The organism is Acidobacteriota bacterium, from assembly GCA_009838525.1.
GTDB lineage: Bacteria > Acidobacteriota > Vicinamibacteria > Vicinamibacterales > UBA8438 > VXRJ01.
In genome coordinates, this window is record VXRJ01000016.1 from 173014 (window position 1) to 225113 (window position 52100).

A 52100-nucleotide genomic window follows, 5' to 3' on the forward strand; every position below is an offset into this window, starting at 1 on the left:
GGAACGCCTGCGCGCCCTGCTCGACCAGTTCGATTCGGTCGAGCGGAGCCGGCGGATGATGGAAGGCTACAAGGAAGAGGCGATCCGCTCGCTGCCCGGCCTCACCAACCCGAGCCTCAAGGGGTTGCTGCGCCGGGTGATCGGCAAGATCTTCAGCGTCGAGATTCAAGGCTGGTGCAGTGAGTTTGAGGCTCGAAATGCTGCAGGTGGCCAGAGTGTCGCCGAAGCTTCTCGGTGATGCGGCCGACCTGACCGCGAACTTCTTCTCCTCCCGGCTGAATCCCGACGGCGGCTTTCAGGATCGCGACGGCGCGAGCGACCTCTACTACACCGTCTTCGGCCTCGAGGGACTGATCGCCCTGCAGCGCGAGCCGCCGTCGGACCAAGTGCGGCCGTTCCTGGCGAGACACGACGACCCCGCGGCGCTGGACTTCGTGCATGCCGCCTGCCTCGCCCGTTGCTGGGCCGACATCGGCGCGGCGGACGAGGCGCCGGCCGACGCGCTGCGCGCGCGGATCGAGGCGCACCGGACGCCGGACGGCGGCTATAGCCAGACGCCGGACGCGGAACACGGCTCGGCCTACGGCTGCTTCCTCGCCGTCGGCGCCTACGAGGACCTGGGCGATGCGGTTCCGGATCCCGGGGGCGTTGTCGCCTGCCTGGAGGGTCTGCGCGTGGAGGACGGCGGCTACGCGAACGACCCTTCCATCCCGGTGGGCCTGACGCCCCCGACCGCCGCGGCGCTCACCCTGTTGCGGCGCCTGTCGCACCCGGCGGCGCCCGAAGCGGCGGAGTGGCTGCTCGCGCAGCATGCCGCCGAGGGCGGCTTCCGCGTAGGACCGGTGGTCCCGGCCCCCGACCTGCTGTCGACCGCGACCGCCATCCACGCCCTGGCCGGCGCCCACGTGAACCTGGAGCCCATCCGGGAACCGTGCCTCGACTTCATCGACAGCCTCTGGAGCAACTCCGGCGGCTTCTACGGCACCTGGGACGACGACGTGCAGGACTGCGAATACACGTACTACGCGCTCCTCGCCCTCGGGCACCTGAGTTTCTGAATGGCGTTCGACGACCAGCTCGCCGGCGCGCTCGAAGAGACGCTCGACCGGATGACCGACACCCTGCTGGCCAGCCGCAACGGCGCCGGGCACTGGGAAGGCGAGCTGTCATCATCCGCCCTCTCCACCGCGACGGCCGTCATCGCACTCACGCTCCATGCCCGCGCCGACCGGCTGGCGGCGCCAGATTCCCAAGCTGCCGGGCTCACGGCGCCAGGTCCCCGCACCGGAGAGGGGGCGGCACCCGGTTCCAACGCTGGCAGGCACTCGGCTTCAGATCCCGGCACCGGCGGGCAGGCACCGCCGGGTCCCCTCGCCACCGCCGGCGTCGACTGGCTGATCCGGACGCAGCTTGACGACGGAGGCTGGGGCGATACGACCGACAGTCCCGCCAATGTCAGCACTACCGCGCTCTGCTGGGCGGCGGTGACGATCGCCGGCGCCGGACGTCCGGGCGTCGACGCGGCGCTGGAGCGGGTCCGGGCCTGGATGACGCGGGCCGCCGGCAGCCTGGAACCGCCCGCGCTGGCCCGAACCATCCGCCTCCGCTACGGCAAGGACCGCACCTTCTCGGTCCCGATTCTCACGGTGCTGGCCCTGGCGGGCCTTCTGGACGACGACGCAGGTCGAGACGGCTGGCAGCACGTGCCGCAACTGCCGTTCGAGCTCGCCGCCGTTCCGCCCGCGTGGTATCGCTGGCTGCGCCTGCCGGTCGTCAGCTACGCGCTGCCGGCCCTCATCGCGATCGGCCTGGCGCGGCACAGGCAACGGCCGACGCGCAACCCAGTCACCCGCCTCCTGCGCGGCGCCGTCACCCCCCGGACCCTGCGCCAACTCACGACGCTGCAGCCGAGCACCGGCGGCTTTCTCGAAGCGACACCGCTCACCAGCTTCGTCGTCATGAGCCTGGTGGCGGCGGGAGAAACCTCGCATCCGGTCGTCGCCCACGGCATCGACTTCCTCGAACGCTCCGCCCGAGCCGACGGGAGCTGGCCCATCGACACGAACCTCGCCACCTGGGTCACCACGCTCGGCATCAACGCGATGTCGCGCCGCCCCGGCTGGCAGGAGCGGCTTCCCGACGAAGAGCGCCAGCTCCTTATCCGTTGGCTACTCGATCAACAGCACCGCGAGGTCCACGTCTACACCGACGCCGCCCCCGGAGGCTGGGCATGGACCGATCTCCCCGGCGGGGTTCCGGACGCCGACGACACGCCGGGCGCCCTGCTCGCCCTGCACACACTGTCGGGCGCAAACCCTGTCCCGTCGCTTGAAGCCCCAACCCTCGATGCCGCCTGCGCAGGGATCGGGTGGCTGCTCGACCTGCAGAACCGCGACGGCGGCATCCCCACCTTCTGCCGGGGCTGGGGCGCGCTGCCGTTCGACCGGAGCAGCCCCGACCTCACCGCCCACACCATCCGCGCCTGGAACACCTGGCGGCCGGCGCTTCCCGGCGCACTCGCCGAACGCGTGGAACGTGCCACCCTCCGTGCCGTTCACTACCTGGAGCAGTCCCAGCAACCGGACGGCTCGTGGATCCCCCTCTGGTTCGGCAACCAGCAGGCGCCAGACGACGCCAATCCCGTCTACGGCACCGCCCGTGTTCTGGAAGGGCTCGCCTCCCTGGATGACGACACAGCTCCTCATGCCACCGAGTTACGCGCCGCCTCGTGGCTGGCCGCGGCCCGGAGTCCCGACGGCGGGTGGGGCGGAGCCCCGGGCGTTTCACCCTCCATCGAGGAAACCGCCGTCGCCCTCGGCGCGCTCGCCACGTGGCGCCAACGCGCCCGCTCCAGTTCATCCGGCCGCACCGGCTCCCTCGACAGCACCAGCCTCTCCGCCGTCGACACATCGATCGAGATGGGCGTCCGCTGGCTGATCGACGCCACCGACCACGGGCAGCGGGTCCCCGCGACCCCCATCGGCCTCTACTTTGCCCGCCTCTGGTACAGCGAGGCGCTCTACCCTCGCGTGTTCACGCTCGCCGCGCTCGCCTCCGCCGCCCACCATGTGCGGACGGAATCCGGAGGCTGCAGTGAGGTCTCGCCAAGCCCCGAGGCCTGACCGCCCCCAGCAACAATCACGGTCGCGTACCCGGCCTTCGAGTCGTCACGGCGGTGTGGTTGCCGACTCGCCTTCACCATCCCCTCCCGGCCGCCAGGCGACCCCAATGACGTACGGCAGATCAAGCCGCTCGCCGTCCCAGTTGGGGATCGACGTATTGGAGTCGATCTCGATGCCGTTCTCCGCGAGCTTCGCGTCCGTCGGCGCCAGCGGAACGCCAGTCCAAGGAGGAGCGGTGGGCACCGCGGGCAGAGGCGCGCCTCCCGGCTGCGTGAACTGCGGCTGACCCTCCGCATCGAGCGTGAGGCCGAAGCCCTCCTCGTGCACGGCGCGATGATGCCGCCTACAGAGCAGCACGAGGTTGTCCAGCTTCGTCGCGCCCCCGTCCGCCCAGTGCTCTACGTGATGAGCATCGCACCGTCGCGCCTCGCAGCCGGGGAATCGGCAGCGCTGGTCGCGTGACGCCAAGGCACGGCGCAGTGCGGGGGGAATCGTCCGGGTCTTGCGGCCGACGTCCAGGACGTTGCCCTCGGCGTCGTGCCGCATGACCACCTTGCCGGCATCGCAGGCAATCCGCCGCGACGTTTCCGCGGAAACGCGGATGCCGCCCGCTTCCTCCAGGGCAGCCTGTCCGGCGCCGGGCGAAGCACCCGAGCAGGCGCTTCCGTCACGTCCACCCACCTCCGTCTGCGTTTCCGCGGAAACGTCGTCCTTCAGGGTTTCCGGGTCGACGTGCACGACCACCTGGTAGCGGTCGCCCGCCGTCCCCGCGTCGAGCTTTGCGGCCAGCGCGCTCTCGGCAACCAACCCCAGAGCGTCTGCCCGCCGGCAGGCCGGCGATTCCGCCTCGACGTTCTTCGGCTCCGCGTCCTTCGCTTCCTGGTAGAGCTGTTCCGATGCCGCCTCAATGGCCCGGCGCACCACCGCGCCGACCTCCGGCGTCAGCAGACCCCGGACGACGAACATGCCGTCGACATCGGGATAGATGCTGAGACCCTGGTTCCGCCGCCGCTTCGCGTCCTCCCGCCCCTCGTGCTGGCGGTCGCACAGCCGCCACGCCCGGACGATACGCTCGAGGTCGGCCGCCGTCGCCTGGCGGGCGAGATGCAGCAGGCGGTCCTCGGTCGCCGCCGTCGCGACCCGGGTGATGGCGCGCACCTTCGAGTAAGAGATCTGGCCCCGCCGCAGCGCGTCGGAGGTCTTCGGCAGGTCGGCCAGGGCATGCGCCACCCGCACGTACTCCCGCGCGGTGCCGGGGGCCAGGTTGGCCCGCCAGCTCAGCCACTGGGGGTAGGACGTGGCGCCCGACCAGCCGCCCAGCTCGTCGAAGCGGCGGATGCGGACCAGCAGTTCGTAGACAGCGGCGTCGATGCGGGCGGAGAGCTCTGCGATCTCGTTTTCGAGGCGGTCGCGCTCCTCGCGGTTCCGACGAAGTTCGTCGGGGGACGGAAACTGATGGATCTCGGAAGTCGTGGAAGTGTTCATACTTCCAGTCTAAGCCACTGTATTTAGACCGTTTAGGTTGGACTGTGGCGGCCACGCCGAGGTTTACATGAACCTGTCGTCGCGATTCGCGGCGGTGTCGCTCTACGGCGCTGTCAGGCTGCTGGAACGACGGGTTTTCCGGCGGGTTGGGAAGTTCCGGAGGGGGACTGGAAGAAAGTTGTCAAGCAGTTTCTTTGTCCTGTCGACAAATGGCAGCGCACCAGTCAGTAGAGCGGATCGTGCCGAAATTGAATGCTGTCCGTACACGATCCGTACGCTACACTAGTCGTCGAGGAGCCGTTCGTGCCGACATCTCCGACGACCCGAGACGACCGCATCGAGCTTCGCGCAACCCGCGAAGAGAAGCGAATTCTCGCGGCGGCCGCCACCTACGAGCGCCTCGACCTGACCACATTCGTCATGCGGACGGCGCTGCCGGTCGCTGAGGACGTCGTCGCGCGCCATGAGCGTCTGCGTCTGAGCGCCCGTGACAGCGCCCGCGTTCTGGAGCTGCTGGAGCATCCGGCGGAGCCCACGGCGGCGTTGCGCGCCGCGGCCAGGCGGGTGCGGCGGAATCGGGAGTGACACCGCGCGGCGTGGGTTGGCGCGAGGAAGCGCTGTCCCGCCGCCACGATCGGGCCCAGTTCGACTGTGGCGTCCCCGAGTTGAACGAGTACCTCCGGCGGTATGCCCGGCAAAATCACGAGCGCGGCGGCGCCAAGACGTTCGTAGCCGTCCCGCCCGAGTCGCCCCATACGGTCATCGGCTACTACACAATTGCCCCGGGAGCCATCGACTTCGGCAAGGTGCCAGACCACGCCAAGAAGGGGCTTGGCCGCTATGAGGTGCCGGTGTTCCGGCTCGGCAGGCTGGCCGTGTCGCTGGACAGGCACGGGCAGGGACTTGGCGGCGAGCTGCTCGTTGCCGCCGGCGAACGCGCGATCGCGGTGGCCGAGGCCGTCGGGGGCGTCGCGCTGGCGATTGACGCGAAGGATGACCGGGCGGCGCAGTGGTACGAGCGGTTTGGCGCGTTGCGTCTGCTGGACCACCCGCTGAAGCTCATCCTGCCACTGGCGACGATCGCGGCGGCGCTCAAGGCAACGCGATAGGAGCACAAGCTGGTGCAGTCGGCCAGTTGTGGGTGTTCGGCATTGACGAGTTGCTCAGGACTTGGCGCCAGCGAGGCCGAGACGCCGCCTCACGCTATGATCACGTGTTGGCCGCTTGACGGCGGCCGGCGTTGACGATGACACCCTTCGAGTTCCGGTTGCCGACCCGCCTGTTCTTCGGCGCGGGGTCGATCGCCCGCCTGGGCGAAGTGGCGCGCGAGCTGGGGTTTGCGCGGCCGCTGCTGGTGTCGGACCACGGACTGGAGGAAGCGGGCCACGTCGACCGGGCGATGGCGCTGCTGCGCGCGGCGGACATCGACGTGACGGTGTTTGATGACTTCGATGTAAATCCCGACACCGACATGGTGGCGCGCGGCGTGCGCTTCGCCCGGGAGCTGGGCCCGGACTCGGTCATCGGCCTCGGCGGCGGCAGCTCGCTCGACTGCGCGAAGGGGATCAACCTGCTGCTGACGAACGGCGGCGCGATGGTCGACTACAAGGGCTACGGCAAGGCGAGCCGCCCCCTGCTGCCGATGATTGCCGTGCCGACCACCGCGGGCACCGGGTCGGAGGCGCAGAGCTACGCGGTAATCGCCGACGCGGACACCCACATGAAGATGGCGTGCGGCGATCCGAAGCTGTTCTTCACGGCGGCGATCCTGGATCCGGAGCTGACCCTGTCGCAGCCGGCCCCGGTGACGGCGGCGGCGGGATTCGACGCGATCGCGCACGCCACCGAGACCGCCGTGACCACGCGCCGGACCGCGGTCTCCGAGCTCTTCTCGCGCGAGGCGTTCCGGCTGCTGGAGGGGAACTACGAGCGGGTGCTGACCTCTCCCGACGATCTCGGGGCGCGGAGCGCGATGCAGCTCGGCGCGTTCTACGCCGGCGTGGCCATCGAGCAGTCGATGCTCGGGGCGGCGCATGCCTGCGCGAACCCCCTGACGGCGCGCTACGGCCTCACGCATGGCGTCGCGCTCGCCATCCTGCTGCCTCACGTCGTGCGGTGGAACGCGCAGGCGAACGGCGACCTGTACGGCGGGCTCTGCGACGCGTCCGCCGGCGGCAACGGGGCCGGCAACTACCTGGCCACCCGACTCGTCGAAATAGGAAGGACGGGAGGTTTCCCGCCCGACCTGCGGACGGCCGGCGTGACGGAAGCGGACCTGGCGGCTCTGGCGGAGGCGGCGGGCCAGCAGTGGACGGGAACGTTCAACCCGAGGCCGTTCGGCGCGCGCGAAGCGCTGGAGGTGTACCGATGCGCGTACTGACTCGCTCGCTGATCGTCGTGCTTTGCGCCACCATCGCCATCGCCGTCGGCGTCGGCGGCGGGCCGATGGTCGCGCAGACGGTGTCCCCCGCCGATACCTGGGGGCAGTTCCGCGGCGGCCCGAGCCTCACCGGCGTGTCGGCCGCGACGGTGCCCGACGACCTGGAGCTGCTCTGGACCTTCGAAGCAGGGGAATCGATCGATTCGTCCGCCGCCATCGCCGACGGCACGGTCTACGTCGGCGCATACACCGGCGAGCTGATCGCGCTGGACCTGGACACCGGCGACGTTCGCTGGCGCTACAAGGCGAGCGAGCGGATGGGGATCGGCGAGTCCTCGCCCGCGGTGGGAAACGGGCGCGTCTTCATCGGCGACCTGGCCGGCTTGCTGCACGCAGTCGACGCGGCCACCGGCGAGGCGCTGTGGACCTACGCGACGCAGGGCGAGATCAAGTCGTCGCCGGTCCTCGTCGGCGACCGCGTGCTGATCGGTTCGTACGACGGCTACCTCTACGGCCTCGACGCGGCAACCGGCGAACTCGCCTGGCAGGTGGAAACGCAGAACTACGTCCATGCGACGCCCGCCGTGATCGACGGCGTCGCCTACTTCGGCGGCTGCGACGAGGTGTTCCATGGGGTCCGGGTGTCGGACGGCGAGAAGGTGGTCAGCCTTCCCGCCGGCGCCTACACCGCCGCATCGTCCGCGGTCCGGGACGGGCGCGCCTACTTCGGAACGTTCGACAACGAGGTGATCAGCCTCGATCTGTCGACGCACGAGATCCTCTGGCGCTACGAACATCCGGAACGCCATTTTCCGTTCTACTCGTCGGCCCTCAACGTCGACGGAACCGTCGTTATCGGCGGCCGCGACCGCATGGTGCATGCGATCGACGACGCGACGGGCGAAGCGCGCTGGACGTTCATGACCCGCGCGCGGGTCGACTCGTCTCCCGCCGCCGCCGGCGACCGCGTCTATATCGGCTCGGGCGACGGCCGTTTCTACGTCCTCGATCTCGCCACCGGCGAGAAACTCTGGGAGTTCGACACCGGCGCCCCGCTCTCCGCCTCACCCGCCATCGCCGAGGGCAAGGTGGTGATCGGATCCCAGGACGGCGTCCTCTACTGCTTCGGGTGATGCGGTTACTGCTTCGGATGATGCGGCCGACCGCTGACATATAGTGAAGAGTTGATGAGCACGGCAACCGAGACGGAGGTTGGCAGCTACTTCGTCGCCAACTACCCGCCATTCTCCGTCTGGACGGACGGCGCGGTGGCGGACGCGGCGCTGCCGGCGCTTGCCTCACCGTCCGCGGACGTGCCGCTGGGGCTGTACCTCCACATCCCGTTCTGCCGGAAACGCTGCCACTTCTGCTACTTCCGGGTCTATACGAACAAGAACGCCGGCGAAGTGCAGGCGTACCTCGACGTCCTGGGACGCGAGTGGGAACTCTATGCGGAGCAGCCCGCGATCGCCGGGCGCCCGCTCGACTTCGTCTACTTCGGGGGCGGGACCCCGTCGTTTCTTTCCGTCCGGCAGTTGACCGGCCTCGTCGAGCGCCTGTCCGCCGTCACCCCCTGGTCGGACGCGAACGAGATCACGTTCGAGTGCGAACCGGGAACCCTGACCGAACCGAAGCTCTCCGCGATCCGCGATCTCGGCGTGACCCGCCTCAGCCTGGGAGTCGAGCACTTCGACGACGCGATCCTCGAGCTGAATGGCCGCGCGCACCGTTCACCGGAGATCTTCCGCGCCTACGACTTCGCCCGGTCTATCGGGTTCCCGCAGATCAACATCGACCTGATCGCCGGCATGCTCGGCGATACCGACGCCAAGTGGCGGGACGCGGTGGAGCGGACGGTGGCGCTCGATCCCGACAGCGTCACCATCTACCAGATGGAGCTGCCCTTCAACACCACGATCAGCAGCGACCGGCTGCACGGCGGCGGCCAGTTCTCGGAGACCGTGGCCGACTGGGCGACGAAGCGGCGCTGGGTCGACGAGGCGTTCGCCGCGCTGGAACGGGCCGGCTACACGGTGGGCAGCGCCTATACCGCGGTCAAGGACCCGGGCCGCACTACGTTCGTCTACCGCGACCGGCTGTGGCAGGGCGCCGACCTGGCGGGCCTGGGCGTCGCGTCGTTCGGGCACGTGAACGGCGTTCACATGCAGAATCTCGACAGTTGGGGGCCGTACGTCGCCGCCATCAACGAGGGACGGCTCCCCCTCAACCGGGCCTACCGGCCGACCGACGAGGAGCGGCTGATCCGCGAGCTGGTGCTGCAACTGAAGCTGGGGTCGATCCGCCCCGGCTACTTCCACGAGAAGTACGGGGTGGACATCCACGACCGTTTCACCGCGCCGCTCGCGTCGCTCGAGTCGGACGGCTATCTCACGGAATCGTCGGCCGAACGGGTCCGGCTGTCGCGCGACGGCCTGCTGCGCGTCGACAGCCTGCTCCCCCGCTTCTTCCTGCCGGCGCACACCGACATCCGGTACACCTGATCGTCCCGACCCCTCCGATGGCGCCGCTCCGACTCCTCTATCCGCTTGATGCCGTCTACAAGCGCGCCGGCATCGATCCGCCGGGCGCGTGCGCGGCTGCGCCGGACGAGATCCCGCTGCCGTACCGGTCGCTGCTGGTCCACGAAAACGACATGACGGAGACCCTGGAGCGCCACTTCGGCGGGCGGATCGTCCTGCGTCCGCTCGGCGTCTTCACGCGGGGCGGTTCGTATTTCCGCCGCGTCCTGCTGGTTCACGAGGAGGCGGGGCGACCGGTGGAGATGGGAGCCATCCGGATAGACCTCGACGCCTTCAGCGCGCCCATGCGCGAGAAGATCCTCCAGAACGAGATTCCTCTCGGCCGGATCCTCCGGGACGGGCACGTCGACTACCGGAGCGTGCCGAAGGCGTTCCTGGCGATTACGCCGAACCCCGAGATGATGGGCGTCTTCTGGATGCGGCAGCCGAGCCGGTTGTACGGCCGGCGGACCGAGATCGTCCGCGAGGGCCGCAAGGTAGGCGACATCGTCGAAGTCCTGCCACAGGTGATCCGCTGATGGCCGGCACGCACGATACCGACGTCGTCGTCATCGGCGGCGGCCCGGCCGGCGCGACTGCCGCCACCGTGCTCGCGCAGCACGGCCGGCGCGTGACGCTCGTCGAGCGCGAGACCTTCCCGCGCTACCACATCGGCGAGTCCCTCATGCCGTACACGTGGTTCACCTTCGAACGGCTCGGCGTTCTCGACTGGTTCGAGCAGGCCGCGTGCCCGAAGAAGTACAGCGTGCAGTTCGTCTCGACGAGCGGTCAGGTATCCCAGCCGTTCTACTTCTTCGAGACCATCAAGCACCCCTGCGCGACGACGTGGCAGGTGCTCCGGAGCGATTTCGACCGCATGCTGCTCGACAACGCACGCGCGACGGGAGTCGACGTCCGCCAGGGCGCGACGGTGCGCGAGCTGTTGATGGACGGCTCGCGCGCCAGCGGCGTCCGGACGGTGTCCGCGGACGGCGCGCACGAGAAGATCCACGCCGGCGCCGTGATCGACGCCTCGGGGCGCGACACGTTCGTCGCCTCCAAGCTCGGCTGGAAGCGGCGCGATCCGGATCTCGCGAAGATCGCGATCTTCAGCTACTACCGCGGCGCCAGGCGCGACCCGGGCCTCGACGAAGGCGCCACCACGGTTGCCTACATCCCGGAGAAGGGGTGGTTCTGGTACATCCCGCTGCCGGACGACGTCGTCAGCGTCGGCGTCGTCGCGGAAGCCGACTACCTGTACCGCGAGACGCGCGACCCGGAGACGATCTTCGAGCGCGAGGCGGCGGCCTGCCGCTGGATCGACGACCACCTGCAGCCGGGCACGCGGGTGGAGCCGGTCCGGGTCACCGGCGAATTCAGCTATCGCGCCGACCGCATCGGCGGCGACGGCTTCTGCCTGGCGGGCGATGCGTTCTCCTTTCTCGACCCGGTCTTCTCCACCGGCGTCTTCCTCGCCCTGAAGAGCGGCGAGATGGCGGCCGATGCGATCCACGCTGGCCTCGACTCGCCGGCCGGCGTGACCGCCGAGACGTTCGCCGGCTACGAGCGCGACATGCGGTGGGCGCTGGATCAATTCCGGCAACTGGTGCTGTCCTTCTACAACCAGGCGTTCAGCTTCCGGGACTTCATCCGCGTCCATCCGGAACTGCATCCCCGCCTCGTCGACGCCCTCGTCGGCAACGTCTTCGCCGACCTCGAGCCGCTGTTCAACGCGCTGCAGGAGTTTTCCGCCCGAACGTCGCGGGGGCTACAATCGGCACCTTGACAGGGCCGAGAACCAACACGACGAGCGAGCATCGTCTCCGGCGGCGCGTGCAATGGCACGAGACCGACGCCGCCGGCATCGTCCATTTCTCCTGCTTCTTCCACTACATGGAAGAGGCGGAGCACGCCCTCTGGCGCGCCGCGGGCCTGAGCATCGCGGCGCCGGACGCCGCGGTGGGCTTCCCGCGGGTAGCCGCCACGTTCGATTTCCGGCGTCCGCTCCGCTTCGAGGACGAGTTCGACGTTCACATCCGGATCGTGGAGCTGGGCGCGCGCTCCATACGCTACGCCGCCGAGATCACGAAGGGCGGAGAGAGCCTGGCGACCGGGTCGCTCACGATCGCGTGCGTCGCCAGGGAACCGGGCCGGCCGCTCCGATCGACCCCCATTCCGGCCGAAATCGCCGAGCGGTTCGCGGTGGCGGACTCCGGGGTGGAAGGGTGACGGAAGCAAGGAACGCCGCACCTTCCGACGTCGAGCCTGGCGCCAGCGCAACACGGGACGAGTGCCGTTCGCGCGAGGCCATCGCCGCCGCGCAGGAAGCACGGCTGCAGGCCCTGCTTCGGGCGATTCGTGGACGAAACGCGTTCTACGACAGGAAGTTCACCGGAGCCGGCATCAACGTCGATACGGTGCTGGGCGACGGCGGCCTCACCGCGCTCCCGTTCACCACGAAGGAAGAACTGGTCGCCGATCAGGCGTCGAACCCGCCGTGGGGCACGGCGTTGACCGAGCCCCTGGAGCGCTACGCGCGCTACAACCAGACGTCGTCGACCACGGGCGAGCCGTTGCGCTGGCTCGACACCCCGGAAAGCTGGCAGTGGATGCTCGACTGCTGGAAGGCGGTCTACCGCGCGGCGGGCGTGACCAGCCGGGATCGCATTCTCTTCCCCTTTTCGTTCGGCCCGTTCCTCGGCTTCTGGACCGGCTTCGACGCCGCCGTCCAGATCGGCGCCCACGCGATTCCGGCCGGCGGCATGACGAGCAAACAGCGGATCGGCTTGATCCGGGCGCTGGCGCCGACCGTCGTCTGCTGCACGCCGACCTACGCGTTGCGGTTGCTCGACGTCAGCCTGGAGACGGACGACGGGCCGTCGCTCGCGGAGAACCCGATCCGCCTGATCATCGTCGCCGGCGAGCCGGGCGGCAGCATCCCGGCGACGCGGCAACGGATTGAACGCGGCTGGGAAGCGCGCGTGATCGATCACCACGGCATGACGGAGGTGGGGCCGGTCAGCTTCGAGTGCCGCGAGTCGCCGGGCTCGCTGCACATCAACGAACGGGAGTTCATCGCCGAAGTGATCCACCCGGAGAGCGGCCGCCCGGTCCCGGACGGGAAACAGGGCGAACTGGTGCTGACTAACCTCGGGCGCACGGCGAGCCCGGTCATCCGGTACCGGACGCGCGACCTGGCGATCCGTACCTCGACGCCCTGCGTTTGCGGCCGGACCTTCGCGCGGCTCGAGGGCGGCATCGCCGCGCGGACCGACGACATGGTGAGTGTCCGCGGCGTCAATGTCTATCCCTCCGCCATCGAGACGGTGGTGCGGGCGATTGACGACGTTGTGGAGTACCGCTGCACGGTCCGGCCGTGGCGGGCACGCCACAAGATCGCGCTGGAGGTGGAGGTGGCGCCCGGCGCCGACAAGGGCAGCGCGATCGCGGCGGCCGCCTCGCGACTGCGCGAAGCGACGGGTCTGGCGATTCCGGTTACCGCCGTGCACGCCGGATCGCTTCCGCGTTTCGACATGAAGGCGCGGCGTTTTGTTGTCGAACGGAGTGAGGTCAAGCAATGAGCATCAACGGACTCGCCCACGTCATGCTGGGCGTCACCGACCTGGAAGCGTCCCGCGCGTTCTATTGCGGCGCGCTGGGCCTGGCCGTGCAGCGCGAGGCGCCCGGCTTCCTCTTTCTCGACACCGGCGCGGTAACGCTGTGCCTGAGCGAGCCGCACGCGACGCTCTCCGAACATCCAGGTCCCACCGAGGTCGTTCTCGCCGTCGATCACGTCCGGCAGGCCTACGACGCGCTCCGGGCGAACGGGGTGGAGTTCATGCGGGAGCCCGTCAACGTGACCGGCACGGAGTGGGCGGCGAATTTCCGCGATCCGGATGGCCATCTGCTCTCGGTCTTCGGCCCGGAGTAGGGGGCAGACGTAGTAGCATGAGCCGATCCACGATAGTTTTCAGGAGGCTGGTGTCCGTGCGCCGATCATTCCCTTTTGCCCGAATTCACCTTTCCGCCCGGATCCTGGGCGCGTTGCTTGCCCTGCTGGTTCCGCTCGCCGCGTGCGGCGGCGGCGGTGGCGACGGTGACGCCGGCGATTCGTCCGCGCCGTCCCGCCAGTTCCTCAGCCTGGGGTCCGCCCCGGCTGGCGGCGCCTTCTTCGTGGTCGGCAGCGCCCTGGCGGAGGTGGTGAACGAGACGGGCGCGTCGCTCGGCTACAACGTGACCGCCGAGGCGACCAGCGGATCGCAGGAGAACATCCGGCGGCTGGCCAGCGGCGAGCTCGACTTCGCGTTGTCGAACGCGGCGATCACCTACTTCGCCGTGCGCGGCAGCGAGGGCTGGGACCGCGCGTATTCGGCCCGGTCGGTAATGACCCTCGCACCGAACGTCGCGCTGTTCGTGACGCAGGCGGATTCCGGCATTTCCACCATCGACGATCTGCGCGACCGGCGCGTCACCGTGGGCCCGGCCGGGGCCGGGTTCGAGTACTTCGTGGGACCGCTGCTCGAGGCCCACGGCGTCACCTACGACGACTTCTCGCCGCTCAACGCGACGCAGCAGGCCGCCGTCGACATGCTGACCGACGGCTCCGCCGACGCGACCTTCCTGGGGGGAGCGGTGCCGACCGCGTCGATCACGCAGGCCGCCGCGTCGATGGAGATCACCTTCATCCCGTTCGGGGACGACGAGAAGCAGCGCCTGGTCGACGACTACCTCTTCTTCCGCCCGGCCACCATCCCGCCGGAGACCTACCGCGGCCAGACCGAGGCGTTCGACGGTCTCGACGTCGGCTCCATGCACCTCATCACGTCGGCCGAGGCTTCGGACGACCTCGTGTACAACGTCACGAGGCTGCTCTACGAGAACCGGGAGCTGGTCGTCGAGAAGCACGCGGCGGGCCGCGCCATCAACCCCGCCAACGTGGTGCGTGACACCGGGACGGAGTTCCATCCCGGCGCCATTCGCTTCTACCAGGAAGCCGGAATCTGGCCGCAGTAGGCCGCGCCGTGGCTCAGCCGCACACTCCCCGCGACTATCGCCTGCTGGCGAGCGGCGCACTGGGAGTGTTCCTGTGCGTCTTCACGCTGGTCGAGGTCAACTACCCGCTGCTGGCCCCGCAGAGCCGGCTGGCGCTCTTCGCGCTGGCGGGACTGGCCCTCTGCTTTCTGCAGGTCCCGATTCACTCGACCCTGAAGCAGCATCCGGCGGCCCGGGCCAGTGACATCGTCCTTGCGGCGCTCGCCGTCGGCTGCTGCGGCTACATCGTCGTCCAGACCGATCTTCTGTTCGAGGCCTGGTGGATCGACGGACAGGCGCTGGGCAACCGGGCCGGCTTCGAGACCACCCTGGACACCGCGATAGGCCTGGTCGGCCTGCTGCTGGTGATCGAAGCGGCCCGCCGGGCTCTCGGCCTGGCCCTGCCGCTTCTGGCCGGGGCGTTCATTCTCTACGCCCTGTTCGGCTCGGCGTTCCCCGACTGGCTGTTCCCCCACCGCGGCTACTCCGTGGAGCGCATCGTCGCGCAGACGTTCCTGCACAGCCAGGGCGTCTTCGGGGTGGCGCTGGGCGTGATGTTCACGTACGTGTTTCTCTTCGTCATCTTCGGCGCATTCCTCGAGGCGACCGGCGCCACACGGTTCATTGTCGACTTCGCGGAGCGGGTCTTCGGCCGAAGCTCGGGCGGCCCGGCGAAGGTGGCGGTCCTGAGCAGCGGCCTGATGGGCTCGCTCTCGGGCAGCGCCGTCGCGAACACCGCAACCACCGGGACGTTCACCATCCCGATGATGCGAAGCGCCGGCTTCCGGCCCGTAACGGCGGCCGGCGTGCAGGCCGCGGCCAGCTCCGGCGGGGCGCTGATGCCGCCCGTGATGGGAGCCGGCGCCTACATGATGCTGGAGATCGTCGAACCGCCGGTGACCTACCTGGAGGTCATTCGGGCGGCGCTCATACCGGCCCTCCTGTACTACCTGTCGCTGCTGCTCATCGTGCACTTCCACGCGAAACGGATGGCCGGTGCGACCGCCGGGGCGCGGGCCGACGCGGCGGGCGTCGGCGCTGGCGGCGGTGGCGGCGGCGACACCGCTGGCGGCGGTGGCAGCGGCGAAGAGAGCGAAGCGGACATCTCGCGGGCGGCCGGCATCGTGTTCGGCTCCGCCCTCGCCAGCCTCATCGTGTTCCTGTTACTCGGCTACACGGCGTTCCGGGCCGTGACGCTCTCCCTGGCCGCGATCGTCGTCGTCAGCAGCCTGAGCCGCGAAACCCGACTCGACTGGCGCGGCACCCTGACGAGCCTCGCGAACGCGGCGCGGGGCGTCGTGCCCCTCGTGGCGGCGGCCGCCTGCGTCGGCATCATCATCGGCATCGTCACCCTGACCGGCGTCGGCACCCGCCTCCCCGCGACCATCATTCCGCTGGCGGAACAGAGCCTGTTCCTGGCCCTGGTGCTGATCATGGTCTCGTCGATCATTCTCGGCATGGGGCTGCCGTCGGCGGTCTGCTACCTGCTGATGGCGACGCTGATCGGTCCGGTGCTGGGCGACCTCGGCGTCATCCCGCTCGCCGCCCACCTGTTCATCTTCTACTTCGGGATGATGTCGATGGTGACCCCGCCCGTGGCGCTGGCGGCGTACGCCGCGTCGTCGATCGCCAATACGCGCATCATGCCAACCGCGTTCGCGGCATTCCGGTTCGCGCTGGTCGGCTTCACGCTTCCCTACATGTTCATCTACCGGCCGGAGCTGCTCATGCTGACCACCTCCGGCGAGGCGGCGGGCTGGCTGGAAATGCTGCTTCCGGTCGCCATCGCCACCCTCGGCGTCGGCTGCTTCGCGGCCGGCATCGCCGGACAACTGCGCGCGCCGCTCGGCCTCGCGCTCCGCCTGGCGGTGTTCGTCGCGGCGGCCCTGCTGCTGGCGCCCGGGCCGGCGGCGACCCTGGCGGGCGTTGCGGTGCCGGTGTTCGATCTGGCCGGCGTCGCCCTGTTCGGCGTGGTGCTCGCGCTGAACCGTCCGGCCGCGTGATATCGTCGGCTGGGGTCTTGATGGACTTCGACGCGTACGACCTCGACGACGACATCTACGACGAGATGTTCGAGCCGGGCGGTGCGCCGCGTCCGCACCACCACTCCCTGCACGACGCGATTGCCCGCCTGTCGACCCAGGAGTTGACCGACGTGCAGGAGCGCGTGACGCGCTCGTTCCTCCAGGAAGGGATTACGTTCACCGTCTACGGCGACACGGAGGCGGAAGAGCGGATCATCCCCGTCGACTGCCTGCCGCGCATCCTGTCGGCGGCCGAATGGCAGGAGATCGAAATCGGCCTCACGCAGCGCATCCTGGCCCTGAACCGGTTTCTGGCCGACGTGTATGGAGACCGGCGCATCATCGCGGACGGCGCGGTACCGGCCGACATCGTCGACGACTGCCCGCAGTACCGGCCGGAAATGCGCGGCGCGACACCGCCCTGCGACACGTGGGTCGCGGTCTGCGGCACCGACATCGTCCGGACCAATGACGGATTCGTGGTGCTGGAAGACAACCTGCGTGTGCCGTCCGGCGTGTCCTACATGATCGCGAACCGGAAGGCGGTCAAGTCGAACCTGCGCCGCCTGTACCGCCGCTGCAACGTCCGGGAGGTCGAGAACTACGGCCAACTGCTGCGGGACACGCTGGTTGAGCTGGCCCCGGAGGGCCGTTCCGATCCGTCCATCGCGCTGCTGACGCCCGGCATCTACAACGCGGCGTACTACGAGCATCTGTTCCTGGCGCGCGAGATCGGGGCCGAACTGGTCGAAGGCCGGGACCTGCTCGTCCGCGACGGTCATGTCTACAGGCGGACGACGGAAGGGTTGAGCCGCGTCGACGTGATCTACCGCCGGGTGGACGACGACTTCATCGATCCGGATGTCTTCCGGCCCGATTCGCTGCTGGGCGTGCCCGGCCTGTTGCAGGCCTACCGGCTGGGGAACGTCGCTCTGGCGAACGCGCCGGGAACCGGCGTCGCCGACGACAAGAGCGTGTATGCCTACGTGCCCGACATGATCCGCTACTACCTGTCGGAGGAACCGATCCTCGCCAACGTTCCGACGAGGCTCTGTCGCCGACCGGAGGATCTCGAGTACGCGCTGGACAACCTCGATCGGCTCATCGTCAAGCGGGTGGGCGAGTCGGGCGGCTACGGGATGCTGGTGGGCCCGCACGCGTCGCCGGCGGAGCGGAACGAGTATGCGAAGGGCATGCGCGCGAATCCCGCGGACTTCATCGCGCAGCCGGTCCTTTCGCTCTCCCGCGCCCCCTGTCTGATAGACGAGCAGATCGAGCCCCGCCACGTCGACCTGCGGCCATTCGTACTGCGGGGGCGAACGACCCGGATCGTCCCCGGCGCTTTCTGCCGGGTGGCGCTCCGGCGCGGCGGGATCGTCGTCAACTCCAGTCAGGGCGGCGGCGGCAAGGATGTCTGGGTGATCGACGGCGACGTCAGCGCCGCGCAGTGAGACCCGCCTGATGCTGTCACGCAGCGCCGAAGGGCTCTACTGGACCGGCCGCTACCTGGAGCGAACCGACCATCTCTGCCGCCTGCTGCGGGTGCAGGTGGAAACTCTGGTCGACCGTCCGGTGCGTGAAATCCACTTCGGGTGGCGGCGGATCTACGCGTCCCTCGGCCGCCTGCCGCCCGGCGCGAACGTGGCTCTCGGCGGCGCCGATGACGACCTCACCCTGGCCGACGCCTACACGCTTGCGGACCACCTGACGTTCGAACGGACGAATCCCGATTCCGTCCGGAACGGCTTCTCGATGGCGCGCGAAAACGCGCGGCAGATGCGCCACTGCATCAGCGCCGAGTTCTGGACCACGTTCAATCTGGCGTGGCTCCGCTTCAAGTCGCGGCGCATCGAGGAGATCTGGAAGACCGCGCCCGAGACGTTCTACACGGAAGTGTCGCGCGACATCGACACGCTCGGCGGCGTCGCCGCCACGACGATGTACCGCGACGAAGGTTGGCGCTTCCTCGAGCTGGGCCGCTACACGGAACGGGCGATGCTGATGCTCGCCCTGGTGCTTGCCCACCTGGCGATCTGGCGCCGGCAGGCCGGCGAGAGCGTGCGGGCCGACGACTCGTGGTCGAGCCTGCTGCGCGTCTGTCAGGCCGTCGACGCCTATCGGCGGCGCCACGGCGTGGAGGTTCGGCCGGCGCGGGTCATCGACCTGCTGGTGAACGACCCGCGGCTGCCCCGGTCGCTCTGCCACTCGTTCGCGATGACGGTCGCCGAGCTGCAGGCCCTGCCGATCGGTCCGGGGCCCATGGCCGACGCACGGCGCCTCGCCTCGCAGATGGGCACGGCCCTCCGGAACGACTGGCCGGCCGGATCCAGCCTGGACGCGCGGGAAGCCTGCCTGCGCACGCTCCAGGCGCGGTTCCTGACGTTGCACGGCCTCGTGATGGCCGCCTACGTTGGGTACGACGCCGACGGGGCTCCGGTTCGATGAACCGGCCGGTTCGTTGAACTGGCCGGTTCGCTGAACCGGACGATCAGACGGTGTCGCTCGCTTCCGAGCGCGATCCCTTGATCGGGATGATCTGGTCGAAACCGCTGATCCGGAACACCTCTTCGATGTGATCCTTCATCTCGCACAGGACCAGCTTGCCGCTGCTCGCCTGCAGCTTCTTGGCGGCGATCAGCAGTACGCGCATTCCGGAGCTGCTGATGAACGTCAGACGGCTGAAGTCGACGATAAGCGCCTGTTCACCCCCGCTGATGCGTTCCATCACGATCGACTCGAACGAGCGGGCGTTTGCACTGTCCAAACGTCCGACCGGCAGGAGTACCAGCGCCGAACCATCCCGTTCCTCTGCCACTTCAATGTTCATCAATCCATCCTCGGAACCCGTTCGGCAACGGCGCGGTCGGTTTCCTGGCTATTCCGACGCCCGCTGCAAGTCATGTTCGAGTGTCAGGCAGTTCTGGCCATCCACGTATTCGTAGTGGATCCGGTTGGCGAAGCTCTTCACCAGGTGCAGCCCCAGTCCACCGATCCGGCGATCCTCGAGCGAGGAATCCAAATCCGGGTCGGTGTCGGCCGTCGGATCGAACGGTGCTCCGTTGTCCTTGACCGTCAGCTTCAGGCTGTTGCCTTCCACCAACAGACCGATGTCGATGTGGGGATCCCCAACGCCAGTGAACCCGTGCATCACGGAATTGGTTATCAACTCGTCCAGAGCCAGATTGATGACGAACACGGTCGGCTCCGGCAGCCCGCGGGCGTCGCCGTACTCCTCCACCCGGCGTGACAGTGCCTGTAACTCGGTCACGCGAGGCATTATCGAAACCTGAAGCGCGTCGTCAGGCATCCGCAAATCCTAGCACGACTTACCGGCGCTTGATTACGAGGCAGGTCATGTCGTCGACGACGGGCGCGCCAGCCGAGAAATCCGCTATGCGCCGCCAGACGTGGTCGATCAGCGCTTCGGGGGCAAGGGCGGCCGCTTCGATGAACGTCTGGTCGAGACGCTCCTTGCCGTAGAGTTCGCCCTCGAGATTCACCGCGTCGGTCAGGCCGTCGGTGAAGAGGAAGAGCGTCTCGCCCGGCTGCAGGGCGATGCGGCGGCTGTCGTAGTCCATGCCGTCCATCACGCCCATCGCGAGACCGCCGGTCGCCTCGACCATCCGGCATTCGCCGTCCGCGCCGACGACCACCGGCGAGTCGTGGCCGGCGCAGACGTAGTCGACCGTGTGGGCCTGCAGATCGACGAGGGCGACAACGCCGGTCACGAAGAAGCCCATCGGATTCTGGGCGCACAGCCGATCGTTCGCTTCAACGACGACCGCCCCGATGTCCGTGTGCATGGAGGACGCCGTCCTGAGGGCGGAATGGGCCGCCGCCATGAAGAGGGACGCCGCCACCCCCTTGCCCGAAACGTCGCCGAGGATCAGACAGAAGCGGTTGTCGGACAGCTCGACCATGTCGACGAGATCGCCTCCTACCGCCTGGGCCGGCGTCATGCGCGCGCAGGCGAAGAAGTCGCTCAACTCGACGTTGCCTTCCCGCACGAGCGCGTGCTGCACGACCTTCGCCATCTCGAGGTCCTGCTCCATCGCGTCCTGGGCGAGCTGCAACTGCTGGTTGCTCGTCTGCAGTTCCTGCGTCCGCTCGGAGACGAGCGTCTCGAGCTGCTCCTCACGCATGAAGACCTGCACCGTCATGTCGTTGAAAACACGCGCAAGACTCCCCAGCTCGTCCTGCCGTTGGACCACCTGGCTCATCGCGGCCGGGTCGGGCTCCCGTCCCGATTCCACGTCGCGCGCCGCGTCCGCAATCACTTCGATCGGACGGGTAAGCCAGCGCGTTCCCCAGAGCGCTCCCGCGCCGGCGCCACCCAGCAGTACGAGGGCTATCAACGTCGTGCTCACCACCTCGGCGAACACGGTTTCCACGATCTCGTCCAGATTGACGGCGACCGCGAGGGCGCCGATCGGGATCCCTCCCGCGTTGATGATCGGCGAGGCGACCCACAGGCCGCGCTCGGCCGGCGCCAGCAGCGACAGGCTCGCCTCGCTCACCACGCGGCCTTCGTCCATCGCCCGCGCCACGACCGCTTCCGCGTTCCGGCTGTAGACGGCGCGCGCGTCGGTGATTTCCCCGTCGGTCGGCATTCCCGGACGCGGCGCGGCGGCCGCGATATCGCGGTCGAGGTTGACTACCCAGAGCGCCTCCAGGTTGCGCGAGCGAACCAGCACGTCCGCCTCGCTCTGGTAGACCGAATAGAGAAGGTTGCCGGCGCTTCCTTCGATGGGGATGCCGACCTGCACGAACTGCGGCGTGTCGCGCCCGGCGAGGGTGACGTACTTGAATATGGCGTCGTCGGCGGCTCGCGGCGCCGCCGGATGCTCGACGACCCGTTCCGTGCCGTCACGCAAGGACGCCAGCTCCGAGTCGTGCGGCAGCGGACCCTCGGCCAGCGCGGCGGGCAGGCTCGAGTACCGGATGGCGCCCCCGGCGTCGGTCACGCGGATCTCGCCGATGACGGTCGTGTCGACGATACGCCGCAACCGCTCCTCCACGTCGCCGCGGTCCCACCCCGCCAGCCCGGCGGCATACGTGAAACGGTCGAGGATGGTGGCCTGGGCGACCATCTGCTGGCCCAGGATTCCCTCAATGACCGCGGAAACGTCGGCGCGCTGCGAGGCGTAGACGTTGGTGAGAATCTCCTGCTCGCCGAAGTTGAGCGCGTTGCCGACCTGCACGATCCGCGGCTTGTCGACGCCACCTACCCCGACGTACTTGAAGACCTGCTGATCGATCTCGCGCACCTGAGCGGGCTGGGTGATGACGTCGGTGCCGTCGAGCGGCGAAGCGAGCAGGACGTAGAACTTCGACGCCTGCGGCTGCACGGTCGGGTCGGGGTCGAAGGCGAACGGGACGAGCCCGCCTTCCTCGTCGCGCACGTTGGTCAGGTAGGAGTAAGCCGATTCGTCGGTGATCCAGAACTCGTCGAGCACCGTCGTGCCGACGATGCTGTCGAGCAATCCAATGACTTCCGGCGGCGACATCCCGGCCGCCTCGGCGGCCGCCACCATGTTCGCGGCAAGGCGCGCCTGGGCCGTCATCTGGCCGTCCAGCGTCGCATCGAGCGTGCGGGCCACGTTGGCGAGGGAGATCTCGCCGATCTCGGCAAAGCTCGCCGCCAGCAGCTCCGACAGATTGACCGCGTTCGCTTCCGCCTCCGCCCGGAGGGCGACAGCCGTGTTGTAGAGCTGGGTCGTCGACGTGGCGGTAATCGTGATCGCGAGCAGGAGCGCCGCCGCGAGGAAGCCGCGCACGGCAAGCCTCAGGCGCGGAGAACTCGTTTCCGCCGTAATCGGCGCCGTCGCCGTACCTACCGCCACGTCACTCATCAAGTCGCCCCTGCGACAGGCATTCAACTAACTATATTGGATCGCGCCTGGCTGCGACGCCGTCCTGCTCGCGGCCGAACCCGCCGGGGCTGGCGCTACATCCGCCATACCGCGAGGAACTGCACGGTGTTTTCGTCCGCCGCCGCACCCAGCTTGTTCCGCCAGTACTGATACTCGACGCCGATGAAGATCTGGTTTGCGGCGGGCTCGCCGCCGATGGCGTTCCCCAGGTCCCAGACGAACTGCGGCTGGGCCAGGAGCCAGCCGTTCTGGTTGCGGTTGAAGGGCACGTCCTCCGTGATGGTGGTCGCGCCGATGTACTCCGCGTGCCCCATGAAGTTAAACGACTGATTGCCGATGGTGAAGATGGAGAGCCAGTTGACGTCGAACATGTAGCTGTTGTTCGTTCTGGGCGCGCCACCGCTCGCAATGCCCGAGTTGCCATCGATGAACGCCGTGATGTCGGTGTTCAGGAAGATGAAGCCGGGGACATTCCAGGAAAGCCGGACCCCCGGCAGCCACTTGAGGAAGTTCGCATCGGCGTCGATGTTGATGCCGCCGATCAAGGCAACGTCCCGGAGCGGGCCGGCGCCCACGGTGGAACCCGAAACCTTGGAGAAGCTCAGCGTGGGGTACCACTCCGTGTAGATCTCCGTCTCGTTGAAACCGTCGATGCCGGCGTCCTCGATGATGTCGGCGAAGAAGAAACTGTCGCCTCCCTTCCAGGTGGACGCCTGCTGCAGGGTGAGGATCTGCGTCCTCGCGATGGTCCCCTCCGGCGATGCGAACGGGTTGACCAGCCGTCCGAACTGGTAGTGGAACTCCGTCTGCGCCGACGCCGCGCTCGCGGTCGCCAGCACCAGCGCCATCACTACCGTGGCCCATCGGAGAATAGTCATGTCGTCGTTGCCCTCCGGGATCGCCAGATTCTATGTGTTAAAATCTGACGGTTTTGCCCTTAATATGCAGAGCGATTTTCGATAGCCATACCATAGGCTTGGCTTAAGTATTTTAATAAGGAGTCCGTTCCTATGCAACGTGATGCGACCGGCGGCTACGCCGTCGTGCAGGTCGAAGGGGAGGAAGTCCGGGCGTTCGTTCCCGATCCGCTGCCTCCCGCGCCCCCGCTGGCGATCGACGGCGGGGTTCCGCGGGCGCTGGAAGCCGCGGCGGCGGCGCTTGGCCGGCTCGACGCCTTCGGCGCTGCCGCCCACCCGGACGCGGCTGCCCTCGGCTACGCCTGCGTCCGGCAGGAAGCGATCGGCTCGTCGCGCATAGAGGGCATCGACGTCCCCCTGGAGGCCCTGCTGAGGGTCGAGGTGGACGGCCCGTCGTCGACGACCGGCGATGACGTGCTCGAGGTGGCGAACCATGTCCGCGCCATCGAGCAGGGCCTCGGCCAGTTGCGGCAGGACCGGGCGGTCTCGAACCGGCTGCTTCGCGAGCTGCACGCGGTGCTGCTCGACAGCCCGCGCGGCCAGAGGAAGATGCCGGGCGCGTTTCGGCGGGCGCAGAACTGGATCGGCGGGCCGCATCCCCTGAGCGCGCGCTACGTGCCGCCGCCGCCGGCGGAAGTAGAGAACTGCATGGCGGCGCTCGAACGCTTCGTCCATGCCGCCGACGACCGCCTGCCGCTGCTCGCGCGGACGGCCCTCGCGCACGCGCAGTTCGAGTCGATCCACCCGTTCCTGGACGGCAACGGCCGGGTGGGACGCCTGCTCGTCACGTTGATGCTGCGCGACCTTGGCCTGCTGCGCGAGGCGGTCCTGCCGATCAGCGCGTTTCTCTACCGCCATCGGATGGCGTACTACGACCTGCTGAACACGGTGACCGCAACGGGCAACTGGGAAGACTGGCTCGAGTACTTCCTCGAGGGCGTGCGCGCCGCGGCCGATGGCACGGTCGCGCTCGCCGGACGGATGGCGGAGCTCTTCGCGGCGGATCGGCGACGAATCGACGACGTGGGCCGCCGCATGCGGTCGGCCGCACGCGTGCACCAGGCCCTGATGGCGCAGCCGGTCGTCTCGATCCCGGTCCTCCGGCAGAAGGCGGGGATCTCCTTCCCCGCCGCCGCGAATGCGATCGAGCGGTTGACCGAGATGGGAATCACACGCCAGATCAGCGCCGGTGCGCGCAACCGCATATTTGCCTACGAGGCCTACCTGAAGCTCCTCGGCGAAACCGACTGACCCCGCCAGCGCGCGCGCTGGCTTCACTACGGTGCGCCGACCGTACGGTGCGCCGGCCTCCAGGCCGGCATCTTCGTGCGGTGCGCCGGCCTCCAGGCCGGCATTTCGGCGGGCTCGGCCACGGCGCATATGATAGGAGCCATGCGGGGCGGCAGGTCGTCGCGCCTGGTCAGCCGGGCGCCTCGACCCTCTCGATGCTACGCGGCGTTTCACCACGGGCTGCTCGCCGTTGCGATCGCGTTCGGCTTCCTCTGGCCGTCCCCCTTTGCGCCGCCCGCCATCGCGCCGCTCGCCGCGTCGTCGGGATCCCAGGCAGGGCCCGCGGTGGCCGATCTGCCCCCGGCGATCCCCATCTTCCCGCTCGACGACATCATGCTCTTCCCGCACGCGTCGCGGCCGCTTCACATCTTCGAGCCGCGCTACCGCCAGATGGTGGCCGACGCCCTCGAAGGCAACCGCATCATCGGAATGGTCATGCTTCGGCCCGGCTACGAAGGCGAGTACGAGGGCAACCCGCCGATCTACGAGATCGGCACCGCGGGCGTCATCGCCAACGTCGAAGAGCTGGCCGACGGCCGCTACAACATCGTGTTGCGCGGCATCACGAAGTTCCGCGTTGCGTCCGAGGACCAGAGCCGGCCGTACCGGATGGCCGACGTCGTGGCGATCCCGGAACCCGTCGGCGACGACGAGCGCGACCCGCTGCGACGGCACCGGCCGCTCCTGCTGGAGCTGCTGGCCCTCGATGACCCGGACGCCACCCCGACACCCGATGAGCTGCCGGACGCGGCGCTCGTCGACGGACTCGCCCAGTTCCTCGGCATGAGCCGTTTCGACCGGATGGACCTGTTGCGCCAGAGCGGTTCGCTGGCGCGCGCCGACGCCCTCGTCGCGATGCTCGGCCGGGGCGAGCTGTCGCGGTGAGAACGGGTCGTTCATCCCCACTGAGAGGTACCGACATGACCGGATCCGACCATTCCGTTACCCTCCCGGCCGCGCCTGCCGCAGGCTCGGCCACGACCGCCACCGGCCTGACGCGGCGCGACGTACTGCGCGGCGCGGGCGCGCTGCTGGGCGGCGCGGCGCTGCACTCGACGGTCCCGGCCCGCGCACGGGCATCGGCGGAAGCGGCGGCGCAGACCGACCCGGTCGGCCCGTACGACCCGAGCGTCCTGCCCGACGGCGTCCGCTCGCGCTTCGTCGCCGGTGTCCACGGGCTCGACATGCACCTGCTCGAAGCGGGATACGACGCCGCGAACCGCCGGCCGCTCCTGCTTCTCCTGCACGGCTTTCCCGAGCTCGCCTACAGTTGGCGCCATGTCCTCGTTCCCCTCGCGGAGGCGGGATACCACGTGGTCGCACCGGATCAGCGAGGCTACGGCCGAACCACCGGCTGGGATCCCGACTACGACGGCGACCTCCGGTCCTACCGCCGGCTGAATGCGGTCCGCGACGCGCTCGCGCTCGTCTCGGCCCTCGGCTACCGGTCGGTCGATGCCGTGTTCGGCCATGACTTCGGATCGCCGGTCGCCGCGTGGTGCGCCGTCACACGTCCCGATATCTTCCGCGCCGTCGCACTGATGAGCGCGCCGTTCGGCGGCACCCCGAGCTTTCCGTTCGACACCGCCGACAACCCGCAGCAGCCGGCTCCGGCCGAACCGGACATCCACGCCGAGATGACGCGCCTTTCGCGCCCGCGCAAGCACTACCAGCGCTACTACACGACGCGCGAGGCGAACAACGACATGTGGCGCGCGCCGCAGGGAATCCACGACTTCCTCCGTGCCTACTACCACCACAAGAGCGCGGACTGGGAGGAAAACCGTCCGTACCGTCTGGCCGGATGGACCGCCGCCGAAGTGGCGAAGATGCCCACCTACTACATCATGGACCTCGACGAGACGATGGCCGAGACCGTCGCCAAGGAGATGCCGACGCCGGCCGAGATCGCCGCCAACACCTGGCTGCCGGACCGCGAGCTGCGCGTCTACAGCGAGGAGTTCGGCCGGACCGGCTTCCAGGGCGGCCTGCAGTGGTATCGCTCGGGCGTCTTCTCGGAAGAGCTGCGCACCTTCGCCGGACGCACCATCGACATCCCGTCGATGTTCATCGCCGGCAGCAGCGACTGGGGCGCGTACCAGCGGCCCGGCTCGCTCGAGCGGATGCAGGAGTCGGCCTGCACCGACATGCGGGGGGTGCATTTCATCGACGGCGCCGGCCACTGGGTGCAACAGGAGCAGCCGGAGGAAACCGCGCGGCTGCTGATTGACTTCCTGCGTGACGCGTAGTTGCGGTAACGCGGCGGGCCTGCCGACGCCGGGGCTCTTCGAGAAGCTGGGGATATGACGGAACCCACTCTCAGGAGTCGCATGAACGAACAACCGCCATACTCGATCACGCCGGGCATGCTGTCCCGCGTCGCGCAGATCGGCGAAGCGATCGGCCGCGCCGAGGCGTCCGGCGTCTCCCAAGACTTGCGGCTGCGGCGCATCAACCGCATCCGCACCATCCAGGGTTCGCTGGCCATTGAGGGCAACGTCCTCAGCGAGGAGCAGGTCGCCACCATTCTCGACGGCAAGCCGGTCATCGCCCCGCCACGGGACGTGCAGGAGGCCCGCAACGCCATCGAGGCGTACGAGCAGTTCGACGGGTGGAACCCGGCCAGCGAAACCGACCTGCTCCGCGCCCACGGGGTTCTTATGGCCGGCCTGCTGGACGCGCCGGGTCACTATCGCCGCGGCGGCGTGGCCGTGATGGGGCAGGATCGAATCCACCACGTCGGCCCGCCCGCCGGGCGCGTGCCGCAACTCATGGCCGGTCTGTTGGCGTGGCTCGGCAGCACCGGCGAGCATCCCCTGGTGGCAAGCTCCGTCTTCCACTACGAGTTCGAGTTCATTCATCCGTTTGAGGACGGCAACGGACGCCTGGGACGCCTTTGGCAGACGCTCATCCTGACCCGCTGGAAGCCGCTGTTCGCCCATGTGCCGGTCGAGAGCCTTGTCCGTGACCGGCAAGGTGATTACTACCAGGCCATCAGGCGGAGTTCGGAGGCGGGCGCGAGCACAGCGTTCATCACGTTCATGCTGGACGTGATCTTCGCGGCCGTCCAGACCCCCCAAGACACCCCACATGAAACCCCCCAAGTAAAGCGCCTCCTGTCCGTGCTGGCCGGGGAGATGTCCCTGCGGGAGATTCTGCACGCGCTTGAGCTCCGCGACCGCAAGTGGATGCGGGAGCGCTACCTGTTACCGGCACTACAGTGCGGGTACGTCGAGATGACCCGCTCGGACGCGCCGAGAGCCAGGAATCAGAGGTATCGCCTGACCGCGCTGGGGCGGCAGGTTCGGTCCGAGGGCCCGTGGAATCAGACTTGACAAGAACTGGACAGTAGAGGCCCATATGACGGAATGGTCGTTGCAGGATGCAAAAAACCGGTTCAGCGCCGTCGTCAAGGCTGCGCGCTCGGGGGAACCCCAGCGGGTGACCCGCCGGGGCAAGCCGGCGGTGGTGGTGCTGGCAGTGGAGGAGTACGAGCGCCTGCGTCATCTGGAGCGGGCCAAGGCTCCTACGCTTGCGGAGCTGCTGCTTGCGATCCCGCGTGATGGCGGGGAATTCGAGCGCATTCGATTGCCTGCCCGACCGGTTGACATCTGATGTTCCTAATCGACACGGACGTGCCGTCGGCACCTTGATCGCGGCGACGGTGATCCGAATACCATGTGAACATCATCAAGTACTTTGTTCTCGCACTGCTCTGCGTGCTTCACCCGGGGTCCGTCAGTTTGCCCGCGGCCGCCGCCGCGGCGCCGAACGGGCAGGCGGAGCACCGCGTGGTCATCCTCGCCTACGACACGAACGACGTCCGGCTGCCGATGGCGCTCGACGCCATCAGGTTCTGGAACGAGGTGGCGGAGGAGCTGGAGCTGCCGCTTCGCCTGACCGAGGAGCTCCGGATCGGCACGCCCATCATGCGTCCCCTCGAGAACTACGCCCGGTCGATCTCCCAGCGCGCGGGCCGCCTGCGGGGCGGACCGAACGAGCCGGACGCGCCCGAGGAGGTGACCGATCTGGACGCCGAAGCGGTGCTGCTGCTGTCGCGCCAGGACCTGATGTCGTTCGCCTGGCCGGTGCCGCGCCACCCGGGACGCTACTTCGTGGCGATCGAGGAGGACGCCACCGCGATGGCCTTCAATCCGAACATCGCGCGCAACATCCTCGCCCACGAACTCGGACACACCCTCGGTTTGCGGCACAACCGGAACCCGACGACCCTGATGTGCGGGCCGTGCCAGACCGGCGGGCTGGCGAAGGACCGGCCCCAGTACATGCGCCTGACCGAAGCCGACCGCGAACGCCTCATAGAGCGCTACGCTTCCGGGGAGGAACCGGCCGGGCTAGAATGAACGGCTTCCACCGGAAGGTTTCACCAGAAGGAGTTGCCACGATGATGACCCGCAACACGCTCGTCGCCCTCGGCCTCATGGTGTTTGGCCTCGGTTTCGCGGCCGGGCAGTTCGCCGACTTCGAACCTGTCGCCTCGGCGCAGGGAGAGAAGATCTTCGAGATGCGCACCTACACGTCGCATCCGGGGCGGCTCGACGCCCTGAACGCGCGGTTCCGCAACCACACGACGCGGATCTTCGAGAAGCACGGCATGACCAACGTCGGCTACTGGACGCCGCAGGAAGCGCCGCTCTCGGAGAACACGCTCGTGTACATCCTGGCCCACGACAGCCGCGACGCGGCGCAGGCGAGCTGGGATGCGTTCCGGGCGGACCCGGAGTGGTCGCAGGTCGCCGAGGAATCGCAGCGCGACGGCCGCATCGTGCAGGGCGTCGACGTGCTCTGGCTCGAGGCGACCGACTACTCGTTGATCAAGTAGCTTGAAGAGCACTCTCGGCCCAGCGCTGCTCTGCGTGGCATTGCTCGGGACGATTGCGGCGGCCCAGCAAGTGGCCGACGCGCCACCGCCGGTGGCGGCGCGCAACGACGTGGCGCGACCGCTGGGGCCGGAAGACGAAGTGCTGATGCTGCGCCACCAGTACCTCGCTCGCGGGACCCACGAGATGTACTACCGGGCAAGCGCCTACGGCGTGTGGCCCTGGTTCGAGCAGATCGGCGCCCGTATCGTGGGGCAGTGGCAGGTGGTTCATCCCGACGGCGGCGCCGGCCATCCGGAGTTCGACGAAGGCTACCGCCTGGCCCGCTACGCCAGTTTCGAGCACTGGCAACAGACCCGCGGTCCGGCCTCGAACGCACTGGGCGGCAACGGTCCGAACCGCCTGCGGAACAACGAGGCGTTGCGAATCCGGCAGACGTTCGCGCGCGGATCGGAGGGCGGCTACTTCCTGCAGGGGCTGACCGCCACGACGCGGCCGCGCTACCTGCCGGGCGTCTCCGGCGAAGCGTACGAACAGATCGACGCCGGGGCCGCGGCCGATCCGGCGGACGAGCTGATCGCCGTGCGCCGCGACGCCGATCGCGGGGCGGGCCGGGAATTGATAACCCTGACCTACCGGCGCATCCGCGCAGGGTCATTCCGCGGCCTGCTCGACGGCACGGTGTCCGCGGTCTGGCCCTTCGAGGAGAAGCTGGGCGCCCGCCCGATGGGACAGTGGCAGGTCCTGCATCCCGAGGGCGCCGCGAGCCGCACCGAGCCCAGCGGCAGCCACGACGAGATGATCACGATGACCCGCTATGCCGGCTATGACCACTATCTCGCCCTGCAGCCCGGGCGGGCGGTGCTGATGGGGGGCAACGGCCCCGACTGGCAGGCGTGGCGGGATGCCGCCAGGGCCATCGAGTCGGCAACCCTCGAGAGCCGCGTGGAGTTTCTCGAGGGCTACTTCCACGACACGCCACCGACCTACATGCCGCCGTTGCCGGAGCGCTACCGGCGGTCGGACGCGCCCGCCGCCCGCTAGCGCGCCCGTTCCGGCGACGGTCAGAGCACCGACTGATTGAAGCCGCCGATCCCGGCGTAGGTGCATTCTCCCGCCAGGTCGTGCTCGATCCGGAGCAGGCGGTTGAACTTCGCGGTCCGTTCGCCGCGGCAGCCGGAGCCCGTCTTGATGTGCCCGCAGCGGGTCGCCACGGCGAGGTCGGCGATGAACGTGTCCTCGGTTTCGCCCGAGCGGTGCGACATGTAAGCGCCGTAGCCGTGCTCCTGGGCGAGGCGGACGGTCTGGAGCGTCTCGGTGACGGTGCCGATCTGGTTCAGCTTCACCAGGATCGAGTTGGCGACGTTCTTGTCGATCGCCTCCCGCAGGATGGCCGGGTTCGTGCAGAGGAGGTCGTCGCCCACGAGCTCGATGCGCGGCCCGAGCGACTCCGTCAACTGCGCCCAGCCTTCCCAGTCGTTCTCCGCGAGCGCATCCTCGATCAGGACGATCGGATAGCGGTCGATCCAGGAACGCCACAGATCGATCATCTCGGTCGTGCTCCGCACCGACTGATCCGACTTGAACGCGACGTAACCGCCGTCACGCCACATTTCGCTCGTCGCGGGGTCGAGGCAGATCGCGATATCGGCGCCGGGACGGTAGCCGGCGGCCTCGATGGCTCGGAGAATCAGCTCGACCGCCTCTTCGTTGCTTGCCAGGTCGGGCGCGAATCCGCCCTCGTCGCCGATGCCGGTCGACTTGCCGTCCGTCTTCAGGAGCGCGCGGAGGGCATGGAACGTCTCGATCCCCATCTGCAGCGCCTCGGCAAAGGTGGGCGCGTTGTGCGGCGCGATCTTGAACTCCTGGAAATCGACGGTGTTGTCGGCGTGGCGGCCGCCGTTGATCACGTTGAGGCACGGAACCGGCAATACCGCCCCGTCGCTGTCGGTGCCGCCGTGGAGGCCCTGCAGGTGCCGATACAGCGGCACTCCCACCGACGCCGCCTCGGCCCGGGCCGCCGCCATCGAGACGCCCAGCATCGCATTCGCGCCCAGCCGCGCCTTGTTCGGCGTCCCGTCGAGCTGAATCATCCGCCGGTCGAGCCCTTCCTGATCCGCCGCGTCGAAGCCCTTGAGTGCGTCCGCGATCTCCCCGTTGACGTTGGCGACGGCCCGGCGCACGCCCTTGCCGCCGTAGCGGCCGCCGCCGTCGCGCAACTCGGCCGCCTCGCGTTCGCCGGTCGAAGCGCCCGAGGGGACGCGCGCCTCGGCGACGGCGCCGTCTTCGAGGTGGACTCGCGCCTCCACCGTCGGGTTGCCGCGGGAGTCGATTACTTCGAGAGCGTCAATCGCACGGATCTTCATCGCCGCCGTTTGCTCCTTCTGGTTGCCGGCGGGTCGCCGCCGGTCGGGGCCGGGGGAGGCGCCGCCGCGCCGCTACCCATGCTCGCGGGCGAGCGCGTCGTTCAACGTGATGCCGAAGCCGGGGCCGTCAGGCACGCGCAGGATGCCCGCCTCGAACCGCTCGGGGGGATCCAGCAGGTCGCCGCGCCAGTCGGCTTCGTTCCACTGGTACTCCAGGATGTCGAAATTGGACATGCCGGCGCAGGCGTGCGCCGACACCATCGTGCTGACCGGTCCGCTCGGGTTGTGAGGCGAAACCAGCACCCCGTGGAGTTCCGCCACGGTGGCGATCCCCGCCATTTCGGCGAGTCCGCCGCAGTGCTTGACGTCCGGCATGATGATGTCGACCGCGCCCTCGCGGCAGAGCGGCTCGAACCCTTCGACGCCAAAGAGGAACTCGCCGCCCGCCATCGTCTGGCGAATGCCCTCCTTGATCGCCTTCGTGCTCGCCACGTCGGTCGGCGGGACCGGTTCCTCGTACCACGACAGTTGCTGCGGCTCGAGCCGGCGGGCCACCTCGATGGCCAGGGGCACGTCGAAGAAACTGTGGACGTCGATCTTCAGGTCGACGTCCGGACCGATCGCCTCCCGCATCGCTTCGATGCAGGCAATCCCCAGTTCGGTCGCCGCCTCGACGTCGGCCGCCGGCCCGTCGAGGGGAGGGAAGCCGTCGAACGGGGCGGCCTTGATCGCGCGGAAGCCGTCGGCCGCCGCCTGGCGCGCGTTCGCGGCGAATCCCTCCGGCGTCCGATCCGACGTCGCCCGGTTGATGTTGGCGTAGGCCGGCAGGTCGTGACGAAGGGCGCCGCCGGTCAGGTCGTAGACCGGCGCGCCGAGCGCCCTCCCGACAAGGTCCCACTGCGCCTGCTCGATCGCGCTGAACGCGGTCGCCTGCACCCGGTCGCCGCCCGCCGCCATTGCCCGGCCGTTCTGCCGGTACCGCTCGATCTCGAACGGCGAGCGGTCGCGCACGAGGTCGAAATACGCGGCCAGCTCGGGCATCTCGGTCCGGCGTCCCATCGACGCTTCGCCCAGGCCGGTCATGCCGTCATTGGTCGACAGGCGCACGAAGATCCAGGCGGTTCGTCCGGTTGCGCGGACGACAATCGTCTCCATCCCGGTGATCCGCACCCCCAGCTCCGCCTGACCGAGGGGCAGCCGTACCGGCGCCGCGGCGGGCCTCACCGCAGCGGCGGTCGTCGCGACACCGGCGAACGCCGGAAGCGCGGCAAGAAACGTGCGCCGCCCGCAGGGCGTGATCATCGGAATCTGAACGCCGTTCAGTGGCTCATCGAGTAGAGCAGGACGTTGATGCCGAGACCGTAGCCGTCCGGCGAGAACTGTTCGAAGAACCGCGGGTCGTCGGACTCCCGTTCCCACGCGTCCGCCACATCCGTGTTGTGCGTCATCACCACCAGGAAGCGGTCGTTCTTGTCCGTGATTGCCCGGAAGTGGGCGACGTCACTGTCGCGGCCGCGCTCGGACGTGGTCCGTCCGCCGGAGCGGTACCAGAACTGGATGGAGGTGATCTGCGGCACCTTCTCCACGTGCGTCAACGCCCGGAATACCGGGTGGTCCATCGGAACGTCGCGGATCGGGTACTGCGCCGGCGGGAGCACGCGGCTGATCTCGCTCACCCAATGGTCCCACGCGCGCGGACCCCAGAAGTCATCCACCCAGAGGAAGCCGCCCTTGAGCAGATAGTCGCGCAGGCCCGCCGCTTCCTCGCCGCTCAGGCCGATGGTCCCGACATCGGCCGCCATGACGAACGGACAGTTGAACAGCTCGGGGTCCGTCAGCCGGACGACCCAGTGGTTAGGCTCGCCACGGTTGTCGGTGCTGATCTCGGTCGACGTCAGATCTTCCAGCCGGTGCATCAGGTTGATGCCGGCGAACGGGTAGTCGGTCGACCACCCCATGCCGAGCGCTTCGTAGCGCACCTGGTCGTACATCAACTTGCAGAAGGTGAAGCCCCGGTCCGGCATCGACTCGGGCGGAAAACGGGCGGGCAGGTTCCCCTCGCCCACGCCCCAGCCCCACTGCGCCGATCCGACCGCGAGAAGGCCGGTGAAGAGGAACGCGACGACCAACAGGACAACACGACGCGCCACGGCACCCTGAGCATACCCCAGCTTTCGGGCGGCGCACGCGTCCGGGGACGGCGGGAGCGTATGATCTGGAAACCCGATGGCGGGGAACTGCGGAAGGGACGGAAGAGCGATGCACAAGATGAGCCGATCGACGGGATGGACCGGGCTCCAGGCCGTGCTGCTGGCCGGAGCCGTCATGCTGGCGGCGCCGCCGGCGCTGGCGCAGCACGATCACGGCGGCGCCGGCGACACTTCGGCCGGGAGCGATCTTCCGGAGAGCTTCAGTGAGCCGATGCGGCTTTACGACGTCTCCGTCCGCGGCCCGCACGCGCATCCGATCTCGACCACCAATCCGGAGGCGCAGGCGTACTTCGACCAGGGTTTCGCACTCATGTACGCCTTCGCCAAGGAGGAAGCGACCCGCTCGTTCCGCGAGGCGTGGAAGCGCGACCCGGAATGCGCCATCTGCTACTGGGGCGAAGCGTGGTCGTGGGGCTCGTACCTGAACGGTCCGATGCGGACGTTCGAGGCGCCGCACGCCTACGCGGCAACCCAGGAGGCGGTCAAGCGGATGGACGGCGCGAGCCCGAAGGAGAGGGCCTACATCGAGGCGCTGACGCACCGCTATGTGGAGGATTTCGACCCGGAGACGCGGCGCGAACAGGACGAGGCGTACGCCGAGGCGATGCGCCAGGTGGCCGAGCAGTACCCGGACGACCTGGATGCGGTGACGCTGTACGCCGACGCACTGTTCCTGCTCGAGCCGCGCCGCGGCCTGCGCGACCTCAACGATCCGAACGTACAGCGGCTGCACGGGGTGCTCGAAAGCGTGCTTGCCCGGGACATCCGCCATCCCGGCGCGTGCCACCTCTACATTCACGCCACCGAGTCGACCGTGGATCCCGGCCTCGCGTCCGGCTGCGCGGAGCATCTCGGCAGCGGGATTCCGGGCGCCAGCCACATCAACCACATGCCGTCGCACACCTGGAACGAGATTGGCCGCTGGGCGGACGGCGTGCGCTCGAACCTCGACGCCTGGCATTCCGATCTGAAGGCGGAGCACAACGAGGGGATCGCCATCTACCCCAGCCACAACCTCCACATGCTGCTGTTCGCGGCGTCGATGGACGGCCAAGGGGCAATCGCGGCGCAGGCCGGGAAGGACTACACGAAGCTGACGGAAGACAGCGTCTACGAGGTGCTGACGCTGCTCCGCTTCGGCCGGTTCGACGAGGTGCTCGAAGTGACCGACCGCCCCGAGCAGGAGGCCTCGGGCGGGCTCTGGGACTTCGCGCAGGGCTATGCCCACCTGCGCGCCGGCGAGGCGGACTTCGCGCGGGTCTACCTCGACCGGGTGACGGCGCTCGCCGAGAAGACCACCGCGCGGTTCCGCTTCGATGAGGCTCGGCTACTGCTCCAGACGGTGGGCGGAATCCTGGAGGGCGAGCTGCAGCGCGCCGACGGCGATCTCCGCGCGGCGATCGACACGTTCCAGCGGGCGGTCGAGGTGGAAGATCAACTGGAGTACTCGGAGCCGGAGCCGCTGCCGTTCGCCGCGCGGCACTGGCTCGGCGCCGCGCTGATCGAGGCCGAGCGGTACGCCGACGCGGAGCAGGTCTACCGCGACGAGCTCGAGGACCATCCGAACAACGGCTGGTCGCTGTTCGGCCTGATGACGGCCCTCCAGAAACAGGGGAAACCGACCGCGGAGGTCGAGGCGCAGTTCAACGAGAGCTGGGCGCGCTCCGACACCTGGATTCCGGCGTCGCGGTTCTAGCCAGGTGAATGCCGGCGTGGACTCCTAGAACCCGAGGGCCCCGCCGCCGAAGCCGAAGCCCAGGCCGAATCCGACGATTCGTGATGCCGCCGTGTTCCGGCCGGCCACCATCTGACCGAAGAAGGCGTTGAGGCTGACCGTATCCGTCACGTTGGCGAGCAGCCGCCCCGCCACCAGGTGGCGATCCTCCTCCAGACCGGGGAAGCGGCTTGGCGAGAAGCCCGGGCCGCCGATGTCGAGGCCAGACATGGCGTTGACCATCTGGTAGTCGGCGCCAATCGTGACGGCGCCGCCGACCGGGATGAAGAGACCGAGGTTCAGGAACATCTCCGCCGGAATGTCGACACGCTCACTCCCGCCGGAGGCTCCCACCGCCTGCGGGTTGACTTCCGTGCTCGTCCGGGCTCGGTAGCCGACTTCCGCCGAGAAGCCCGCCGCATCCGCGAATCTACCGATGATCAGCGACGTCTCGACGCCGTTGCCCCCGTCGCCAATCGAGTTGATATAGCCGGTGTCGTAGGGGCCGGCGGCGATGGCGCCGATCCGCAGGGCCACGCTCGGCGCGTCGCTGATCAGCTCGTCGACGACCCGCCAGGTGATGGCGATGTTGGAATCGTACAGGCCGCTGTAGCTCTCCTGGCCGCCTGACGGGCCGACTCCCCCGGCCACGAAGCTCCGGGCGAAGGCCGACTGCACATCGATGGCCACGGCATCCGTGAATGCGTAGTTGACGCCGAACCACACGGTGTTCTGCGCAAGATTCGCGTTGGTCGCGGCGAGCGGCCCCTGGACCTTCGTGGTCTCGCGAAAGAACTCCTTCGCGTTCTGATTGACGTACGTGATGCTGAAGGTGCCCGTTCCGGGCTCCGCGAGCCACGGCGTCCCCTGCGCGAACGCGGGGGAGACGAGCGCGAGCCCAAGTAGTGCCGTGATGGCGGGAATGTTCAGCAGGAGGCGGAAGTATCTGGACATTGTGTGCACTTCTCTCGACGTTTTCTCAACCACTGGTTTCGGCCTGGGGGGCAATCGGAACGGTCCCGGCTACAACTTGAAGCGGCGGCTGAGGAAGTAGTGCACCAGCTCCATCCGGAGATTGCACTCCTCGCCCTGCACCGCCCCGCCGCCGCACACCGCCGTCACTGCCTCGTCGTCGGCGGATCCGGTTGTGTTGCCGTCGAAGACCGCCACCAGGCTGGCCGTCAGGCTCACCGCCCGGTCCCGGTCGAGGTCGCCCCTCTGGACCGGGCAGGAATCGCAGACCAGAAGGTCGAACGTCAGGGCCTTGCCCTGCGAGTACGCGGCGCGCGGGCTCACCTTGCCGGCGCCGGTACCGATGGAACCGGACGCTTCCGCCGAACCGTGGACCAGGGCCACACCGGCCACCAAAAGTACAGCTAGAACGAAGTAACGCTTCATGCGGTTCTCTCCAATTAGGGGGAAGCAGTCATACCCAACGGTTAAGCTTACCCCACATAAATGTATGGCTGCCAGCAGTCGGGGCCAATCGCTGCGGCCACCGTGACTACTCCCGCAAAACGTCGGGTACTACCCGCCCCGCTCAGCGGACGAGGCGGCCATCGCGGACCCAAACCTCGTCGCCGACCGTGACCGTCGTATCGGTGAAGAAGTTCCAGCGGACGTAGCCACCGGTTACGGTTCCGCCCAGCTCGGAGTTGTCGCCGAGTGAGAGGCGCACGATGCCGGCGCCATATCCGTAGTAGGGGATCCACGGGTTGCGCTCCGGCACCGCCAGCAGCGGGTTGAAGCCAAGCGCGAACTCCCGGAACGCCCGCGCCTGCTCCGGAACGCCGGCCAGTTCCGCCTCCGCCGCATCCTGGCCCGACTCGGCGGCGACACCAGCGACCCGGCCATTCTCGATACGCACCGTGAGCCCGGTTACCGGCCGGCCGTCCCATTGCGACGGCGGGAAGGCGATGGTCCCGTTGACGCTTTCCTCGATGGGCGCAACGCGGATGGCCCCGGACGGCAACTCGATCTCGCGGTCGATCAGGATCACCCCCTGGTCGGTCCGTTCCTTCGACGCGTTGCCGTCGCCGAAGTTCACCGGCCGGTCGCCGATGCGAAACCGGATGTCGGTGCCGAGCGGCGACGTCACGCGCACGTCCGCCCCGCGCATCGCGTCGACGAAGCGCCGCTGGGACGCCGCGAGCGCGGCGTAGTCGGTCTCGAGTAGCGCCCGCTGGTAAGTGGCGTCGACTACGGCCTGGCCCGGCATCGGCTGCCCCGGGATCGGGAACGCGCTGCCGTTCTGGGTCCAGTGGAAATGGATGGTCCGGCCGATCCCCTCGTGCAGCAGATCCTGCAGTGCGGCGTAAACGGCATGGTCGGGCCGAGCCCCCGGCAGCATGATCGCGCCGTCGAAGTCGCGCAGCATTTCCCGGTACACGGCGCGAGCGGCGTCGCGGTTCCGCGCCAGGAGATCGCCGTCCCACCCGGTCGGATGCGGTTCCTCAATGACGTCGATCACACCCAGGTCAATCGCGCCGGCGCGCATGAGCGCGTAACGGAGCGGCGGGATCAGCTCGTCGAACTGGCCGGGCCGGGCGACGAGGAGGATCTTCTCTCCCGGGGCCGGCGCGAGGCGCCGAACGAGCTGCTCGGCCATCGCCTCCCAGTCCATTGTGAGGCGCGGCTGGGCGAGTAGCGGCGCCACGCTCAGCAGCGTCGCGGCGACGATGACGGCGGTGCGCGCGATGCTGCGCATGAAGAGGCTCCGCCCCGGGCTCCTAGCGGTTTTGCGCGTTCAGACCCCAGTCGTAGTCGTACTCGATCGCCCCCTCGAAGCCTTCCAGGAAGGTAGCCAGTTCGTCCTCGGCGTGCTGGCGGAGATGCTCCATGATCGACTCCTCGGTGTCGCCGAAGTCTTCCGCGTACCAGTCATAGATGCTCGAGATGACGATGAAGTCCTCGTCCACCACGTCGACGCCGCGGAAATTGTTGACGTACGCGCGCGCTCCGGCGTCGAGCAATTCCTCGGTGTTGGCGGCGGTGAACGCCGTATCGATCAGGTGCGGACAGCCGTAGGCGGCGCAGTTCACCGCGTAGTGGATCCGTTCCTCCTGCCAGAGGGGACGCAGGATTCCGTGCTCCATGTGGTTCAGCGTGAGGTCCTCCCCGGTGACGCGCGCGTGCACGTCGTCCCACGGTCCGGTGTACGGAACCACGCCTTCGTGAATGTCCCGGATGGTCTCCACCGGGTACTCGTCGAGCACGACCTTGACGGTCAACGCGTTGTAGAAGTTGATCCAGTAGGCCATCTGCTCCGCCCGCGAATAGTCGCGCGGGTCGAGGTTCTGAAGGTATTCCAGGTACGCGTTCAGCTTCGCGGCGTCCCCGGCGTTCGCCTGCAGACCCTCGTAGTCGAAGAGGTTGACGCCCTCTCCGTCGGTGGCGACGTAGCCGTCCAGAATCTCCTGCCACGGGCCGTGGTCGAGTTGCTCGACGCTGGCCTCGTCGCTCACGTCCCACCCCTCGATCTCCTCCGGCACGGGCGCGCCGCACGCCGCCGCGAACAGGCCGGCGCCAATCAGCGCCCCCGCGAGCCGCCTCCCCCGCCGTTTCTTCGCCACGTCCTTTCGCCAAACTGTCTTCATCATCGTTCCGCCTCGCTGCCTGCGGCTCGGGGCGTCCCGCGCCGGGTCCAATCGAAGCCGAGCGCGCCGAGTATCAGGCCGAACTCCAGCCAGCGCACCCAGAGCGGCTGCGCATACGGGTCCATCGTGTAGTCCTGCAGGTTCAGACCCGTAGTGTAGCTGAGCAGCACGGCAACGGAGGCCGTCCACGCCCAGGCGCTGGGGAATGCCGCGGCGAACGGTAGCAGCCAAAGCAGGTACCACGGATTGATCACGGGAGACACGACGAGCAGTGCGCCGTACAGCCAGTCGCCGCGCGGTATCCGCCCGGCAACCTCGTGCCGGACGTACCGACGGCAGTACGCGACCCAGAACAGCGCGAAGACCAGGCCGAGAGCGAACCGGGCCTCGAACCGCGGCATCACCGTCGCCAGCAGTCCGAATGCCGCCGAATTGAACTCCCACTCGCGCGCGAACACCTCCAGCGACGCCAGGTCCGTGCCTCCCTGGAGGGCGAACGGCGCGTACAGCGCCGCGAGCGTCGCGGCGAACAGGACCCAGTGCCGGATGCCCGCGCGTGCGAGCACCAGCGGCGCCAGCACCAGGCCGAACACCTTGGCGCCGGTGGCCAGGCCAAGAAGCACGGCGGCGCCCGGCCAACGGCGCTCCCGCGCGAGCAGGATGGCTGCGACCAGCAGGCAGGCCCCGGCGCCGTCCGGGTGCGCGGTGAACGCGATCTCCTTGACCACCAGCGGACACCACGCGTACAGCAGCACGTTGGCGGTTGACGTCAGTCGCAGCAGCAGTCCCAGCGTGACCAGATCGACCGCGATCAGGATGACCTGAAGCACCGTGACGCTGGCCGGCTGCACCCAGTAACCGAGCAGGAAGACGAGCTGCGACGTGGGGCCGTAGATGGTGGGCAATTCCGGATAGTTGATGCCGCCCAGCACATCCTGAAACGCAGCGGGGACGGACGGATCGAGGAAGAAGGCCTCCGGTGCGGCGCCGTACGGGGTGCCGGTCGTGGCGAAGCGGTAGGCGTCCCACAGGTAGCGGTAGAAGTCGTCCTCGTAGAACGGTCCGCCCACCAGGCCGCAGAGGCGGAAGACAACCGCCCAGAAGAAAAGGCGGCCCACCGGAACCGGCTCGCCGCGCCGGCGGAGCAACCAGTAGAGCCCGAAGACCGGCAGTCCGGTCCAGGCGACGAGCGTGAAGAACGCGGAGAGGCCCGGTTCGCCCGGTTGCCGCGCCAGCAGGGCGAGGGCGGCGTAGCCGACCGCGCACCAGAGGCCGACCGCGTCGACGTAGCGCAGGCGCGATGTATCGCCGCTCCAATGCAGCGGGGGTCTCACCACGGGCTCCACGCTGGCGGGTCAGGGACGCGGGGGCTGGTTCTGCTCCGGAAAGTAGCGGGACAGCGTGGGTGCGGCCGGCTTGGGCGTCAGCCACGAGACCACGACCATCAAGAGCGACGAGCCGATGAGCATCGGCAGCACCGGCATGAAGCCGAGCACGTCGGTGCCGCCCGGCGTGCGCGTGATGATCTCCGTTCCGGCGAGCGTCCAGACGGGAACGGTGACCCCGGGAGGCGGCGCGGGCACGACGGCCTGCAGCAGGGCGATGCCCGCCATCGTCACCGCAGTCCAGATCACCACCGCCAGCGCCCCCCACTTCGTGCTGCCGCGCCAGAACAGCGCCGCGACGAGCAGCGGCAGCATCGACGTGAAGCCCGAGAAGGCGTACTGCACGGCGAGGCCGAATATCCCCGGCGGCACGTTCAGCGCGATGACGTAGGCGACCAGCGCGATGAGCACGACGAATAATCGCCCCGTCTGCACCTGCACCGCCGGGCCGAAGCGGGACGTGCCCCCGTAGTACGTGAAGACATCCTCGGTGAACATCGTGGACAGGGCGAGGATCTGCGAGTCGCTCGCCATGACCGCGGCCATGATGCCGGCGCCGAGCAGGCCGGCAAGCCAGAGCGGCGCGTAGTACTCCAGCATCAGGATGATGACGTCGTCTCCCGCCGCCGCGCGCTGCAACGACGCGGTCTCTTCCGCCGTCAGCGAATCGCGCTCGGCCGCCAGCTCGGCCCGCGCCTCGAGCTTCGCGTCGATCGCCGGCACGTCGGTCATCGCGTTGGCGGCCAGGCCCAGGAACGTGCACGGCAGCCAGATCGCCAGAATGCAGAGGGGATAGAAGATCACCGTCTTCCGGAACTGACCCATCCGCCGCGCCGTCAGGCAGAAGATGGAAATGTGCGGGAACATGATCGACGAGAGCGGGATCAGCATGTAGCTGAAGAAGAAGCGGGGCGGGATCCGCTCGCGCGTCAGGAGCGGCGCCGACTCCGGCGAGCCGAGCAGCCGTTCCATGGCCTGCGGGAAACCGCCGATGCTCACCCCGATGAAGACGATGGCCGCCGCCCCGAACGTGAGGAACAGCACGGTCTGGAAGGTGTTGACCCAGGCGGTGCCGCGCATGCCGCCGAAGAAGACGTAGCTCATCACGACAGCGGCGACGATCGCCCCGCCGAACCAGTACGGGACGACGCCGCCGCTCACCGCGCTGAGCGTCGTCCCGCCGCCCATGACCGCGATCACGATGTAGGGCACGAGCAGGGCCGCCTGCAGCGCGAATATGGCCGTACCGATGTGGCCGCACTCCCAGCGGTCCCGGTACATCTGCACCGGCGTCATGAAGCCGTGCCGCTTGCCGAGGGCCCAGACGCGGGTGCCGAACAGGTAGAGCGTCACCGGGATGATGAACGCCGACGACGATCCCATCAGGCCGTAGGTGACGATGCCGTTGGCGAAAGCGTGCCCCGCCGATCCGAGGATCGTGAACGCCGTCATGTTGGTGCCGAAGAGCGACAGGAGGAAGACGTACTGGCCGAGGGACCGGTTCGCGAGGAAGTAGCCTTCGGCCTGTTCCCCTCCCGGCGCGCGCCGGAACGCGAAGATGCCGATGTAGAGGACGACGCCGAGGTAGGCGATGACGACGAGGGCCGGGATCACGGCTTCGGCTCCCCCGCCGGCGGCCCGTCGGTCCCCGCCTCGGCCTCGGCCGGCGCGTCAACCTCGAGGTGCCCCGGCCACGCGTAGCGGACCAGCGCCCACATCAGCCCGGCCACGGCGAGCGAGTAGACGGCGTGGTAGAAGAGCCCGATCGGCAGAAAACCGAACACCAGGGGGCGCGCGCTGTCCCAGAACCAGTAGTCCTGGTGCAGCAGGTAGAGCGCGGCGACGCCGGCCGCAAGCAGCCACGACGTCGTGCGCGACGGTCGAGTCATCGGCGCTCGCCGATGGCGTACAGGTGCCCGGTCGTCCGGATGAAGATCTGTCCCTCGGAGACCGCCGGCGAACTGAGGCAGTAGTCGTCGAAGTCGTTCTCCGCCAGCAGCTCGAACTCCGGTCCGGCGCGGAAGACCGAGGTGACGCCATTCTCGTTGGTCACATAGATCTTGCCGTCGGCCAGCACGGGAGAGGCGCTGTAGGTGCCGCGGCTGAGCCGCTCCGGTCCGTACACCGGCTCGCCCGTCTTCGCGTCCATGACGTAGACGATGCCGCGGTCGTTCACCACGTAGAGGTGCTCGCCGTCGCTCAACGGTGACGGGACGTCCGGGCCGTCGTCGGTCCGCCAGAGGACATGCGTCTCGAGCACGTCGCCCCGGCCGCCCGGACGCAGCGCGAGCATCGGCCGGACGCGGGTCGGGGCGTAGATGACGCCGTCACGAACGAAGGGCGACGAGACGATCCGGTAGTTCCCTTCGCGCCGCGGGTTCAGCCCGTCGGCGCGCCACAGTTCGTCGCCCGTCTCCGGATCGTGCCCGGTCACCGCATCACCCCCGGTCAGGACGATCTCGGTGACGCCGTCGTACCGGAGCAGGGCCGGCGTGCTGTAGGAGTCGGGTGACTCGCGGCGCGCCTGGGTCGGCCGCTCCACGCGCCAGGCCGTCTCGCCGGTTGCGGCGTCGATCCGCAGCAGGTACGACGGATCGTCGGTCCGCATGCCGTGCAGCACCTGAACGTAGAGGGCGCCGTCGTGAAGGAGCGGCGACGAGGCGTAGCCCCAGTTCAGCCCGAACCGTCCGTACGACGCCTGAATGTCGCGCCGCCACAGTTGATTGCCCTCGAAGTCGAACGCCGTCAGGATCCCGGTGCCGGTCATCACCCAGACCCGCTCGCCGTCCGTCACCGGTGACGGCGACGACAGGTTCTGCTTCTGCAGCCGCCGGTTCCCGTCGCTCAGGTGGCGTTGCCACAACACCGTTCCATCCGCCCGGTCGAGCGCCCAGAGCTCGATGTTGTCGTCGTCGACGGCAACGTTCAGGAAGATCCGTTCGTTCCAGATGATTGGCGTCGAGCCCGACCGGGTGGGCATTTCCAGCTTCCACGCGATGTTCCGCTCGGTGTCCCACTCGACCGGCAACCCGGTCTCGGAGCTCACGCCGTCCCGCGTCGGGCCCCGCCAGGTCGGCCAGTTCTCCGCCGAGGCGGGAACTACCGCAAACCCGGCGCCAACAAGCAAAGCCACGCCGCACACGCACACCGTCTTCCGCCGCTTCGTCATCATGGCGCTCATCCTAGCAGCCCGCAGTGAAACCCCGGCTACAGTCGACCGGCGATGCCGGGGTCGAACGGGGACAGGCGCATGGTAGCCGGGATGGCGGTGATCCGGTCATCAATCGGGTATTGCGTGTCGCCCGGGTAGACCACGTAGAGCGCATCCAGACGGAGGTCTTCCACAGCAACCGCCATCGAACGCGTGCGGCGCGGCGCATCGACCCGCTTGATCTCGACGCCGACCCGCGTGCCCCGGCCCATCAGGAGCAGGTCCAGCTCGGCGCCGTTGTGGGTTGCCCAGAAGCAGGTTTCGTCCGGGAGGGCCTCGGCAATCACCTTCTCCAGAATGAACCCCTCCCAGGAAGCGCCGATGCGCGGATGCTGCCGCAGCGCATCCATCGTTCCGACACCGATCAGGTGGTGGTACAGGCCACTATCGCGGATGTAGACCCTGGGGCGCCTGACCTGGCGTTTGCCGAGATTCTCGTGCCAGGGACGCAACTGCCGGATCAGGAAGAGTTCATGCAGGAGGTCCAGGTAACGCCGCACGGTACCCTGACTCACGTTGAGGGCTGCCGCCAGCTCCGCGACGTTGAGGACCTGCCCGTGGTAGTGCGCGACCATGGCGAGCAACCGGTGCACGACCAGCGCACTGAGTTGCGCGCCGAACTGTGGAAGATCGCGTTCGACCAACGTGCGTACGAAGGCCCTCCGCCACGCCAGGCTGTTGGCCTCCGTGCCGGCCAGGAAGGATCGCGGAAACCCTCCCCGAACCCAGAGTCGGTCCATCCGCGAGACGCCGACCTCCGAAACCTGAAACCCGGTGAGTTCGATGTACTCGATGCGACCGGCCAGCGATTCCGCGCTCTGGCGCAGCAGGTTCGGACCTGCGCTTCCGAGGACGAGGAACCGCGCCGGGTTGCCCTCGCGGTCGGCAAGCACCCGCAGGATTGGAAACAGGTCGGGCCGGTGCTGGACTTCGTCGATGACGACGATGCCGGAGAGGTCCCGAAGCGCGGTCAGCGGCTCGTCCAGCCGTCCGAGGCTGACCGGATCCTCGAGATCGAAGTAGTTGGCCGAGCCGGCGGCTACCAGTTGCCGGGCGAGGGTGGTCTTTCCGCACTGGCGCGGACCGACGATGGCGACTACCGGCGAGCGTCCGAGCGCCTGCGTGGTCGCATCCCGCGCCAGTCGGGGAATCGTCTGACCCGCCACATTAACCATGATAATACACAGATGACTATAGTTATTTCATGGTATATGCGCGCGTCGAACGCTTCGTCGGTACTCACTGGCGTCAGTCGGCTGCCCCGGCGAGATCGAGCAGAAAGGCGTACTGGAGAGCGACCTCGCGGTATTGCCGGTAGCGGCCCGAGGCGCCGCCGTGGCCGGCGTCCGTGTTGGTCCGCAGGAGGAGCCGCCGCCCGTCCGCCGGCGCCGTGGCCCGGCGGCGGGCAACCCACTTGGCAGGTTCCCAGTATTGCACCTGGGAGTCGTGCAGGCCGGTCATCACGAGAAGATGCGGCCAGGCGACGGAGTCCATGTTGTCGTAGGGCGAGTACGAGCGAATGTACGCATAGGCCGCGGGGTCGTTGGGGTTGCCCCATTCGTCGTACTCGCCCGTCGTCAGCGGGATGCTCTCGTCGAGCATCGTCGTGACGACGTCGACGAACGGGACCTGCGCGACGACGCCGCAGAAGAGGTCGGGCCGCAGGTTGATGACGGCGCCCATCAGGAGGCCGCCGGCGCTGCCTCCCATCGCGTAGAGGCGCTCGGGGTCGGCATGTCCTTCCGCCACCAGGTGCTCGGCGCAGGCAATGAAGTCGGTGAACGTGTTCTTCTTCCGCATCAGCTTGCCCGCGTCGTACCACGGGCGGCCCATTTCCTGGCCGCCGCGGATGTGCGCGATGGCGTAGGTCATGCCGCGATCGAGCAGGCTGAGTCGTGGCGACCGGAACGCGGGGTCCATGCTGATGCCGTACGAGCCGTAGCCGTAAAGGAGCAGCGGGGCGGGGCCGGCGGCGGCCGCGCCGCGCCGGCGGACGAGCGAGATCGGTATGCGCGCTCCATCCTCCGCCGTCGCCAGGATGCGGAGCGTCTCGTAGCGCTCCGGATCGAAATCGCCGAGCACGTCCTCCCGCTTCAGGAGGGTCCGTTCGCGCGTCGCCATGTCGTAGTCGTAAATCGACGATGGCGTCGCCATCGAGCTGTAGTGAAACCGGAGGGTCGCGGTTTCCGGGTCCCGGTTGGTGTCGGCCGACACCTCGTACGCCGCCTCGCCGAACGCGATCGTGTGCGGCGCGGCGCCGCTCCAGGGGTGGACCGAGAGCTGCGTCAGGCCGTCGCGGCGCTCGGCCAGCACCAGGTGGTCGCGGAACAGCTCGAAGCCCTCGAGGAAGACGTCGTCGCGGTGCGGGATCAACTCGCGCCAGGCTTCGCGCGCGGTGCGCGTCTCATCCGCCTCCATAAGGCGGAAGTTGACCGCGCCGGCGTTCGTCCGGATGGTGAACCGCCCGCGATAGTGATCGATCTCGTATTCGTGCCCCCGCTCGCGCGCCAGGAACACCACCGGCTCGGCGTCCGGATCCAGCGCGTCGATCAGCCGGTACTCCGTCGTGATCGTCTGGAACGAACCGATCAGGAGGTACCGGCGCGACCGGCTGCGCCAGACGCCGCACGCGAACGTCTCGTCGGTCTCGTCGAAGACGAGCCGGTCGTCGGCCGGGTCGTCCCCGAGGCGGTGGCGTAGCACCTGGAACGGGCGAAGGGTCGTCGGATCGTGCCGTGTGTAGAGAAACGTCCGGCTGTCTGCCGCCCACGCGAAGTTGGCGGTGACGTCCGGGATGATGTCGGTCAGGTCGTCGCCGGTCTCGAGGTCGCGCACGCGGATGGCGTACTGGCGGCGGCCCACGGTATCGACGGCGTAGGCGAGCAGCCGATCGTCCGGACTCACCTGCAGTGCGCCGACCGAGCAGAACTCGTGGCCCTCGGCCACCCGGTTGACGTCGAGGAGGAGCTGCTCGCCCGGCGGCGGGCCCGCGGCCGGTTCCGCGGCGTGCGGCTCCGTCGGGTCCGGCGCCGCCGGGTCGTCGAGCCGAACCCGCCCGTACATCTCGTACTCGCGCCCATCCTCGTAGCGGACGTGATAGCGGTAGGCGCCGTCGCGGTACGGCACCGACATGTCGGTCTGCTTGATCCGCCCCTTGATCTCTTCGAACAGCGCCTCCTGAAGACGCGCCGTGTGCGCCAGCGCGGCATCCGTCCAGTCGTTCTCCGCCTTCAGGTAGTCGAGCACCTCCGGGTCCTCCCGGTCGCGCAGCCAGTAGTAGTCGTCCGCCCGCACGTCGCCATGTAGCTCGTGGCGGTGGGGTCTCCGAGGGGCGCGGGGTGGTGACGCGATCTTCGCCATGAGCTACTCGACGCGGAGAGCGCCCATCGGGTCGATCCGGGCGCCGCGCCGCGCCGGGAGCCAGCTTGCCAGGAGACAGATCGCCATCAGGACCGCCGACACGCCGACGAATACGACGGGATCGACGGGACTCGTTTCATAAAGGAGGGCCTGCATTCGGCGCGTGAGAGCGACGGCGGCGGCAATGCCGACGGCGACCCCCGCCGCCGCCATCCACGCTGCTTCCGTGACCACAAGCCGGCTGACCTCGGACGCCGGCGCGCCGATGGCCAGACGGATGGCGAGCTCGCGCCGCCGCTGCGCGACCAGGTAGGCGATGACGCCGTAGAGGCCGACCGCGCCCAGCAGGAGCGCAAGCGCGGCGGCGGTGATCAGGAGCACCATGACGAATACCCGCTCCTGCTGCGAACGGGCGATCAGGGTCTCCAGAGTCTCGACGTCAGAAAGCGGCAGGTTCGGATCGATGGCGCCGACCGCTTCACGGACGGCTCCGGCGAGACCGGAGGCGTCGGGCGCGCGCACGACAAAGCGCATCGCCGCCGATACCGGCTCGCGGTTGCCGATCGGGCTGATCCACGGGTAGTAGGTCATCTCCGGCGGGTCCTCGTGCAGACCCTGCTCGTAGACGTCTTCCACCACGCCGACGATGCGCGACCAGGCTTCGCCCTCCTCGACGTTCGGCCGGCCACCCGGCCGGATCCCCTTGCCGATGGCGCTCTCGCCGGGCCAATAGGACTCCGCCAGCGAGCGCGAGACGATCACGATGGGCGCGTCCCGACCCGCGTCAAGGGCTTCGAACTCGCGTCCCTCGAGCACGTCGATCCCCATGGCGCCGAAGAAGCCGGGGGAAACCTGCTTGTACAGGAAGACGTTCGGGATGTCGTTCTCATCGGTCGGTCGCCCCTCGATGCTGTGGCCGGTGGCCTCCGCCGTTCCCCCGAAGGGCAGCGCGGAAGCGGCTGCGGCTGCGGTTACCCCCGGCAGCGCGGCGAGGCGGTCGACGACCGCGCGGTGGAAGTTGAGGCGCGACGCCGGCGTCTCGTACTCGCGCGCCGGAAGCGCAACACCGAAGTTCAGGACGTCGACCGGATTGAATCCGGGATCGACCGCGGCGACCCGCTGGTACGACCGGACGGCGAGACCGGACCCGATGAGCAGCGACAAGGCGAGGGCGATCTGCGTCACCACCAGCCCCCGCCGCAGGAGCTGGCGCTGGCGTCCTCCGGCGACCGCGCGCGCTCCTTCCGTCATCCGGGCCGCCGCCGCCGACACGGCAGCCGCGCGGATTGCCGGCAGCAGGCCGAGCAGGAGGCCCGCCGCCACCGACACCGCGAGGCCGAAGAGCAGGACGACACCGTCTATCGACACTTCCTCCAGGCGCGGCAGGTTCCGGGGCCCGAAGCGGACTACCAGACGGACGGCGGCCCACGCGAGGGGCAGGGCCAGAAGTCCGCCCCCAACCCCGAGGGCCAGGCTCTCGAACAGCAGCGACCTCGTGAGGCGGCCGCGCGTCTCTCCCAACGCGGCGCGGATCGCCAGCTCTCCCGCCCGCGCCTCCGAGCGGACGAGAAAGAGGTTCGCGACGTTCGCGCAGGCGATCAGCAGCAGGAATCCGACCGCGCCCAGCAGGATCCAGAGGGTCGCGCCGATGTCGCCCACGACGAACTCGCGGGCCGGGCGCACCAGCGGCCGGAAGCCGGCGTTCTCCAGAAACGCCGCCGCCGGCTGATCCGGAAACACCTCAGGCAGATTCGACAGCAGCGTTTCGAGCTCCGCCTGCACCTGCGAGAGGGATACGCCCGCCGCCATCCGTCCGATGCCCTGCGCGCCGAACGAGCCCAACTGAAGCGCGGCCCGGTTGATGCGGAGCGGCCGCCACAGCTCCGCGTCGGGCTGCGACGGCACGACGAATCCGGGAGGCATGACGCCGACGATTTCGACACGGTCGCCGTCGATGTCGACCACCTGGCCGATCACGTTCGGGTCGCCGCCGAACCGCCGCCGCCAGAGGTCGTCGCTCAGGATCGCGACCCACCGCGCATCGCCACGCTCGTCGTCGACCGTAAAGGCCCGGCCGAACCGCGGCTGGGTGCGCGCGACGTCGAAGAACGACGCGGTAACGCGCGCGCCCCCCACCCGTTCCGGGTTTCCCGCGCCGGTGAAGCTGGCCGATGCCCCCTCGATCATGGCGACGCTCTCGAGGGTCCGGCTCTCCTCCTCGTAATGCACGTAGAGGGCGTCGGAGATGGGGAGTTGGTCAAGCTGCGTGAGGGCCGGAGCGGCGTGCTCCAGCATCACGAGGCGTTCCGAATCGGGAAGCGGCAGCGGGCGGAGGAGCACCGCGTTGACGACCGTGAAGATGGCGACGTTCGCCCCGACGCCCACCGCGAGGGTCAGGAGCGAGACGATGGTGAACCCGGGCGAAGCGGCGAGGCGGCGGATGAGAACGCGGAGCGCCCCGGCCATCGCAGCCTACTTGCGGAGCGTGCGGTCGACGTACGCCTGAACCGCCGCAAGAACCCGGGGGGACAGCCAGGCTTCGAGCACTTCCTCTTCGATGGATCGCAGGCCGGCAACCGCGCGGTCGCGGCCCGGGCCGCGAATGAGCCGCTTGGTCAGCGTGAACGAGACGGGCGGCAGCGCGGCGAGGCGGGCGGCGAATTCCACGGCGCGGTCGACGCACGCCTCGGCCGGCGTTACTTCGTCGACGAAGCCGTTCGCGAGCGCCTCGGCCGGCGTGCAGGTAAGGCCCCCGTAGACCACCGCCTGCAGACGATGCGCGGGGACCGAGAGGCGAAGGATCTCGAGGGCCATGGCAGGAAACGGAACGCCGACGGAGAGTTCCGGCGTGCCGACCCGGCCCCCGCCGTCCGCCATGACGCGGTAATCGCAAGCGCACGCCAGAATGCAACCGCCGGCAATGGCGTGGCCGTTGACGGCGGCAATGAGCGGCTTCGGGAACGTGTAGGCCCGGAAGAAGGCGTCGCCGAGGAGCGGCAGGAACGTCCGGATGTAGTCGCGCCCTCCCTCCATTAGAACGCGCAGGTCGACACCGGCGGAGAAGATCGAGCCGGCGCCGGTCAGCACGACGGCCGCGGCGTCATCCGACTGTTGCAACCGGGCCAACTCCGCGCTCAGCCCCCGGGTGAAGTCGGTATCGAAGGCGTTGACCTTGCCGTGGCGCATGCGGAGCACGGTGACCTTGTCACGTTGTTCGGTCGTGAACATGCGGACTCCTACTCGGTGCGAAGCGACCCCAGCAGCGGGGAACGGGCGGCGGCGACCGTCGCCGCAACCGATGACGTAAGACCGGCCGCGATCACCACGATCAGCAGCACGGCAAGGGAAACGACGGGAACCGCGCCGCCGCGCTCGAGCCAGGCCGGGGCGATGGCGATGATGGCGCAAGCCGTGCCCGCCAACAGGCCGGGGAACAGGAGAAACGCGTTCTCGGCCAGCACCATGAGCGAAAGGTGTCGCGTGTTGTAGCCGACGGCCCGCATCAGGGCCAGCTCGCGGCGCCGCTCCAGCACGTTCCGCAGCAGGATGGCGCCGAGGCCGAACGTGCCGAGTATCAGGCCGAGGCCACCGAGGGTCTGGAAGGTCGCGAGATACGTGTTCTCCACCTGGTGGAACGACGCCAGGCGCTCCGCGGCGGAGACGGCGTCGAAGCCGAAGTCGGCCAGACGGTCCTCCAGCGCGGCGCTCACCTCCTCCATCCGATCCGGCGGCGCGTCGATCAGGAAGACCCGGTAGCCGTCGTAGTCCGGGAAGACGCGTTCGAAGTTCGCTTCGCCAATCAGCAGCTCGCCCTGGAACACGGAATCCGCCAGCGCGGCGACGATCCGGAGCGTCACCGGGCGGTCGGTGTCCCGGTTCAGGACGAAGTCGTCACCGATGCCCAGATGCAAGGCGTAGGCCAGGGACGTCGCGTCGGCGATGGCGGGAATCGCGCCGTCCTCGAACGTCCGGTCGAGCAGCAGCCAGGGGTTCGCTTCCTCCTCGGGAGTCTCCGCCGCGGTGGCGCCGAACGTGAAACGCCGCTCCGCCAGGAACTCCGCCGTCGGCGCCAGCACCCGCGGGTCCTTCGCCTGGTAGAGGTTCAGGCAGCTCGCATCCTCGCCCGGACGCAGACGGAACCGCGCGATCGAGACGCCCGCCAGCGCCTCGCCGTCGCCGAACAGGTCGTCGATGAACAGCTCCGCCTGCCCCGCCGTGTTCGACGGATCGTGGACGATCGGCAGGAGCGACTCGGCCAGCAGCGTGTAGCCCCCGGTGCCGGAACCGCGGTCGGTCGCATCGGCCTCGCCGTCCCTTCGGAACGCATCGACGGCGACGATGATGAAGACGGCAAAGGCGATCAGCGCGATGCACAGAACGCTCCGGCCCGGACGGTACGCCGCGTTGCGGTAACCCACCTGCGAGAGCGACTGGCGCCCGTGCGCCTGGCCGTCCGGGCGGCCGCCGATCCATGCCCAGGCCAGCGCCAGCGACGCCAGCAGGAGCGACATGCCGCCGCCGAAGAAGCCGGCCGTATTGCCGATGACGCCGAGCGCGGCGGCGCCGATCAGCGCGAGCCCGGCGCCGCCGAGGGCCAGGGCCAGCCAACCGGCGCGCCGCTCGCCCGCCCCCGCCTCGTCGATCTTCGGCACGCCGGTCACCTCCGCCACGCCGCCGGTCAGCAGGCTGCGGGGCGTCGCCGGCGAGAGGGCGCGAAGCGTCCACGCGATCGACAGGAGCGCGGCCAGGATCCTGTGGCGTATACACATATCACTC

47 protein-coding genes (1 of these 47 running past the window's edge) are annotated in these 52100 nt (G+C 68.7%); 26 read left to right on the forward strand and 21 right to left on the reverse strand.

What is annotated here, in order from left to right; translation table 11 throughout:
• The 3 genes in view from F4Y45_05595 to F4Y45_05605 are tightly spaced (each overlapping or abutting the next) and all read left to right on the forward strand, a layout consistent with a single transcriptional unit that may run on beyond the window.
• Nucleotides 1-238, forward strand: the final stretch of a protein-coding gene (locus F4Y45_05595; protein ID MXY23980.1) for a DUF116 domain-containing protein. Its footprint begins 1526 nt before the window's first position; only the last 238 of its 1764 coding nucleotides appear in the window; the start codon falls outside the window, past its left edge; its stop codon occupies nucleotides 236-238.
• On the forward strand, nucleotides 180-1058 hold the full coding sequence (locus F4Y45_05600; protein MXY23981.1) for a hypothetical protein: 879 nt from the start codon (nucleotides 180-182) through the stop codon (nucleotides 1056-1058). Before F4Y45_05595 ends, F4Y45_05600 begins: the two co-directional genes overlap by 59 nt.
• Nucleotides 1059-3122, forward strand: a complete 2064-nt coding sequence (locus F4Y45_05605; GenBank protein ID MXY23982.1) for a squalene--hopene cyclase — start codon at nucleotides 1059-1061, stop codon at nucleotides 3120-3122.
• A 45-nt stretch (nucleotides 3123-3167) separates the two neighbouring features.
• Here F4Y45_05605 and F4Y45_05610 read toward each other — a convergent pair whose 3' ends face one another.
• Nucleotides 3168-4607: a DUF222 domain-containing protein gene (locus F4Y45_05610; protein MXY23983.1), complete on the reverse strand. Its 1440-nt coding sequence runs from the start codon at nucleotides 4605-4607 to the stop codon at nucleotides 3168-3170.
• A gap of 252 nt (nucleotides 4608-4859) precedes the next feature.
• On the opposite strand from F4Y45_05610, the gene F4Y45_05615 reads away from it, so the two are divergent.
• From F4Y45_05615 to F4Y45_05680, 14 genes are all read left to right on the forward strand, one after another.
• Nucleotides 4860-5192, forward strand: coding sequence for a DUF1778 domain-containing protein (locus F4Y45_05615; GenBank protein ID MXY23984.1), 333 nt, complete (start codon nucleotides 4860-4862; stop codon nucleotides 5190-5192).
• Nucleotides 5193-5203: 11 nt separating this feature from the next.
• Nucleotides 5204-5716, forward strand: coding sequence for a GNAT family N-acetyltransferase (locus F4Y45_05620; GenBank protein MXY23985.1), 513 nt, complete (start codon nucleotides 5204-5206; stop codon nucleotides 5714-5716).
• A 137-nt stretch (nucleotides 5717-5853) separates the two neighbouring features.
• Nucleotides 5854-6987: an iron-containing alcohol dehydrogenase gene (locus tag F4Y45_05625; GenBank protein ID MXY23986.1), complete on the forward strand. Its 1134-nt coding sequence runs from the start codon at nucleotides 5854-5856 to the stop codon at nucleotides 6985-6987.
• Nucleotides 6975-8120 (forward strand): PQQ-binding-like beta-propeller repeat protein, encoded by a 1146-nt coding sequence (locus F4Y45_05630; GenBank protein ID MXY23987.1) that lies wholly within the window; start codon nucleotides 6975-6977, stop codon nucleotides 8118-8120. The genes F4Y45_05625 and F4Y45_05630 overlap by 13 nt, the downstream gene beginning before the upstream one ends.
• 54 nt (nucleotides 8121-8174) lie before the next feature.
• A complete protein-coding gene (locus F4Y45_05635; protein ID MXY23988.1) occupies nucleotides 8175-9488 on the forward strand; it encodes a coproporphyrinogen III oxidase family protein in 1314 nt (437 codons plus the stop codon).
• A gap of 17 nt (nucleotides 9489-9505) precedes the next feature.
• Entirely contained in the window at nucleotides 9506-10045 is a 540-nt protein-coding gene (locus F4Y45_05640) for a hypothetical protein (protein ID MXY23989.1), read from the forward strand.
• Entirely contained in the window at nucleotides 10045-11292 is a 1248-nt protein-coding gene (locus tag F4Y45_05645) for an NAD(P)/FAD-dependent oxidoreductase (protein MXY23990.1), read from the forward strand. The genes F4Y45_05640 and F4Y45_05645 overlap by 1 nt, the downstream gene beginning before the upstream one ends.
• Entirely contained in the window at nucleotides 11085-11735 is a 651-nt protein-coding gene (locus tag F4Y45_05650; protein ID MXY23991.1) for an acyl-CoA thioesterase, read from the forward strand. Before F4Y45_05645 ends, F4Y45_05650 begins: the two co-directional genes overlap by 208 nt.
• Nucleotides 11732-13087 carry a phenylacetate--CoA ligase gene (locus F4Y45_05655; protein ID MXY23992.1) on the forward strand — a complete coding sequence of 452 codons (1356 nt, stop codon included), beginning with the start codon at nucleotides 11732-11734 and terminating at the stop codon, nucleotides 13085-13087. The genes F4Y45_05650 and F4Y45_05655 overlap by 4 nt, the downstream gene beginning before the upstream one ends.
• Entirely contained in the window at nucleotides 13084-13437 is a 354-nt protein-coding gene (locus F4Y45_05660; protein MXY23993.1) for a VOC family protein, read from the forward strand. Before F4Y45_05655 ends, F4Y45_05660 begins: the two co-directional genes overlap by 4 nt.
• 17 nt (nucleotides 13438-13454) lie before the next feature.
• A complete protein-coding gene (locus tag F4Y45_05665) occupies nucleotides 13455-14519 on the forward strand; it encodes a TAXI family TRAP transporter solute-binding subunit (GenBank protein MXY23994.1) in 1065 nt (354 codons plus the stop codon).
• Nucleotides 14507-16540: a TRAP transporter fused permease subunit gene (locus F4Y45_05670; GenBank protein ID MXY23995.1), complete on the forward strand. Its 2034-nt coding sequence runs from the start codon at nucleotides 14507-14509 to the stop codon at nucleotides 16538-16540. The genes F4Y45_05665 and F4Y45_05670 overlap by 13 nt, the downstream gene beginning before the upstream one ends.
• A 20-nt stretch (nucleotides 16541-16560) precedes the next feature.
• Nucleotides 16561-18012 (forward strand): circularly permuted type 2 ATP-grasp protein, encoded by a 1452-nt coding sequence (locus F4Y45_05675; protein MXY23996.1) that lies wholly within the window; start codon nucleotides 16561-16563, stop codon nucleotides 18010-18012.
• 10 nt (nucleotides 18013-18022) lie between these two features.
• Nucleotides 18023-19006, forward strand: coding sequence for an alpha-E domain-containing protein (locus F4Y45_05680; GenBank protein MXY23997.1), 984 nt, complete (start codon nucleotides 18023-18025; stop codon nucleotides 19004-19006).
• A gap of 43 nt (nucleotides 19007-19049) precedes the next feature.
• Here the strand turns inward: F4Y45_05680 and F4Y45_05685 are convergent, their stop codons facing one another.
• From F4Y45_05685 to F4Y45_05700, 4 genes are all read right to left on the reverse strand, one after another.
• Complete coding sequence (locus tag F4Y45_05685; GenBank protein ID MXY23998.1) at nucleotides 19050-19388, reverse strand: STAS domain-containing protein; 339 nt, start codon at nucleotides 19386-19388, stop codon at nucleotides 19050-19052.
• A gap of 48 nt (nucleotides 19389-19436) precedes the next feature.
• Nucleotides 19437-19868: an ATP-binding protein gene (locus F4Y45_05690; GenBank protein MXY23999.1), complete on the reverse strand. Its 432-nt coding sequence runs from the start codon at nucleotides 19866-19868 to the stop codon at nucleotides 19437-19439.
• 19 nt (nucleotides 19869-19887) lie between these two features.
• Entirely contained in the window at nucleotides 19888-22413 is a 2526-nt protein-coding gene (locus tag F4Y45_05695) for a SpoIIE family protein phosphatase (GenBank protein ID MXY24000.1), read from the reverse strand.
• A gap of 95 nt (nucleotides 22414-22508) precedes the next feature.
• Entirely contained in the window at nucleotides 22509-23282 is a 774-nt protein-coding gene (locus tag F4Y45_05700) for a nucleoside-binding protein (GenBank protein ID MXY24001.1), read from the reverse strand.
• 162 nt (nucleotides 23283-23444) lie between these two features.
• On the opposite strand from F4Y45_05700, the gene F4Y45_05705 reads away from it, so the two are divergent.
• The 8 genes from F4Y45_05705 (at nucleotide 23445) to F4Y45_05740 (ending at nucleotide 30526) form a co-directional block, all read left to right on the forward strand.
• The gene (locus tag F4Y45_05705) at nucleotides 23445-24602 is read left to right on the forward strand and encodes a Fic family protein (GenBank protein ID MXY24002.1); all 1158 of its coding nucleotides are present in this window, start codon (nucleotides 23445-23447) and stop codon (nucleotides 24600-24602) included.
• Between the two features lie 129 nt (nucleotides 24603-24731).
• Nucleotides 24732-25526: a hypothetical protein gene (locus F4Y45_05710; GenBank protein MXY24003.1), complete on the forward strand. Its 795-nt coding sequence runs from the start codon at nucleotides 24732-24734 to the stop codon at nucleotides 25524-25526.
• A 299-nt stretch (nucleotides 25527-25825) separates the two neighbouring features.
• Nucleotides 25826-26890, forward strand: a complete 1065-nt coding sequence (locus F4Y45_05715; GenBank protein MXY24004.1) for an alpha/beta hydrolase — start codon at nucleotides 25826-25828, stop codon at nucleotides 26888-26890.
• An 81-nt stretch (nucleotides 26891-26971) separates the two neighbouring features.
• Complete coding sequence (locus tag F4Y45_05720; GenBank protein MXY24005.1) at nucleotides 26972-27976, forward strand: Fic family protein; 1005 nt, start codon at nucleotides 26972-26974, stop codon at nucleotides 27974-27976.
• Between the two features lie 25 nt (nucleotides 27977-28001).
• Nucleotides 28002-28256 (forward strand): type II toxin-antitoxin system Phd/YefM family antitoxin, encoded by a 255-nt coding sequence (locus F4Y45_05725; protein MXY24006.1) that lies wholly within the window; start codon nucleotides 28002-28004, stop codon nucleotides 28254-28256.
• A 65-nt stretch (nucleotides 28257-28321) separates the two neighbouring features.
• Nucleotides 28322-29005 (forward strand): matrixin family metalloprotease, encoded by a 684-nt coding sequence (locus tag F4Y45_05730; protein MXY24007.1) that lies wholly within the window; start codon nucleotides 28322-28324, stop codon nucleotides 29003-29005.
• Nucleotides 29006-29082: 77 nt separating this feature from the next.
• Complete coding sequence (locus F4Y45_05735; protein ID MXY24008.1) at nucleotides 29083-29484, forward strand: NIPSNAP family protein; 402 nt, start codon at nucleotides 29083-29085, stop codon at nucleotides 29482-29484.
• A 1-nt stretch (nucleotide 29485) separates the two neighbouring features.
• Entirely contained in the window at nucleotides 29486-30526 is a 1041-nt protein-coding gene (locus F4Y45_05740; GenBank protein MXY24009.1) for a hypothetical protein, read from the forward strand.
• A 20-nt stretch (nucleotides 30527-30546) separates the two neighbouring features.
• On the opposite strand, the gene F4Y45_05745 is transcribed toward F4Y45_05740, so the two are convergent.
• From F4Y45_05745 to F4Y45_05755, 3 genes are all read right to left on the reverse strand, one after another.
• Nucleotides 30547-31848, reverse strand: coding sequence for a phosphopyruvate hydratase (locus F4Y45_05745; GenBank protein ID MXY24010.1), 1302 nt, complete (start codon nucleotides 31846-31848; stop codon nucleotides 30547-30549).
• A gap of 72 nt (nucleotides 31849-31920) precedes the next feature.
• Nucleotides 31921-33150: a mandelate racemase/muconate lactonizing enzyme family protein gene (locus F4Y45_05750; protein MXY24011.1), complete on the reverse strand. Its 1230-nt coding sequence runs from the start codon at nucleotides 33148-33150 to the stop codon at nucleotides 31921-31923.
• A gap of 17 nt (nucleotides 33151-33167) precedes the next feature.
• On the reverse strand, nucleotides 33168-34175 hold the full coding sequence (locus F4Y45_05755) for a DUF4159 domain-containing protein (GenBank protein MXY24012.1): 1008 nt from the start codon (nucleotides 34173-34175) through the stop codon (nucleotides 33168-33170).
• Between the two features lie 94 nt (nucleotides 34176-34269).
• Between F4Y45_05755 and F4Y45_05760 the strand changes: the two genes are divergently transcribed.
• On the forward strand, nucleotides 34270-35754 hold the full coding sequence (locus F4Y45_05760; protein ID MXY24013.1) for a hypothetical protein: 1485 nt from the start codon (nucleotides 34270-34272) through the stop codon (nucleotides 35752-35754).
• Nucleotides 35755-35778: 24 nt separating this feature from the next.
• Here the strand turns inward: F4Y45_05760 and F4Y45_05765 are convergent, their stop codons facing one another.
• The 13 genes from F4Y45_05765 to F4Y45_05825 all read right to left on the reverse strand — a co-directional run.
• Nucleotides 35779-36726: a hypothetical protein gene (locus F4Y45_05765; protein MXY24014.1), complete on the reverse strand. Its 948-nt coding sequence runs from the start codon at nucleotides 36724-36726 to the stop codon at nucleotides 35779-35781.
• Between the two features lie 69 nt (nucleotides 36727-36795).
• Complete coding sequence (locus F4Y45_05770; GenBank protein ID MXY24015.1) at nucleotides 36796-37170, reverse strand: hypothetical protein; 375 nt, start codon at nucleotides 37168-37170, stop codon at nucleotides 36796-36798.
• A 142-nt stretch (nucleotides 37171-37312) separates the two neighbouring features.
• Entirely contained in the window at nucleotides 37313-38479 is a 1167-nt protein-coding gene (locus tag F4Y45_05775) for a hypothetical protein (protein ID MXY24016.1), read from the reverse strand.
• A 22-nt stretch (nucleotides 38480-38501) separates the two neighbouring features.
• On the reverse strand, nucleotides 38502-39371 hold the full coding sequence (locus tag F4Y45_05780) for a DUF547 domain-containing protein (protein MXY24017.1): 870 nt from the start codon (nucleotides 39369-39371) through the stop codon (nucleotides 38502-38504).
• Nucleotides 39368-40702: a DUF2029 domain-containing protein gene (locus F4Y45_05785; GenBank protein ID MXY24018.1), complete on the reverse strand. Its 1335-nt coding sequence runs from the start codon at nucleotides 40700-40702 to the stop codon at nucleotides 39368-39370. The genes F4Y45_05780 and F4Y45_05785 overlap by 4 nt, the downstream gene beginning before the upstream one ends.
• Nucleotides 40703-40723: 21 nt before the next feature.
• Nucleotides 40724-42367, reverse strand: coding sequence for a sodium:solute symporter family protein (locus F4Y45_05790; protein ID MXY24019.1), 1644 nt, complete (start codon nucleotides 42365-42367; stop codon nucleotides 40724-40726).
• The gene (locus tag F4Y45_05795) at nucleotides 42364-42642 is read right to left on the reverse strand and encodes a hypothetical protein (GenBank protein MXY24020.1); all 279 of its coding nucleotides are present in this window, start codon (nucleotides 42640-42642) and stop codon (nucleotides 42364-42366) included. Before F4Y45_05795 ends, F4Y45_05790 begins: the two co-directional genes overlap by 4 nt.
• Nucleotides 42639-43934, reverse strand: coding sequence for a PQQ-binding-like beta-propeller repeat protein (locus tag F4Y45_05800; protein MXY24021.1), 1296 nt, complete (start codon nucleotides 43932-43934; stop codon nucleotides 42639-42641). The genes F4Y45_05795 and F4Y45_05800 overlap by 4 nt, the downstream gene beginning before the upstream one ends.
• Nucleotides 43935-43960: 26 nt before the next feature.
• Nucleotides 43961-45139 carry an ATP-binding protein gene (locus F4Y45_05805; protein ID MXY24022.1) on the reverse strand — a complete coding sequence of 393 codons (1179 nt, stop codon included), beginning with the start codon at nucleotides 45137-45139 and terminating at the stop codon, nucleotides 43961-43963.
• Nucleotides 45140-45212: 73 nt separating this feature from the next.
• Nucleotides 45213-47324 carry a S9 family peptidase gene (locus tag F4Y45_05810; GenBank protein ID MXY24023.1) on the reverse strand — a complete coding sequence of 704 codons (2112 nt, stop codon included), beginning with the start codon at nucleotides 47322-47324 and terminating at the stop codon, nucleotides 45213-45215.
• 3 nt (nucleotides 47325-47327) lie between these two features.
• Nucleotides 47328-49790, reverse strand: coding sequence for an ABC transporter permease (locus F4Y45_05815; GenBank protein MXY24024.1), 2463 nt, complete (start codon nucleotides 49788-49790; stop codon nucleotides 47328-47330).
• 6 nt (nucleotides 49791-49796) lie between these two features.
• A complete protein-coding gene (locus tag F4Y45_05820) occupies nucleotides 49797-50552 on the reverse strand; it encodes an enoyl-CoA hydratase/isomerase family protein (protein MXY24025.1) in 756 nt (251 codons plus the stop codon).
• 8 nt (nucleotides 50553-50560) lie between these two features.
• Nucleotides 50561-52100: ABC transporter permease (locus F4Y45_05825; protein ID MXY24026.1), on the reverse strand; the 1540-nt coding region annotated here is incomplete at its 5' end.

What these genes read in the sequence shown, in the direction of transcription:
- F4Y45_05725 (MXY24006.1), top strand. Translation starts at nt 28,002, where the DNA reads ATGACGGAATGGTCGTTGCAGGATGCAAAAAACCGGTTCAGCGCCGTC.
- F4Y45_05645 (MXY23990.1), top strand. Translation starts at nt 10,045, where the DNA reads ATGGCCGGCACGCACGATACCGACGTCGTCGTCATCGGCGGCGGCCCG.
- F4Y45_05690 (MXY23999.1), bottom strand. Translation starts at nt 19,868, where the DNA reads ATGCCTGACGACGCGCTTCAGGTTTCGATAATGCCTCGCGTGACCGAG.
- F4Y45_05635 (MXY23988.1), top strand. Translation starts at nt 8,175, where the DNA reads ATGAGCACGGCAACCGAGACGGAGGTTGGCAGCTACTTCGTCGCCAAC.
- F4Y45_05755 (MXY24012.1), bottom strand. Translation starts at nt 34,175, where the DNA reads ATGACGGCTCCGGCCAGCAGCACGGCCTGGAGCCCGGTCCATCCCGTC.
- F4Y45_05640 (MXY23989.1), top strand. Translation starts at nt 9,506, where the DNA reads ATGGCGCCGCTCCGACTCCTCTATCCGCTTGATGCCGTCTACAAGCGC.
- F4Y45_05695 (MXY24000.1), bottom strand. Translation starts at nt 22,413, where the DNA reads ATGAGTGACGTGGCGGTAGGTACGGCGACGGCGCCGATTACGGCGGAA.
- F4Y45_05770 (MXY24015.1), bottom strand. Translation starts at nt 37,170, where the DNA reads ATGAAGCGTTACTTCGTTCTAGCTGTACTTTTGGTGGCCGGTGTGGCC.
- F4Y45_05685 (MXY23998.1), bottom strand. Translation starts at nt 19,388, where the DNA reads ATGAACATTGAAGTGGCAGAGGAACGGGATGGTTCGGCGCTGGTACTC.
- F4Y45_05705 (MXY24002.1), top strand. Translation starts at nt 23,445, where the DNA reads ATGCAACGTGATGCGACCGGCGGCTACGCCGTCGTGCAGGTCGAAGGG.
- F4Y45_05605 (MXY23982.1), top strand. Translation starts at nt 1,059, where the DNA reads ATGGCGTTCGACGACCAGCTCGCCGGCGCGCTCGAAGAGACGCTCGAC.
- F4Y45_05660 (MXY23993.1), top strand. Translation starts at nt 13,084, where the DNA reads ATGAGCATCAACGGACTCGCCCACGTCATGCTGGGCGTCACCGACCTG.
- F4Y45_05780 (MXY24017.1), bottom strand. Translation starts at nt 39,371, where the DNA reads ATGATGAAGACAGTTTGGCGAAAGGACGTGGCGAAGAAACGGCGGGGG.
- F4Y45_05735 (MXY24008.1), top strand. Translation starts at nt 29,083, where the DNA reads ATGGTGTTTGGCCTCGGTTTCGCGGCCGGGCAGTTCGCCGACTTCGAA.
- F4Y45_05820 (MXY24025.1), bottom strand. Translation starts at nt 50,552, where the DNA reads ATGTTCACGACCGAACAACGTGACAAGGTCACCGTGCTCCGCATGCGC.
- F4Y45_05715 (MXY24004.1), top strand. Translation starts at nt 25,826, where the DNA reads ATGCACCTGCTCGAAGCGGGATACGACGCCGCGAACCGCCGGCCGCTC.
- F4Y45_05710 (MXY24003.1), top strand. Translation starts at nt 24,732, where the DNA reads ATGATAGGAGCCATGCGGGGCGGCAGGTCGTCGCGCCTGGTCAGCCGG.
- F4Y45_05675 (MXY23996.1), top strand. Translation starts at nt 16,561, where the DNA reads ATGGACTTCGACGCGTACGACCTCGACGACGACATCTACGACGAGATG.
- F4Y45_05610 (MXY23983.1), bottom strand. Translation starts at nt 4,607, where the DNA reads ATGAACACTTCCACGACTTCCGAGATCCATCAGTTTCCGTCCCCCGAC.
- F4Y45_05615 (MXY23984.1), top strand. Translation starts at nt 4,860, where the DNA reads ATGCTGTCCGTACACGATCCGTACGCTACACTAGTCGTCGAGGAGCCG.
- F4Y45_05745 (MXY24010.1), bottom strand. Translation starts at nt 31,848, where the DNA reads ATGAAGATCCGTGCGATTGACGCTCTCGAAGTAATCGACTCCCGCGGC.
- F4Y45_05775 (MXY24016.1), bottom strand. Translation starts at nt 38,479, where the DNA reads ATGCGCAGCATCGCGCGCACCGCCGTCATCGTCGCCGCGACGCTGCTG.
- F4Y45_05795 (MXY24020.1), bottom strand. Translation starts at nt 42,642, where the DNA reads ATGACTCGACCGTCGCGCACGACGTCGTGGCTGCTTGCGGCCGGCGTC.
- F4Y45_05805 (MXY24022.1), bottom strand. Translation starts at nt 45,139, where the DNA reads ATGGTTAATGTGGCGGGTCAGACGATTCCCCGACTGGCGCGGGATGCG.
- F4Y45_05630 (MXY23987.1), top strand. Translation starts at nt 6,975, where the DNA reads ATGCGCGTACTGACTCGCTCGCTGATCGTCGTGCTTTGCGCCACCATC.
- F4Y45_05810 (MXY24023.1), bottom strand. Translation starts at nt 47,324, where the DNA reads ATGGCGAAGATCGCGTCACCACCCCGCGCCCCTCGGAGACCCCACCGC.
- F4Y45_05680 (MXY23997.1), top strand. Translation starts at nt 18,023, where the DNA reads ATGCTGTCACGCAGCGCCGAAGGGCTCTACTGGACCGGCCGCTACCTG.
- F4Y45_05625 (MXY23986.1), top strand. Translation starts at nt 5,854, where the DNA reads ATGACACCCTTCGAGTTCCGGTTGCCGACCCGCCTGTTCTTCGGCGCG.
- F4Y45_05700 (MXY24001.1), bottom strand. Translation starts at nt 23,282, where the DNA reads ATGGCGCTGGTGCTGGCGACCGCGAGCGCGGCGTCGGCGCAGACGGAG.
- F4Y45_05765 (MXY24014.1), bottom strand. Translation starts at nt 36,726, where the DNA reads ATGTCCAGATACTTCCGCCTCCTGCTGAACATTCCCGCCATCACGGCA.
- F4Y45_05760 (MXY24013.1), top strand. Translation starts at nt 34,270, where the DNA reads ATGCGGCTTTACGACGTCTCCGTCCGCGGCCCGCACGCGCATCCGATC.
- F4Y45_05665 (MXY23994.1), top strand. Translation starts at nt 13,455, where the DNA reads ATGAGCCGATCCACGATAGTTTTCAGGAGGCTGGTGTCCGTGCGCCGA.
- F4Y45_05720 (MXY24005.1), top strand. Translation starts at nt 26,972, where the DNA reads ATGAACGAACAACCGCCATACTCGATCACGCCGGGCATGCTGTCCCGC.
- F4Y45_05800 (MXY24021.1), bottom strand. Translation starts at nt 43,934, where the DNA reads ATGAGCGCCATGATGACGAAGCGGCGGAAGACGGTGTGCGTGTGCGGC.
- F4Y45_05750 (MXY24011.1), bottom strand. Translation starts at nt 33,150, where the DNA reads ATGATCACGCCCTGCGGGCGGCGCACGTTTCTTGCCGCGCTTCCGGCG.
- F4Y45_05815 (MXY24024.1), bottom strand. Translation starts at nt 49,790, where the DNA reads ATGGCCGGGGCGCTCCGCGTTCTCATCCGCCGCCTCGCCGCTTCGCCC.